Below are 57671 nucleotides of genomic sequence, written 5' to 3' on the forward strand. Positions count from 1 at the left end.
ACCTTCCGGTGCATCTGCACACCCACGACACGGCGGGTGGCCAGCTCGCGACGCTGATCGCCGCGATCGACGCGGGCGTCGACGCCGTCGACGCCGCCGTCGCCTCGATGGCGGGCACCACCAGTCAGCCGTCCCTGTCGGCGCTCGTCGCGGCCACCGACCACACCGAGCGCACCACCGGGCTCTCGCTGGAGGCGGTCGGAGCGCTCGAACCGTACTGGGAGGCCATGCGGAAGGTCTACGCGCCCTTCGAGTCGGGGCTCACCTCGCCCACGGGGCGCGTCTACCACCACGAGATCCCCGGCGGACAGCTGTCGAACCTGCGTCAGCAGGCCATCGCGCTCGGCCTCGGCGACCGCTTCGAGCTGATCGAGGACTGCTACGCGGCCGCCGACCGGATGCTGGGACGGCTGGTCAAGGTGACGCCCTCCTCGAAGGTGGTGGGAGACCTCGCCCTGCACCTGGTCGGAGCTGGCGTCGAGGCGGCCGACTTTGAATCCGACCCCGGCAAGTTCGACGTACCGGACTCGGTGATCGGCTTCCTCCGGGGCGAGCTGGGCGACCCGCCCGGCGGCTGGCCCGAGCCGTTCCGCACCCGCGCGCTCCAGGGCCGCCCCGCGCAGGCCGAGGACCCGACCCTGTCGGACGAGGAGCGCCAGGGGCTGGCCCAGGACCGGCGGGCGACGCTCAACCGGTTGCTGTTCCCCGGCCCGGCCAAGGAGTTCGACGCCCATCGCGAGGCGTACGGCGACACGTCCGTACTGCCCACGCAGGACTTCTTCTACGGCCTGGAACCGGACACCGAGCACACGGTCACCCTGGAGGCCGGTGTCACGCTGCTGATCGAGCTGGAGGCGATCTCCGAGGCCGACGAGCGGGGCTTCCGTACGGTCCTGGCCACGCTGAACGGCCAGCTGCGTCCGGTGGCGGTGCGGGACAAGTCCGTGGCCACGGAGGTCAAGGCCGCCGAGAAGGCCGAGCGCGGCAACGACCGGCATGTCCCCGCCCCGTTCGCGGGCGTCGTGACGCTCCAGGTGGAGGAGGGCACTTCGGTGTCGGCGGGACAGACGGTGGCCACGATCGAGGCGATGAAGATGGAGGCTTCCATCACCGCCCAGTCCGCGGGCACGGTCGCGCGGCTGGCGATCGGAAAGATCCAGCAGGTCGAGGCGGGCGATCTGCTCATCGAGATCGGCTGACGCCCGCTGCGGGCATGCGTGCAGCGTGCGTTCACGCGTACGTGCGCGTGCGCGCGGCCGGCCCGGGAACCTCTCCCGGGCCGGCCGCCCGCGTCCGGGAGCCGGTCGGCGACGGGTCTCGGGTGCGGGGCTACGCCTGTGCCGCGTGCGCGGTCAGCAGCGCCAGCGGGGTCGCGGCCGCCCATGCCTGCGGCGAGTTCGCGTGCGGATACGGGACCACGGTCGCGTGCTCGTCGCGCCCGTATCCGGCGATCACCTCGGGGAGACGGTAGCCGTGCAGGACCGCGGCCGCCGTCAACCCGGAGGTGAGCGTGCGCAGTTCGGCTCCGCAGCCGTAGCGGGCGAGGCCGAGGGCGATGACGGCGTTGTCGTGGGGCCAGGCGCTGCCCCGGTGGTAGGACAGCGGATGGTACGGCGCCTGTCCCGATGCCAGGGTGCGGATCGCCCAGCCGGAGAAGAAGTCGGGCTCCAGCAGGCGGCCGGCGACGCGTTCCCCGTGCGGCTGGTCGAGGATGCCGGACCACAGCAGGTGGCCGGCGTCGGAGGCGAGCACGTCCACCTGCCGTCCCTCGCCGTCGAGCGCGAGGGCGGGGAAGTCCTGGCCGGACATCCAGAAGTCGCGGTGGAACCGCTCACGCAGAGCGGCGGCCGTCGCCTCCAACTGCCCGGCCCAGTCGGCGTCGTGCCACACGTTCCGCGCCAGCCGCGCGGTGCGCACGAGCGCGTCGTAGGCGTACCCTTGGGCCTCGCAGACCGCGATCGGGCCCTCGGCCTGGGTGCCGTCCGTGAAGCAGACGGCGCCGGCGGAGTCCTTCCAGTTCTGGTTGACCAGCCCCTTCGGGTCGGGGCGGTAGACGAGGTAGCCGTGCCGGGTCAGGCCGCCGTCGGTGAGCATCCAGTCGACGGCCGCCCGGGCGTGGTGCTCGAGCCGGAGCGCGAGCGAGGTGTCGCCGGTGGTGTCCGCGTACGCGCCGAGGAGCACCAGGAAGAGCGGTGTGGCGTCGACCGAGCCGTAGTAGCGCCCGTAGGGCACCTGCCGGAAGTGGGCGAGTTCGCCGTGGCGCACCTCGTGCACGATGCGGCCCGGCTGCTCCCCGCGGAAGTCGTCGTAGGAGCGGCCCTGGGTGGCGGCGAGCGCGAGAAGGGTGTTCTCCGCGGTACCCGGCCGGTAGGGCAGCAGGAAGTACGAGGTGAGGAGCGAATCGCGGCCGAACAGGGTGAGGAACCAGGGGATCCCGGCGGCCGGGACGGTCAGTTGCTCGCCGTCGATCCCGTCGGCGGGAACCTGGAGGAGATCGAGGTCCGTGAGCCCTTGCCGGCAGGCGCGCAGCAGGTCCGGGTCGGCGGACCCGGGCAGAGCCACCTCGTCGGACGGCGCGGGGAGCGGGACGGCCGGTGCACCGTGCGGGTGGGCCTCGGCGGTCAGGCGCAGTTCGGCCTCGCCGTGCGCGGGCAGCGTCAGCTCCCAGGCCAGACGCTGTGCGGTGACGGTGTCCGGAGCGGGCCGCGCGGAGACGGTCGTACGGGAGTGCCAGTGTCCGCGCCGGTAGCCGAACTCGACACCGTCCGCGCGGACATGGGTCTCGTGCTCGGCGTCCGGCTTCGGATAGGCGCGGTCGTCGGCGCGCAGCTCGAACTGGTCCGCGAAGTCGGCGTCGAGCGCGAGCCCGATGTGCGTGGTCAGCGCCGTCGGGCCGTTGTTGACCAGACGCACCCGGTCCGCGAACGTCCCTGCCCCGACCGACTGTTCACGGAAGACGGTGTAGGCGGGCGGCGCGTCGCGCGTGCCGGCGGGGGTGAGGACGCTGGTCGACGGGGCGGAGTCCGACGCCGGAACGAGCACGGTGGGGGCCGTGCCGTCGACCGTCAGCTCCCAGCGGCTCAGGTGGCGGGCGTCGCGCAGGAACAGCCCGTCCGGCGCCGTCCCCCGGGTCCCGGTGATCGAGCCGTCCGGGCCGAGAATCGCGAACGTACCGTCGCTGACGAGCAGAACGCGGCCGGAGGATGTCATCGAGCGGTCTCCTGAGGGTCCGGACCCGGGTTCGCGAGCAGATCGAGGGTGAGGGCGGCCGTCCAGGCGAAGTCGAGGGTGCCCCGGCCCTCGCCGGTGAACGGGTCGACGTACTCGGCGAACCCCGAGGTCCCGGCCGCCGTGAGGAAGGCGGCCCGCAGCCTGTCGGCGCGGTCGTCGGCGCCGTATAGACGCAGGCCGCGGCCGATGAGCCAGGCGGTGTTGAACCAGGCAGGTCCGCGCCAGTAGCGGGTCCGGTCGAAGGCGTGGCCGCTCAGCGCGTAGCTGGCGACGAGACCGGTGTCCGCCGCGCGGAAGTGGGGGCCGTCGAGCGTGTCGAGCAGGGCCCGCACGATGTCGTCGGGCAGGCCCGGGACGATCAGCGGCACGAGCCCGGCGATGCTGCGTTCCCGTACGAGCTCGCCGCCCACCAGGTCGCGGCAGAGGAACATCCCGGCCTCCGCGTCCCACAGGCGGCTGACGAGGGCGTCCGTCAGGCGTCGCGCGCGCTGCTCGTGGCGCAGCGGGTCGGCGCCGGTCGCCTGTGCGATACGGGCGAGCGCGTACTCGGAGACGATCAGCAGGGCGTTGAAGCACGGGTCCTCGACGGCGAAGGCGTGCTCTCCGTCCGCGTAGCCGCCGTCGCGGTAGTCGGCGGCGAGCCGCACGTACCGTCCGTAGTCGACGTCCGTGGGCCGGTCGTCGGCATGGCCGTGGTCCAGGTCGGCCCGGCGGAAGGAAGCGGGATCGGCCGGCGCGACACGGGAGAGCGGGACGTCCCAGCAGGGACTGTTGTCCATGCCCGGCTCCCACGGGTGCATCACCGCGGCGAGCCCGCCCCCGCCGAGGTCCCGGGCGGACAGCAGGTAGTCGTGCCAGGCCGCGAGACCGGCGTACACACGGGAGAGGAAGCCGCGCCGGACCGACTCGGCCGGGTCCGCCTCGTGCACGAGCCACGCGGCGAGCGCGTGCACGGGCGGCTGGACGATTCCGGAGGTCTCGGGAGCGGCGGGGGCTCCGGCGGCGGCGCCGGCATGCGAGGAGCGCCAGAAGTCCGGGCTCGGGAAGTAGGCGTCCAGGGGAACGGCCGGATTGAAGGCGATGTGCGGGATGCGCCCGTCGGCCCACTGGGCGCCGAGCAGCGTCTCCAGTTCGCGCTGGGCGCGGCGGGGCGACAGATGCCGCAGCCCGATCGCGACGAAGGCCGAGTCCCAGCTCCACTGGTGCGGATACAGGGTGCGGGAGGGGACCGTCGAGGAACCCGTCCAGTTCTCCAGGAGTACCCGTGCCGCACCGCGCCGCAGTGTCAGGTCCGCGGCAGCGGTGGGCACGGGCGGATCGAGGGCGGGCGTCCCGCCGGACGGCGTCCCGCCCGAGGAGGTCTCGTCGGCGACCATCGCGTCGAGGAGGGTCGTCATGCGCCGGACCGCCGAAGGAAGCCGGGGACGGAGCGCACGGCCTCGACCGGGTCGCCGGTCAGCCGGCACTCGGCGGCGAGGTAGCCGTCGTAGCCGATGGTCTTCAGCGCCCCGAGCCAGGCGGGCCAGTCGAGGTGGCCCGCGCCCGGCTGGAAGCGGTTGGAGTCCGAGACCTGGGCGTGGCCGATGACGTCCGCGTGGGCGAGGATCGACGCGGCCGGATCGGACTCCTCGATGTTCATGTGATAGCTGTCGATGCCGATCCGCACGCTGTCGGAGCCGACGGTACGGATCAGTTCCGCCGCCTGCTCCAGCCGGTTGACCATGTGGTCCTCGTACCGGTTGAGCGGCTCCAGGTAGAGGGTGACGCCCTCGGCGCGGGCGTGCTCGCCCAGCTCGGCGAGGCCGGCCTGCAGGACGTCGCGGTCCTCCGCCTCGCTGCGCGGCGGCTCGAAGGGAGGCAGCCGGCGCGAGAACATGCCGTACGACGCCGGGGTCTGCGCTCCGAGGCCGCCGAGCTCCCCGATGACGGAGAGCTGGGACTTCATCTGTGCGATCGCGTCCCGGCGCAGCTCCACGTCGAAGGCGCCGAAGAAGTGGAGCATGTCGACGCAGACGGTCGGCATGACGACGCCGTCCTTGAGCGCCTGCCGCAGCTCGGGCAGGCGTCCCCGGAAGTGGAAGTCGCCCTTGGCGCGCAGCTCGATCGCGTCATAGCCGGCTGCCTGCGCGAACTCCCATTTCTCCTGGAGTGTGTCGCCCGGCAGCAGCTGTTCCTGGGCGGCGGTCTTGAGCACGGTCTTGCTCCCTCGGTAACGCGGAAACGTCGGAAACTCGGATACGTGGAGCCCCGGACACTCGCCGGGGCCGAAGAATCAGAACTCCAGGACGACCTGGAGCGCGTCGGCGGGGCGCTCGTCCAGCAGGACGTACGCGTCGGCCGCGTCCGCGACCGGGACGACATGGCTGACCAGGGCCTCCACGTCGACCTGGCCTTCGGCGACCAGTCGCAGGAACGTCCGCTGGAGGCGCTCGACCGTCCAGCGCCCGGCGAGCTGAGGCGGCACCCCGCCGATCTGCGAGCAGATCAGCTGCACCCGGTTGTGGTGGAACTCGTCGCCCAGACGCAGCCCGGCGCCGTCCCCCTGGTAGAAGCCGGAGGCGACGACGCGGCCGCCGACGGCGACCGAGCGCAGGGCCTCGTGCAGGGCGGGGTAGGCGCCGCTGATCTCGATGGCGACGTCCGCGCCCAGTCCGCCGGTGGCCTCGCGGACGCGTTCGGCGACCGCGTCGGTGCGGGCGTTGAGCGTGTGCTGCGCGCCGTACGCCTTGGCGCTCTCCAGCCGGACGTCGAGGGCGTCCACGGCGGTGACGCGGGCGCCGTTCAGCTGGGCGAGGCGGGTCGTGAGGAGTCCGATGACGCCCTGGCCGAACACGGCGACGTCCTCTCCGACGTGGATGTCGGCGGCGAGGACGGCGTTGTAGGCGATGGCACCGACGCGGGCGAAGGCACCGGCGAGGGGCGCGAGCCCGGCGGGCAGGGTGTGTCCGGCCATGCGCTCGGCGGGGACGATGCCCTCGCTGCGGTGGCCCCAGATGCCCCACACGAGGTCGCCCGGCTCCGGCATGCCGGGAGTGCCGACGAGCTCGGGGGAGACCTCGGTGACCTCGCCGACCTCGGAGTAGCCCCAGCCCGCGACCGGGTACTCGATGCCGGCGGCGCCGTCGCGGAACAGCCGGGCCTCGGGGTCCCAGGTGCGGGTCAGATACGGGTTGGTGCCGCGGTAGGCCGTCAGCTCGGTGCCGGCGGAGATGCCCGAGTAGCGGGTGCGCACCCGCAGGTGTCCGGGCGGCAGCGGGGCGGAGACGTGCTCCGCGACCTCGACCTGGCGGGGGCCGGTGAATTGGACGACACGTTCCACGAGAGGGCTCCGAGGGGGGTTGGGTTCACCACTTAGGTTGAGAATATCTTCGACTTACGTCTTGTCAACCAGCAAAAGTGATGCTGAGATGCTTCATCGGTAGACGTAAGTCGGTGGTGGCTCAGACGCCGGCACCGAGGCACTGAGGACGGGACATGCGCAAGAGGACCCGGTGGTCGAAGGCGACCCCCCGACGGTCGAAGGCGATCGCAGCCGGTCTCGCGGCGGCACTGGGCATGGGAGTGCTCGCCGGCTGCTCCGGCGGCGGGAACGGCCCTGGCAAACCCGACAAGCGGATCACCGTGTGGTCCCAGGAGAACCTGACCCCGCGCGTGGCGGCCACCGAGAAGATCATCGGACGCTTCGAGAAGGAGACCGGCATCCAGGTCGATCTCGTGGGCGTCGACGAGGGCCAGATGCCCCAGCTGATCATGTCGGCCGCCGCCGCCGGGAAGCTCCCCGACGTCATCGGCGCCGTACCGATGGGCCAGACCTGGCAGATGTACGGCAACGGGCTGCTCAACACCGACGTCCCCAAGGCGATCGTCGACGAACTCGGCCCCGGGACCTTCAACGCCAACGCGCTCGGCCTGACCGCCGACGGCTCCACCCAGCTCGCCGTCCCCTCCGACGCCTGGCTGCAGCTCCTCGTCTACCGCAAGGACCTGGTCCAGCAGGCCGGGCTGAAGACGCCCGACACCTACGACGCCCTCCTCGCCGCGGCGAAGGGCCTCGACACCAAGGGACGGGACGGCATCGCGGCCGCCACCGACCCCAGTGACGTCTTCACCCACCAGAGCTTCGAGAACATCGCGCTCGCCAACGACTGCCAGCTCACCGACGACAAGGGGACGGTGAAACTCGACTCGCCCCAGTGCGCCACCGCGTTCGAGGCGTACGACACCCTCGCCCGCGACCACGGCGCACCCGGCACCCAGACCGTCGACTCCACCCGCGCCACCTACTTCGCCGGCAAGTCCTCGATGATCGTCTGGTCGTCCTTCCTCCTCGACGAACTCGCCGGGCTGCGCAAGGACGCCCTGCCCAGCTGCGCCGAGTGCAAGAAGGACCCCGGCTTCCTCGCCGCCAACAGCGGCATCGTCACCGCCCTCAAGGGACCCCACTCCGCGAAGCCGGCCCAGTTCGGCGAAGTGACCTCCTGGGTGACGACCAGGACCGCCGAGACGGACGCCTCGCGGCAGTTCATCGAGTACATGATGGGCGCCGGGTACGAGGACTGGTTCGGCATGGCACCCGAAGGCAAGATCCCCGTGCGCAAGGGCACCGCCGAACAGCCGGAGAGGTACCTGGACGCCTGGCGGCACAGCGAGATGGGCGTCGACACCCTCCGCCCCATGAACGAGGTCTTCTCCGACCGGCTCCTCGACCAGCTCGCCGACGGCGTCAGCAACATGCAGCGCTGGGGGATCACCCAGGGCGAGGGCGCCCTCGTCGGCGCGATGAACGGCGAACTGCCCGTCCCCAAGGCCATCGGTGCCATGACCAGCGGCCAGACCTCCCCGGACGAGGCCGCCCACGAGGCGAACGAGGAAGTCGCCGCCCTGCAGAAGTCCCTCCAGTAGGCCGAGGAACCGACCCATGACCACAGCTCAGCGCGGCGCGACGGAGCGCCCCCCCACGGACGGCGGCCCCACGGACGGCGGCCGCAAGACCCCCAGCAAGACCCGGCGCCCGCTCACCGCCACGCGCCCGCTCACCGCCGCCCGGCGCGAGAACCGCGCGGGACTCGCCTTCGTCTCGCCCACCTTCCTGGTGGTGCTCGTCGTGGTCGTCCTGCCCATCCTGTGGACCGTGCTCCTCGCGTTCCAGGACGCCAAGCTCGTCGACATCCAGGGCATGGGCCTGTTCGGCAACTGGACGCTCGACAACTTCCAGCAGGTCTTCGGCTCCGCCGGATTCTGGAGCAGCCTCTCCACGACCGTCATCTACACCGTCGGTGCCACCGTCGGATCGCTCCTGCTCGGCCTCGTCGCCGCACTCGCGCTCCGCACCCCCTTCCGCGGCCGCGGACTGCTGCGCGGCGCGATGCTCCTGCCGTACGTCGCCCCGGTCGTCGCCGTCGCGTTCGTCTGGGAGGTCGCGCTCAGCCCCCAGTACGGCATCGTCAACGAATGGGGCCGCACGCTCTTCGGCTGGGACGACCCGATCGCGTTCCTGTCCACGCGCGAGTACGAGATCGGCCTGTTCGGGCTGCACTTCGACATCCCGCTCGCCCTGCTGACCGTCATCGCCTTCGAGATATGGCGCTACTTCCCCTTCGCGTTCCTCTTCCTCCTCGCCCGGCTCCAGGCCGTACCGGACGTACTCGAGGAAGCCGCCAAGGTCGACGGCGCCACACCCCTGCAGCGCTTCCGCCACATCCTCATGCCGCAGCTCATGCCGGTCATGGCGCTGCTGTGCGTCCTGCGCTTCATCATGACGTTCAACAAGTTCGACGACGTCTACCTGCTCACCGGCGGCGGCTCCGGAACCGACGTCGCGGCCGTACGGGTCTACGACTTCCTCACCGCCCGCTACGACGTCGGCGCCGCCTCGGCCCAGGCCCTCGTGCTCGCCGCCGTCCTCGTGGTCCTGCTGGGCCTCTACTTCAAGTTCTTCGGCAAGAAGATGCAGGAGGAGCAGTCGTGACGCGCATCTCCACGACCCCCCGTACGCCCATGTCCCGGGCGCAGTTCGAGGAACGGCTCATCCGTGTCCTGCGCTGGATGGTGATCGCGTTCCTCGCCGCGATCACGATCGTGCCCTTCTACTACATGCTGCTGCTGTCGGTGAAGTCCATCGACGCGCTGCTGCTCGACCCGGGGTCCCTGTGGGTCTCGGCGAAGGACTTCACGCTCGACACCTACCGCAACGTCATGACGCCCGCCGAGGACGGCGGACAGGGCTTCACACGGCTGCTGCTCAACTCCGCGCTCGTCTCCCTCGGCACGGTGGTGCTCACCCTCGCCGCCGCCGTCCCCGGCGCGTACGCCATCAGCCGCCTCAGGTTCTTCGGCGGCCGGCAGGTGAGCGCCCTCTTCCTGGCCGTCTACCTCTTCCCCGCCACGCTGCTCGCCGTCCCGCTCTTCGTGATGTTCGCGAAACTCGGTCTGTCCTCCAGCCTCGTCGGCCTCGCGATCGTCTACGTGGCGCAGACCGTGCCCGTGTCGATCTACATGCTGAAGAACTACCTCGTCACGATCCCCTCCTCGATCGAGGAGGCCGCCGCCCTCGACGGCTGCTCCCGCCTGCAGACCGTGCGCAAGGTGATCCTGCCGCTCGCGACACCGTCGCTGATGGCCACCGGGCTGTACGTCTTCATGATCGCCTGGAACGAGTTCCTCTTCGCGCTGCTCTTCCTCGCCGCCGACCCCGGCAAGTGGACCGTCTCCCTGGGCCTCGCACAGCTCGCCAACGGCATCGAGGTTTCCAAGACCGTTCTGATGGCCGGGTCCGTGGTACTGACGATCCCCGTGGTACTTCTGTTCTTCGCCGCCGAGCGCCTCCTCACCGAGGGACTGACCAGCGGCGCGGACAAGAGCTAGGGGACGGGGACCACCACCATGCCGGGGAACCAGGCGAGCGCCGGACACCTGTTGCGGCTGATCCGCAGTGGCGAGGCGACCACACGTGGCGATCTCCAGCGCGCCACCGGTCTGTCACGGTCCACCGTCGGGCACCGGCTGGACCAGCTGTTCGGGGCCGGCTGGCTGCGTGACGCCGCGGGCACCTCGACCGGCGGACGCCCGTCCGCCCGCATCGAGTTCGACCCGAGGCACGCCGTCGTGCTCGCCGTCGACCTGGAGACCCGGCACGCCCGCGCGGCGGTCCTGGACCTCACCGGCACGGTGCTCGCCGTCCGCTCCGGAGGACTGCTGATCGGCGACGGGCCCGTGGCCGTCCTCGGCGAACTGGCCCGCTGGTTCGCGCCGCTGCTCGCCGAGGCGGGAGCCGGACCCACGGACGTGTGCGGCATCGGCCTGTCCGTCCCCGGCCCCGTCGACTTCGGCACGGGACGTGTCGTCCAGCCGCCGATCATGCCCGGCTGGGACGGCTTCCCCATCCGCGAGACGATGCAGGAGACGTACGAGGAGCACGTCGGCCCCTCGCGGGAACCGGGCCCCGTGCCGGTGCTCGTCGACAACGACGCCAACCTGATGGCTTACGCGGAACACCGCGCCGCCCACGCGGGCTGCTCGGCCTTCCTCCTCGTCAAGGCGTCCACCGGCATCGGCGCCGGCGTCGTCGTCGACGGCGGCATCTACCGCGGCATCGACGGCAGCGCCGGCGACATCGGGCACATCAGGCTGCACGACCGCCCCGACGCGCTGTGCATGTGCGGCTCCTACGGCTGCCTCGCCGCCGTCGCGAGCGGCCGCGCCATTGCGGCGCAACTGTCCGACCTCGGCGTCCCGACCACCTCCGGCTCCGACGTCCGCCGGCTCCTCGCCGAGGGACAGCCGGACGCGGTCCGCCTCGCACGCGAGGCCGGGCAGCTCATCGGCGAAGTGCTCGCCACCGTCGTCACGTTGCTCAACCCCGGCGTGCTGGTCCTCACCGGAGACCTCGCCGGGACCCCTTTCCTGACAGGCGTGCGCGAGCTCCTCTACCAGCGCGCCATGCCTCGTACCACCGCCCACCTCGACGTGGTGACGGGCAGACTCGACGACCGTGCGGGCCTGATGGGTGCCGCCGCCCTCGTCGTCGAGCACCTCTACGCGCCCGACGAGGCCGACCGGCGCCTCGCCGCGCTCGACGCCACCGCCGACCGCAGACACGGAGCCCCCGCATGAACACCCCCTGGACCCTGCCCCCCGTGAAGGTCGGCCTGATAGGCGCCGGCCCCTGGGCCCGTGCCATGCACGCCCGGATGCTCGCCGCGGGGCCGGAGACCGAACTCGCCGCGGTGTGGGCGCGCCGCCCGGAGGCGGCACACGAGACCGCCGCGCCCTACGGAGCGGCGGTCGCCGCCTCGTTCGACGAACTCCTCGACCGCTGCGAGGCCGTCGCGTTCGCCGTCCCGCCCGCCGTACAGGCGGAGCTGGCCGTCCAGGCCGCGAAGGCGGGCCGCCACCTGCTGCTGGAGAAGCCGCTCGGCCCGGACGTGCCCTCGGCACGGAGGGTGGCGGACGCGGTCGCCGAAGCCGGGGTCGTGTCCCAGCTCGTCCTCACCAAGCGCTACCACCCGGTGACCCGCGAGTTCCTGCGCAGGGCGGCCGAGCTGGAGGTCACCGGAGCGCGGTCCTGCTACCTCCACGGTGCCTTCCTCGGCGGAGACTTCGCCACCGCATGGCGCCTCGAACACGGTGCCCTGCTCGACCTCGGACCCCACCTCCTCGACCTCCTCGACACCGCGGTCGGCCCCATCGCCGCCGTCCACGCGACGGGGGACCCGCGCCGCTGGATCGAGCTCACCTGCGAGCACGAGAACGGCTCGGTCAGCCAGGCCTCCCTGTCCGGCACCGTGAACCTGCCGGGTGCCAGAACCCGCATCGAGCTCTTCGGTCCCGAGCGGGAACTCGTCTACGACACCGCCGAACTCGACCACGAGGAGTGCTGGCCCATACTGCGCAACGAGTTCGCCCACGCCGTACGCGCCGGCAGGTCGACCCCGATCGACGCGGCACGCGGCCTGCGGATCCAGGAGCTGCTGGCCCTCGCGACGCCCGCATTCCGAGGGTGAACGGGCCGGGGCCGGCTCCGAGTGGGAGACCGGCCCCGGCGGCGCGTTCGTGTCGCGGCGGGCGAGCGACGTGGCGATGGCATCGGCCGGCGTCACCGGCCGATGCCATCGGCGGGCATCACCGCCCCGCATCGACCACCGGATCGACGGTCGCGGGCGTGTCCCGGAGCTCGCGCTTGAGGATCTTGCCCGTGGCGTTCGTGGGCAGGATGTCGAAGAACTCGACCAGGCGGGGGTACTTGTAGCCCGCCATCTCCTCCCTGCACCAGGTGATGAGTTCCTGTGCGGAGAGCTCCGCACCCGGGGCGAGCACCACGCACGCCTTGATCTCCTCGCCGTGGCTCTCGTCCGGCACGCCGATGACCGCGGCCATGCCCACGGCGGGATGGGTCAGCAGCACCTCCTCGATCTCCCGGGGGTAGACGTTGAAGCCGCCACGGATGATCAGGTCCTTGGCGCGGTCGACGATGTGGAACCATCCGTCCGCGTCCCTGCGGGCCAGATCACCGGTGCGGAACCAGCCGTTGCGCATCACCTCGGCGGTCGCCACGGGCCGGTTGTAGTAGCCCTTCATCACGTTGTGGCCGCGGACGACGATCTCGCCGACCGCGTCGGGGCCGTCGACAGGGGTCCAGTCCTCGGCGATCAGGTCCACCTCCACGCCCCAGACCGGACGCCCGATGGACCCCGGCCGCGCCTTCTCGCCGCGCTGCGAGAACGTGGCCACCGGGCTGGTCTCGGACAGGCCGTACCCCTCCAGAATGGTGACGCCGAACCGCTCGGCGAACCGGCGGTGGATCTCGACCGGGAGTGCCGCGCCCCCCGAGCCGGCCATCCTCAGATTCCCGGCGATCCGCGGCAAGTCGACGTCGGTCGCGTCCGCTTCGAGCAGGGCCCAGTACATCGTGGGGACGCCCGCGAAGAAGGTGACGGCATGGCGCTGCATCAGGGCCAGGGCCGACCGGGCGTCGAAGCGCGGCAGCAGCACCAGCGTCGCCCCTGAGGCCAGGCCGGCGTTCATCTGAACGACCTGGCCGAAGGAGTGGAACAGCGGCAGGGTGATCAGGTGCACGTCGTGCTCGACCTCGCCGAACAGCTTGTGGCAGGTCAGCACGTTGAGCATCACGTTGGAGTGGGTGAGCTCGGCGCCCTTGGGCCGGCCGGTGGTACCCGAGGTGTAGAGGATGACCGCGGTGTCCCCGGCCTCGGTGGCGGTGGTCTCGAACTCGGCGCCCTGGCCGGCCAGCGCCGCCGTCAGCGTCTCGGCGCCGTCGATCGGGGAATCCTCGGTGGGAGCCGCGGTCATGAGGAAGAAGTGCTCGCAGCCCGCCGTCTCGCCGAAACCGGACCACCCCTCCCGCCCCACCGGGAGTTCGGCGCCGCCCTCGAAGCAGAAGTAGGCCTTGGCGTCCGAGTCGGCCAGGTGGTACGCGATCTCCCGGCCCTTGAGCAGCACGTTGAGCGGGACGACCACCGCGCCGGCCTTGAGGATGCCGTAGTACACGACCGGGAACCAGGGCAGGTTCGGGCAGGACAGCGCCACCTTGTCGCCGGGCGCGACACCGCGCGAGCGCAGCAGGTTGGCCACGCGGCCGGCGGCCGCGTCCAGTTCCGCGTAGGTCAGCTGCTGATCGCCGAGGACGACGGCGGCGCGGCCGGGCACCGCGCGGGCGCTGGTCTCGAGCATGACGGCGAGGTTGAGCATGGGATCTCCGTAGGGTCGTGTGGCGGTGTCAGCCGCGCAGCGCAGAGGCGAGGATGGCGGGAAGTTTCCGCAGGCCGGGCGCCGCGGTGAAGCGGGTGACGCGTTCCACCGTGGTCAGTGCGGTGCGGTTGGTGACGAAGTACGGCGGGCGCGGGGACAGCGACGGCTCGCCGGTGAGCAGCCCGCGCGGGGCGGGCGCGAAGGGGGCGCGCAGCACGGTCTTCTCGATGTCCTCGAGCATGAACGCGTTGTGCACGAATCCGATGCCGCTGCCGATGTTCTCGCGTGTGTGGCCGGGGAAGGCGCCCCAGGGCGTGAAGCCCAGCAGGAAGCCCACGCCGGACCAGCAGTTGACGCCCAGGGTGCCGTAGCGCAGGCCGTCGATCGCCGCCTCCACCACCGCCCGGTCGGTCTTCTCCGCCCTGGGGTGGACGATCAGCGTGGCGCCGAGGGTGCCGGGGAGGGTGTCGTTGGCGAAGTCGACCGCGTGGAGGAGGAATTCGGCCGTGGTCGCGCCGGGGAGCCGTACGACGCCCAGGGCGCTGCCGAAGACCTCGCCGGAGATCAGGACGTCGTCGTGGTCCGTGATGTCGGGGACGAGGACCCGGCAGCCGTCCCCGTGGATCTCCGCCTCCGGGTGGGCCGCGAGCACGGCCGCGAGGCGCCGCTCGGCGCCCGGGTAGTAGTCGGTGCGCTCCGGCAGCTCGCGCAGCACCCGCCGGATCTCGTCCAGGAGCCGCTCGGTGCCGTCCCAGTCACGGGGCACGACCAGGACCTGGCTGGCGATGCAGTTGTGGCCGGAGTTGTTCATCTTGCTGGTGACGATGTGCTCGGCCTGGAACCGGAAGTCCGCGTCGCTCCACGGCCCCGGGGCGACGATGCACGGGCTGACACCGCCCAGTTCACTGCTGAAGGGTTTGCCGACCAGCGGCCGGTCGTCGCGCCGGCGCTGCTCGGCGTCCTCGTCCGTACCCCAGACGATGGCGTCGTGGGTGCGGTCACTGCCGGTGACATGGATGGCGTCGATGCCTTCGTGGCGGGCGAGATGACCGCCCTCGGCCGCGCCGCCGTCGACGAGACGGACCCAGCCGCGCTCGACGAACTCGGCGAAGACCTCCTCGAAGTGCGGGCGCAGATAGGCGTTGACGGGGTTCATCTTGGCGATGACGACCTGCCCCTCGGCATAGAGCTTGTGCAGGATGTCGAGCGCGGTGATGGCGGCGACGTTCCCGGCACCGAGCACCAGGGCCACGGCGGGGCCTCCCGGCCGGCCCCGGTACTCGCCCGCGGCGCGCTCGCGGACGTGCTCCGCGGTGCTGCCGGGGCGCATCCACACCTGGGCCGCATAGCCGTTGAGCAGCACGGTGTCCCAGCCCGTGGCAGGGAAGACGTCGACGCGTGTACGGCCGCCCCGCTCGTGCACGGCCCGGGGGCCGAGCGGCTCCTCGCCCTTCGCGATGCGCCGCAGTACGTGCAGGAAGGCCGCGGCGTTCTGCGCCAGGGCCCAGGGTCCGCCGGTCCAGTCCTCGGCGGCCCAGGGGGAGTCGGCGGCGTACCCCTTGGCACGGGCTCCTGCCGCGGCCAGGCCGGCGGCGCCCGACACCACACGCGGCAGCAGCCGCTCCAGCAGGGCGATGCGTTCGGTGAGGGGGGTGGCGCACCAGGACACGGCGCCTTCGCGCAGCTCGGCGACGGCGTGGTCGAGCGGTGCGGTGTCGACAGCGGGGGCGGCGGTCACGGGGTCGCTCCTCGGGCAGCAGGTGGGTGGGGCGGCAGGGGGCGTCGGGGTACCGGTGGTTGAGGCGTGGAGACGCTGGAGGGTCGAGGCGTTGAGGCGTGGAGACGCCGGGGGGGTTGAGACGCTGGGGGGTTGAGACGCTCAGGCGTGGAGACGGGGTGCGTCGCGGGCGGGGTCGATGAAGGTGAAGGCGGCGAGCCCGCCGACCAGCAGCAGCGCACCGGACAGCAGGACCGCGCTCTCGTAGCCCGTCGTGCCCCGGCTGTCGACCAGGTGGCCGACGACGGCGGGGGCGATGAGGCCCGCGGTGGTGACCGCGGCGTTCATGGTGCCGAGCGCACCGCCCCGCCGTGCGGGCGGCGCGAGTTCGGCGACGGTGACGGCCGCGACGGTCGCGAAGGATCCGCCCAGGCCGAACCCGATGACCAGCAGAGCGGTCTTCGCTCCGGTGCCGTCCACCAGGGGCAGTGCGAGGCAGGCGGCGGCGCCGAGGAGCAGCAGGCTGCCGCCGACCCGGCCGCGCGCCCAGCGGCTGCTGACTCCGCGGCGCATGAGCCACCCGGTCACCCCTGCCTGACCGAGCAGCACGACGGCGCCGAACGCCCAGGGGAGGGCGACGAGGGTTCCGGACGCGGCGGAGGAGTGGCCGAGCCCGTTGTGCAGGTAGGAGGGCAGCCAGACGACCATCAGCGCCACGCACCAGTAGCTCGTGAAGTACGCGGCAGTGGTGCCGATCCAGGTACGGGTGCCGAAGATCCGGCGGTACGAGGGCTTGGCCACGGCGATAACGGAGCGTGCATCCGCGGCGTCGGAGCCGGTCTCCGCCGCGTCGGAGCGGTAGGGCCCGTCGGCGCCGAGCAGGGCCCAGAGCACGGCCCACACCACACCGACGCCCGCGACCACCCAGAGCGCGGCACGCCAGCCGTGGTGCTGGATGACCCAGGTCAGGCCGGGGGCGGCGGTGATCACGCCGAGGGTGACGCCGAGGGTGACCAGCGCCCCGGGGAGGTTGCGCCGGTGGTTGGGGAACCAGGACAGCGCGGCCTGCTGGGCGACCGGGAACGCCGGGCCCTCTGCGGCGCCCAGCAGGATCCGCGAGCCGATCAGTACGGCCAGGCCACCGCCGAGGGCCGCCGGCGCCTGCGCGACCGACCAGAGCACGGCCATGATCAGCAGCAGCCATTTCGGCCGTACCCGGTCGGAGAGCATGCCCACGCCGACGGCGGCCACCGAGAACAGCAGGAAGAAAGCGCTGCTGGCGAGTCCGAAGTCGGTAGCGGACAGGCCCATGTCCGCACGGATCTCGTCGGCGGCCAGGCCGAGCACGGACTTGTCCGCGAAGTTGACCATCATGAAGACCACGAGCAGGCCGGTGACGATCCAGGCGCGTGCGCCCGGCTTCCGGTCTGCCGGCGGGGCCTCGTCGAACGGTCTCGGTGCGATGTCGGCTGCGGTCACGGGGTCCTCCGAAAGGGTGCTGACAAGGGGCGGCCGCACGGTGAGCGGATGCGCGCCGCGGCCGTGCACGGGTCCGGTCGGGTTGTCGCGGGCGCCCATGGGCTCAGGAGAGCGGCACACCCGCGATCGCGATGCGCTCCATGACCCGGGGCATCGGGTAGTAGTCGTTGATCGCGTAGTGCTGGGTGGCGATGTTGTCCCAGATGGCGACGGAGCCCGGCTGCCAGCGGAAACGCACCTGGTACTCGGGGATGCGGGCCTGGAGGACGAGCTCGTGGAGCAGGTCGCGGCTCTCGGAGTCCGACAGGCCGACGATGCGTACGGTGAAGGGCTCGTTGACGTAGAGCACCTTGCGGCCGGTGCGCGGGTGGCGGACGACCACCGGGTGCTCGACGGGCGGCAGGTTCCGCCGGTGCGCGGCGATCTGGTCGGCCGTCATCATCGCGCCCCAGCTGTGCACCCAGTCGTGCTCGGCGGTGAGCCCGTCGATGCGCTCCCGTGTCTCGGGGGGCAGGTTGTCGTACGCGGCCGCCATGTCCGCCCACATGGTGTCGCCGCCGGAGGGCGGGATCTCGACGGCACGCAGGATCGAGCCGAGGGCGGGCGCGGCCATGAAGGAGTGGTCGCTGTGCCAGATGTTCTTGTTGCCGATGGCTTTGGCGTCCTTGGCGAGCCGGGAGACGCCGACGGTTTCGGTCTTCGGGAAGAAGGGGTTCGGCTCCGGCTCGCCCCATATGCCGCTCAGCGCGAGCTGGGACTGCGGGCCGAACGCGTGCTGATCGCGGAAGAAGATGACCTTCCACTCCAGCAGCGCCTGCCTGAGTTCCTCGGCGAGGTCCTCGCCGATCGGCAGCGAGAGGTCGACGCCGTCGATCTCGGCACCGATGTGCGGGGTGAGCGGGTGGATGCCCAGCAGTCGGTACTCGGTCCGGGACGCACCCGGTGCGGTGCGCTCGAGCAGGCGCTTCCCGAAGTGCATCAGGGGCTTGTCGAGGGCGTTGGCGGGGGTGGTGGCAGCGTGGTTCATGGGGCCTCCAAAGCGACGGCCTGGAATTCGTTACCGGAAGTATCGTTATTAGGCCATGGCATGGCAAGGGTCTGATGACGTCGATGTGAAGCCGGGCCCCGAGGGCGCAGGGGCGTCGCTCAGGAAGACGTGCCCGCGGAATGCGGTGAGTGGCTCAGGAAGACGTGCCCGCGCAACGCGGAGAGCGGCTCAGGAAGCCGCGCCCACGGCGCGCGCGACAAGATCCACCAGGGCCTCGACGAACCCGGCGTCGGGCAGCACCTGCTCGCCGATCAGCCGGAACAGCAGCGGTGCGGCCACGAGCGTGGCGGCGGCCCGGACGTCGACGTCGGGGCGTACGTCACCTCGGGCGATGCCTCGTTCGAGGATGCGCCTGGTCTCGCTGGTGATCCGCTCGGTGTACTGCGCGTACTGGCCCCGGACGGCGCCGGCCTCCGCCGCCGCGCCGATCATGCCCGCGATGAGGCGGTCCGACCCCGGCAGGCGGTACGCCTCAAGGCGTGCCGTGAGCACGACCCGCAGTTCGGCCCGGAGGTCGCCCAGATCGGGCACCGACAGGGTGCCGATACGGGACTCGGCTGCGGCGATGACCAGATCCTGCTTGGTGGGCCAGCGCCGGTAGATGGCGGGCTTGCTCACCCCCGCCCGGGCGGCGACGGCGTCCATCGTGACCGCCTGCATGCCCTGCTCGGTGACCAGCTCGACGACGGCGTTCAGGACCGCCCCGGTGACCCGCTCCTCGCGCGGCCGCCCCGGTCCCCGCTCCGTCCCACGCGCCTCGGTACCCGCCATGCCCCGAGCCTACGAGCTGAGCCGGACCGTGGCGGCCAGGGGGTGCGGTCGCCGAACGGGTGGCAGGCGGGGTGGCCGGCGCGGGCGGCCGGTGGGCGACAGTCGAGAAGTCCGGCCCGGCCACCGGGCGGCCGGGGAGCAGGGCCACCGCGACGGCCTGATTCCCGGCCTGAGAGCATGGCGAGGACCGTAGCGGTACGGACCGTAGTTGATGGGGGAAGACCATGGCTGTGCTCGTCCTGTCCGGCATTCTCGTACTCGCCGTCGGCGGATGCGCCTGCGTCGTGTGGGCGGCGCGCGGCGGCCCACGCTGGGTGCGCGCGATCGCCGGCGCGACCCTGGCGGCGGGCGAACTCGTCCGCCACACGGGACGCGCGAGCCGGAGCAGGAGCCAGGGCTCCGATTCGGACGGCTGACTCGCCGCGCGGCGTCCGGGCCGCGGATCTCGGCCGGGTCGGCTCCCCCGGCATGCGAGGACCCGGCTGAGGCGGACGCGCGAACCGTCTACGGCACGAGTTCCGACATCACGACGAGCGGCAGCGACGCGTTGGCCGCGGCCGCTTCCACCACCATCCGGTCCTCGTCCGCGAGCAGTTCGACGACGAGGTTGCTCAGCGCTCCGAGCTGCATCTCGTGCACGGTGGACTCGTGGGAGCCGTCGCAGGAGGCGCCCGGCCCCAGATCGCAGTCGCCCCGGACGCATCGCGGATCGTGTGCGAACGGCGTCTGTTCACGGTCGCAGACCAGGCAGCTCCGCGCCGGAGGCAGCCCCTCGCCGGTGACCAGCATCGCCAGGACCGCCGGCGGCGTCCTGTCGTTGCCCGCCACGAAGCGGCGGACTTCGGCATGCGGATGCGCCGCCAGCCGGGTGGCCCATTGCGGTGTCGTCCACGACGCGAGCTCCCCGACGACCCGTATCTCGGGGTCGGCTGCGAGCATCTCCGTCACATCGGGCGGCAGACCGGGACAGGCCGCCAGCTTCTCTCGGTACTCGACGGTGGGATCCGACGCGAAGTGACGCGCCCACTCCTGGCTGCCCGCACCCTCGTCGAGCAAGGCCAAGGCGGCGTACGGCTGGGTCACGGGATCGACGTCGGCGGTGCTCAGCAGGCCTCGGTAGGCGAGCGGTACCGCGGTCTCCTCGACGCACGCGGCGAGCGCGACCGCCTGCGCGGGACTGAGGTCCGCGCGATCAGCGAGTTCATCGGCGACATCGGCGTCCGCGATCGCCGTCAGCCGGTCGACCAGCTCGGGCGGCAAGGACGGATTGGCAGCGAGTCCGGACAGGACATGATTCACAGAGGCATCCTGCCCGGACCACGATCGAACGGCCCGTGAATTTCGGCGCCCCCGAGTTCCCGGCCGTGCTCCGCGCATCACAGCCCTTCCTCACGGACTGCGAGCGGCGCCGTTGCCGGGGCTCAGCCCGGCGTGGACCGTTCGGACGGGCGCAGGTTCTGCCGGAGGTCGGCCGCGCCGGTGATGATCGTGGTGCAGAGCCCGCAGCAGGTCGCGAACTTCTGGGTCGTGGCCGGGTCGAGTGGTCTCGGGCAGGGTGGCGCGCATCGAGCCGAAGTGCTCGTCGTAGTGCTGGTCGATGGCGGTGGCGCCGTCAAGCGTCGCTCGGCACCACGCCTTGTCCGGGAAGGCTTCCACCTGCTCACGCAGCTGCTCGGCGATCGCGTGAACGGCTGCCGCGTGGGGGCGCCTGCCGCCGTCGCCGCCGTGGGCGGGCGGTGGTGCCTTCCCGGACTCGACCGGCCGACGGCGACAGACGGTGCGGCAGGGGTGTGTGGCTCAGAGGCCGAACTCCTGCGGGGACAGGCCGAGCACCGAGCACGCCTCGCGCAGGACCTGCTCCTCGGCCGGTGCGACATACCCGTCCGCGCCGGCGACGACGAAGCCCGTCTGCACGACCGCCCTGGCCTCCGTCGGCTTCTTCGCCGCCTTGGCGATCTCCTGCATGACCTCGGCCTTGCCCTGCTGGAAGTTGAACGCCAGCTGGTCGACGTGCTTGTTGAACCGCTGCCGCAGCTGCTCGGGCGGGAAGTTCTGCAGGACGTCGTTGCTCAGGATCAGCGACTCCACGTGCTGCCGCTCGGCCGGGTCGACCTGTCCGTCGGCGGCCGCGACCAGGGCGCACATCGCCATGCTGGCGTCCCGGTAGGCACCGCTCTTCAGCTCGGTCTTGAGGGAGGTGAGCTGGGACTTGAGCGTCTTCACCAGCTGCGCCCGCGATCCGCCTGAGGACCCCGAACCCGGCCGTCCGTGTCCGCCGGAGCCCCGCGCCCCCTGCGTCTGCTGCAGCGTCTTCGCCTGGTCCTTGATCCGATCCCACATCGCCACTCGTGCCACCTCGGCTTCTGCCATGTCGTTCCGGTCACCCGCGCGCGATCCACGCGCTTTCCTGCCAACGCCTCCCGCGCCCTCGAAGTTCCGCGGCACGGCCGGCCGGCCTTGCCACGCCTCTCAGGTCGGCCCCGTGAGATGCCGGCACCCGTAGTCTGCTCGCACTGACCATTCGTCATGAAGGGAGCGACTTGTGGCTTCTCGTCTCAACCCGTACATCAGCTTCTCCGGCGATGCCCGGCAGGCCATGGAGTTCTACAGGAGTGTCCTCGGCGGCGAACTGCGCCTGAGCACGTTCGGCGAGTTCGGCGGCCCCGGTGGTGGCACCGGGCAGGACGACAAGATCATGCACGCCATGCTGGAGACCAGCAGTGGATTCACGCTGATGGGCGCCGACACCCCGCCCGGGATGGAGTACAAGCCGGGGACCAACTTCGCGGTGAGCCTGAGCGGCGACGACGCCGATGAGCTGACGGGCTACTGGGAGAAGCTGTCCGACGGCGGCAACGTGGCGGTTCCCCTCGAGAAGCAGATGTGGGGCGACGTGTTCGGCATGTGTACGGACAAGTTCGGCATCACGTGGATGGTCAACATCAGCGAACAGCAGTCCTGATCAGGCGACACCAGCGAGCGGCGCGTCGGCGACCCGTGCGGCCGCCGACGCGCCGCTCGCTGGTGCCCGGCGATCCGCGGGAGGCCGCCAAGGCCCCGGCGTGCGGCAGCGCCCAGCAGGGCTGCGGCGGGCCCCACCAGGCGGGCGGTACCGGGCCCAGTCCGGCATGGCGCCGGGACCGACGGTGCTATGTGCCGGATGCTGATGCCCTCCGACCTGCGGGAGAGGCACGTGAACGACCCCAGTACTCAAGGAACGCGGAATCCGGCATCCCACGGCGCGGGCCGTGACAGCGTCGGTCAGCCGGGGGTCATCGGCCTCGCACTCGCCGCCGTGCTGGCGGCCGCGCTCGCGCAGGGTTCCTGGCAGTGGTTCGCCACCTACATCGGGGTGACGCTTCTCGCCGTGCTCTTCGCCTTCCAGCGACTGCCCGCGTGGACGCCGGACTTCCGGTCCGCGTACACGCGCAGTCTGGTCGCGTACTCGATGGTCGTCGGCCTGTGCGTGGCGATCACGATCGCGCCCATGCTGCAGCGCTGGGCCTGGCTGTTCCCGATGCCGGGCACGCGCAGCAGATGCCCCGAGCTCGGCGCGTACGAGGCCATGCGGGCACGGGCCGCGCTGACGAACCTGGCCGGTCGCGACGGCGTGGCTCTGGCCTACGCGCAGAAGGCCCAGAGCCATGACGCCGTTGCCGCCTGCCTGTCGGCCGTCACGACCGAGTGGCTGCCCGCGTACGCGGCCGGTGCCGCCGTGCTGGTGGGTGCGTGGGTGTGGTTCCGCGGCCGGGCCCGGGCGGGGAAGAGGAACTAGCCGCCACGGCACCGGGCCGCCGCAGCGTGCGGGCGTCCGTCAGGGTGTCAGCCGGGCGGCGAGGATGGCGACGTCGTCGTGGAAGATGCCCTCGCGGTGCGTCAGGAGCTTGTCGCAGAGTTCCGTCAGGGGTTCCGTGGCGTGCGCGGCGGCGACGGTGGCGGCCTGTTGCATGCCCTCGTCGATGGGCCACGTCCGGTGTTCGACCAGCCCGTCGGTGTGCAGCAGCACGGTGGTTCCCGGTTGCATGACCTCCTCGTGGTCGTAGCGGGGCAGGTCCGGGTCGACACCCAGGGGGAGACCGGTTTCGGCGGTCGGATAGCGCGCCTGGCGGTCGGGGCCGATGAGCAGGGGAGGCAGGTGGCCGGCGCTCGCCCATTGCAGCCGGCGGCCGGTGCCCTCGGGTTCGAGGCGGGCGATGATCACGGTCGCCATGGGGCCGCCGTGGAGTTCGTGCAGGACGCTGTCCAGTCGGTGCAGGATGCGGCTGGGCGGCTCCTGTTCGTCGAAGGCGATGACCCGGAGCATGTTGCTGATCTGGCTCATGACGGTGGCGGCGGCGATGCCGTGACCCATGACGTCACCGAGCATCAGGCAGGGCACCCGGTCGGGCAGGTGGATCAGGTCGTACCAGTCGCCGCCGATTCGCGGGGCCTCGGTGGACGGCTGGTACCGGGCCTGGAGTTCCATGCCGTCCAGGTCGGGCATCCGGGGCAGCAGTCGCCGCTGGAACTCCTCCGTGGCCTGACGTACCTGCTGGTAGAGGCGGGCGTTCTCGATCGCCACCCCGGCGGCGCCGGCCAGCGCGACCAGCAGGTCCTCGTCCTCGCTCGTGAACGACTCGCCGTTGGTCTTCTCGGCCAGGTAGAGGTTGCCGTAGAGCGCGTCGCGCACCTTGATGGGTACGCCGAGCAGTGTGGGCGTGCGCAGACGTTCCCCGGCGCTTCCGCTGCTTCCGGTGGCGCCGCCCGCGCCGCCCGGGTCGCCGTGGCTCCGCGCGTGCAGGGGGCGCCGGTCGCCGAGGAGGGCGGCCAGCGGTCCGGCCGCGTGCGGGACGCCGTCCCCCGTGGCGGACGGTCCCCCGGTCGCGAACCCGGACGTGATCACCTCGCTGTACCGCTCCGCTTCGCCCAGCACCCCGAGCGCGCCGCACCGGGCCTGTACCAGCTCACAGGCGGTGTCGGTGATTCTGCGGAGGACCGCGTCCAGCTGGAGTTCCTTGCTCACCTCCAGGACCGCGTTCAGGAGTTCCTGCGCCCGGCCGGGCACCCGCGCGGCCTGTCGCAGCCCCTGCTCGAGGCGGTCCAGATGCTCATCGGTCAACTGCGGGACCGGCGGGACGTCCTCGTGGCCGTGCGGGTTTCCACTCTCAGAGGAGTACGTCATCGTGGTCGCCCTTCCGCGCTGCCCTTGGCGTGGTTCTTGCGGTCCGGACGGGACGAGCGGTGTCGGCCGCCTGTGTCACGTCGCTTTCGTGTGCCCTCCAGCTTCGCCGCAGTCGAATCACCACACAACAGATGAAAGTGCAGTATTCGGGTAGTCGGACGACACCGTTCGAATGATCAAAAGGGCGGCGGGTTAGCATGTGAGCGCCGCCTAGCTCGAAAGATAAACCTGTGACTGTCAATGACGACTCGTTCACCAATTGGAAGAACCGCGAGGAGATCGCGGAGTCGATGATCCCGATCATCGGGAAGCTGCACCGGGAGCGGGACGTCACCGTCCTCCTCCACAGCCGCTCCTTGGTGAACAAGTCGGTGGTCAGCATCCTCAAGACCCACCGATTCGCCCGGCAGATCGCCGGCGAGGAGCTCTCGGTCACCGAGACGTTCCCGTTCCTGCAGGCTCTCACCACGCTCGATCTCGGCCCCTCCCAGATCGACCTCGGCATGCTCGCCGCGACGTACCGGGCCGACGACCGCGGTCTCTCGGTGGAGGAGTTCACCGCCGGGGCCGTCGCCGGCGCCACGGGTGCCAACAAGATCGAGCGCTGCGAGCCGCGCGACGTCGTCCTCTACGGATTCGGCCGCATCGGCCGCCTCGTCGCCCGCCTCCTCATCGAGAAGGCCGGCTCGGGCAACGGTCTGCGCCTGCGCGCCATCGTCGTCCGCCGCGGTGGCGAGCAGGACATCGTCAAGCGCGCCTCGCTGCTGCGCCGCGACTCCATCCACGGCCAGTTCCAGGGCACGATCACCGTCGACGAGGCCAACGGCACGATCATCGCCAACGGCAACGAGATCAAGGTGATCTACGCGGGCGACCCGTCGGAGGTCGACTACACGGCGTACGGCATCAAGGACGCCATCCTCATCGACAACACCGGCAAGTGGCGCGACCGCGAGGGCCTGTCGAAGCACCTCCGCCCCGGCATCGACAAGGTCGTGCTGACCGCGCCCGGCAAGGGCGACGTCCCCAACATCGTGCACGGCGTCAACCACGACATGATCAAGCCGGACGAGCAGATCCTGTCCTGCGCCTCCTGCACCACGAACGCGATCGTGCCGCCGCTGAAGGCGATGGCGGACGAGTACGGCGTTCTGCGCGGCCACGTGGAGACCGTCCACTCGTTCACCAACGACCAGAACCTGCTGGACAACTACCACAAGGCCGACCGGCGCGGCCGCTCCGCGCCGCTCAACATGGTCATCACCGAGACCGGCGCCGCCTCCGCCGTCGCCAAGGCGCTGCCCGAGCTCAAGGCCCCGATCACCGGCAGCTCGATCCGCGTCCCGGTGCCGGATGTCTCGATCGCGATCCTCAGCCTGCGTCTCGGTCGCGAGACCACCCGCGAGGAGGTCCTCGACTACCTCCGCGACGTGTCGCTGACCTCGCCGCTCAAGCGCCAGATCGACTTCACCACCGCCCCCGACGCGGTGTCGAGCGACTTCATGGGCTCGCGCCACGCCTCGATCGTCGACGCCGGCGCCACCAAGGTCGACGGGGACAACGCGATCCTCTACCTGTGGTACGACAACGAGTTCGGCTACTCCTGCCAGGTCATCCGCGTCGTCCAGCACGTCTCGGGCGTGGAGTACCCCACCTTCCCCGCTCCGGTGCTCTGATCCAGGTGCTCTGATCCAGGTGCTCTGATCCCGGTGGTCCGGACCCGACGGTCCGGCCCCGGCGGGCTCTTTGGCCCGGCGTCGCGACGCCGGCCGGGCGGCGGTGGAGGCGGCAACCGAATCCGACAGGCATTCGGTTGCCGCCCACCGCCTCCGTCGAGCCCCGGCCGCCTCCGCCGGGCCTCCATCGCCAGCGTCCGGCCGCGCACCGCGCGACCGGCACCTTGGCGGACTGTGCCGACGGCCCTGCCGAATCGATTCGACGATCGACGCACGGGGGCTTGTCGTGACATTCGCACGACACCTAGGCTGCCTCGCAGCAAGCGCTTTCCCGCCACGCGAGGAGCCGCTTCGCGTACCGCTACCGCGTCACCTCGCAGCTGGAGGGACTGACATGGCGAGCCTGCCGCACCTTGCGCATCCGCTGCCGGGAGCCGTGGGCCTGTCGCACCTCAGCGCCTATGAATGGGAGGCCGCCGACGGGGCGTGCGGCGGCAGCCCGCATCTGCATCTCGTGTGCACGGAGGCGTACGTCGTCACGGGCGGCCGGGGCGCCGTCCAGACCCTCAGCCCCGACGGCTACCGCGACACCCCTCTGGCGCCGGGTTCGGTGGCGTGGTTCACGCCCGGCACCGTGCACCGCATGGTGCAGGGCGGCGGACTGCGCATCACCGTGCTGATGCAGAACAGCGGACTGCCGGAGGCCGGGGACGCCGTCTTCACCTTCCCGCCCGACGTGCTCGCCGACCCCGAGCGGTACGCGGCCGCGGCATCCCTCCCCGCGCGGACCGGCCCGGAGGCGGCGACCGCCGCCCGTAAGCGCCGCGACCTGGCCGTCGAGGGGTATCTGCCGCTGCGCGAGGCGCTCATGGCCGGCGACAACGGCCCCTATGTCGAGTTCCAGCAGGCCGCCGCGCGCCTCGTCAGGGACCGGGTCCCCGCCTGGCGTGAGCTGTGGCGGGCGGGCGCGCTGGCCACGGCGGAGCGCACCGGGGCCCAGCTCACGGCCCTGGAAGCGGGTGACCCCGGCTATCTCGCCGACGCCCGTTCGTACGACACCGAGCCGACCCGGCACGGCGGTTACGGAATGTGCGGCCGCCGTGAGGAGTACGAACTGCCGGGCACCACGCTCCCGTATCACGGCGAGTAGCGCCTTCAGGACGTCACCGTCCGAGCTCCACGGCGGCGCGGAGCCGTAGCGGCACGCCGGGGACCGGCCCGGTCGCCCCCCTGTATCCGCACTCCGGAGCCAACTCGATATTTCTACGAGGCTCCCCGCCCCCGTGGCGCACTAGCGTCGCGCCATCGGCTCCGGCGTGAGAAAGAGGTACGAGGTGTCCCATGCGGCGCGGTGGTCCGAAGCTTCGCTGGCGGCGGAGACCTTCACCGACACGGCCGAGGCGGCCAGGCTCCTCGAACTCCTCGTCTGGTGCGGTGCGGCGGCGGGGGTGGCCGGGGTCGTCGTCGTGGGAACACACCTTGCTCTCGCGCTGCGCAGGGGACAGGCGGTCGCGCAACTGGGTTCGCTCGGATGGGTGCTCGCGGCCTGTGTAGTCGTCGCCACCGCGGCGCCGCTCGTGAACGCGCTTCTCTGAAGTCCCGCAAGTCCCGCAAGTCCCAGGAACCCCGGAGCCCGGAAGTCCCAGGAATCCCAGGAACTCCGGGAGCCCCAGGACTTCCAAGGATCCGGGAACTCCGGATGCGCGACCTGCGCCCCCTCCGCCCCCACCCATCCCAGGAGAATCGGTGAGATCAGCATTACTGGCGCTTGCGGCGAGATCCCAGGATCCGTCCCGGGACATTCCCCAGCCCACCCCCAGTGCCCCGGTGGCCCTGGAAGAGAAGATCGAGCTCCTTCTCGGCGTACTCGCCTGGGTCGGGACGACGGCCGGTGTCGTCGGCGTACTGGTGACCGGCATCATGATGGCGGTCTCCCACCGCAGGGGCGAGCTGTCGGAGCACATGAGCCGGCTCGCGACCGTGCTCGTCGGCTGCGGACTGGTCTCCGTCGCCGGCCCGCTCGTCACCTTCGTCTTCGGGTGAGCCGGTGAAGTGGCAGCGCCCGCCCCGTTCGTACGGCTCCGGGCACCGAGCGGAGAGCGGCGCCGGGGAACGGCCGTACTGGAAGACGCGTGACTGGATGCTGTCGGCGGGGTTCCTCTCCGCCGTCGTACTGATCGCGGTGGCGACGCGGGCGGGAGACCCGGACCGCGGTGCGTCCGGCGGCCCCTTGGCCGGGCAGCCGCCCCGCGTCGCCGCCCCGCTCAGCTCGGACGTTCCCGACCCCACGGCCGACGGCGAAGGGGGCGAAGTCGGCGAAGAGAACGAGGAACCGGACGGGGATGCCGACGCTCCGCGCCCGCCCGACGACCTGCGGTGGGAGGCCGTCGGCAGGACGCTGGTGCCCGTGTCGGACTCGGTCGGCCCGACCCGCGGGGACGGGGGAGTCCGCGCCGGTTTCGCGCACAGCCCCATGGGCGCGGTCCTGGCCGCGCACGTCGTCTCCGCGGCGCTCGGGCAGGACACCTGGCGGGAGACGGCCCGGCTCCAGATGCTTCCCGGGCCCAACCGGGACGTCTTCGTACGGGAGCGTGTCGCCGCCGGGGACCCGCCGGGGCAGGGGCCTCCGGCGTCCTACGCCGGGTTCTCCGTGCTCCACTACACGGCCGAGGAGGCCACCGTCCACCTCCTCATCAGGCTGCCCGAGGGCGGATACACCGCCACCTCCCTGTCCATGGCCTGGCAGGACGGCGACTGGAAGCTCGCGCCCCGCTCCGACGGATCACTCACCTCGCCGTTCATCGCCGTCCTGTCCTCCGACGGCTTCGCCCTCTGGAGGGGCTGAACATGCCATCCGTCACCTGCTTCTTCTCCCCGGTGGACTGCGCCCGCGAGATCACCACCTCCCTCGCGGAGACCATCCTGGAACAGATCGCCCTGGCCATCGGCGACGCGGCGCAGGAGGCCATCAAGGCGCTCTACGGGCTGTGGCTCGAAGTCCCCTCGGACGGGGGCGGGATCGCGGTCGGAGCCGTCGGCGAGCAGACGGCGTGGATCGTCGGATACGCGGCGGTGGCCTCGCTCGTCGTCGCGGCGATCCGGGTGGCTCTGGACCGGCGCGGCGAACCGGCGAAGCAGACGCTGAAAGGCATGCTGCGGCTCGTTCTCGTGACGGGCGCGGGCACCTATACGGCCACGCTCCTCGCGCAACTGTCCGACAACTACGCCCGCTACCTCTTCGCCAGGTCCGACCTGGGCACGAACATGAAGGAGCTCCTCGGCGCGACGACGCTCCTGGCACCCGTACTGGTGCTCCTCCTCGCCCTGCTGGTCCTGCTCGCCACCGTCGTGCAGGTGGTGCTCACGTACATCCGCCTGGGCGTGATGGTCACCCTGATCGCCACGCTGCCGCTGGCCGCGGCGGCCTCCATGACCGCCTGGGGCGACGGCTGGTGGAAGCGCCATGTCGGCTGGCTGATCGGGTGGATGCTCTACAAACCGGCGGCGGCGCTGATCCTCTTCTCGGCCACCAGCCTCACGGCGGACGGGGCGCCGGTCCACCAGAAGATCGCCGGGGTGAGCATGCTGGTCCTCTCGGTGTTCGCGCTCCCCGCCCTGCTCAAGCTCGTCGTCCCGGCCACCTCGGCGCTCGGCGACGCCTCCGGCGGACAGGTCGTGATGGGTGCGGCCAGCTCGGTCGCGTACGGATCCTCCGCCCTGGCGGGCGGGTTCGGCGCGGGAGCGGGCCCCGGCGGGGGAGGCGGTGCCGGGCCCGACGCCGGCCCGACCGGTGCCAGGCCCGCCGCCGCGGCGGCCGCCGCGGCGTCCCCTGCCGCGGCTCTGCCGATCGCGCTGCAGACCGGCACCCGCGTGGTGACGGACGTGATGTCCTCCCTCGGCGACCACGACGGCACCCGCGGCCACAACTGACTCCCCGGCCCCCGGAGAGGTGAGAAACCCATGTCACAAACCGTCGCAGCCCGTCCCACGTACGGCAATTGGCGACTGCCCAGACGCCCGGGCGTCGGCCCGCTCGGTCCCGTCGGCACCGTCGGCGCGTTCGTCGGGCTCGTCCTCGTCCTGCTCGCCTCGCTCAGTTCCCTATACGCGGCGCTCGTGACGCTCGTCGCGGTTCTGGTGCCGATCCTGCCGCTCGCCGTGCGGACCCGCGACGGGCGCAGCCTCTACCAGCTCGCCGCCGTCCGGATCGGGTGGGCCCTGCGCACCTCGTCCGGCTCGCACACGTATGTGTCGGGGCCGCTGTCGAACCGTCCCGACGGCCGGTTCAGCCCGCCCGGCCTGCTGGCCGGGGTCAGGGCCCTCGACGGCAGGGACACCCGCAACCGGCCCTTCGGAGTGCTGTGCCACGGCCGGGACCGCTACACGGTCGTGCTGGCCTGCGAACCGAACGGCGGCACGCTCGTCGACCCCGACCAGGTCGACCTGTGGGTCGCCGCCTGGGGGCAGTGGCTGGCCCGGCTGGGTCTCGAACCCGGCCTGCACGGCGCGTCCGTGGTGGTCGACACCGCCCCCGACACCGGCGTCCGCCTCGCGCACGAGGTGCTGCCACGCATCACGCCGCACGCGCCCCCGGCCGCCCGGGCCGTGATGGAGGAACTGGTACGACAGCACTGCTCGGCGTCGTACTCGACCAGCACCTACATCGCCCTCACCTTCGGCCCGGTGGGCCGCCGACGCGGGACGCGGCACATGGTCGACGATCTCGCCGTCAGGATGAAGGGACTCGTCGCCGGCCTCGCGGAGTCGGGTGGCGGCGCGGCCCACCCGCTGTCGGCCGAGCGGATCGCCGAAGTGGTCCGCGTCGCCTACGACCCGGCGGCCGCCGCCCAGTTGCCCGAGGCGGCCACCCGTCCCGGCGGCAGCGGACTGCGGTGGGACGACGCCGGTCCCTCGGCCGCCGTGGAGTCGGTGTCCTCGTACGCGCACGACTCGGGGGTGTCGCGCACCTGGATGCTCACGGAGGCGCCGCGCGGGACCGTGCACTCCGGGGTGTTACGGAGCCTGCTGGAGCCGGTGCCCGGGGTGCGCCGCAAGCGGGTCGCCCTGCTGTACCGGCCGATCGACCAGGCACTCTCGGCCAGGATCGTGGAGGCCGACCGCCGTGCCGCGCATTTCACGGCGAGCGCCGGGTGGGGCATGGTGCGCGCCCGGGCGTCCGCCGAGGTCCGGGCGGCCGAGCAGGTGGCCGCGGAGGAGGCGGCGGGCGCCGGGCTCGTGGAGTTCTCCATGCTGCTGACCGTGACCGTCGACACGGTGCCGGACCTGCCCGAAGCCGCCCTGGCGGTGGCCGGGATGCAGACGGGCTCCCGGCTGTCGATGCGTCCCGCCGACCGGATGCAGGCCGCGGCCTTCGCCTGCTCGCTGCCGGTCGGCATCCTTCCGTGGGAGCACACCCTCGTACCGTTCCGGCTGCGGGAGGCGCTGTGACCGGACCCAGGCACGCGGGCCGGCACCGGCGCGGACCGGTCGGGGACCCGGCGGACCGCTTCCCCCCGCACCGGGCGGCCACGCCGGGACCGGCCGACGCGGGCACCAACATGGCGGGACCGGCCGACGCGGGCGCCGCCACGCCGGCGGCCGGGCCGGGGCGCCGCGGCTGGCCCGGGCCGGCCGGCGGGCGGGTCGGGCACGTCGACCCGCCGGCGATGTGGCGTGCCACCACCGTGCAGGCGTGCGGGCTCTGGCCCTTCGTCACCGGGTCCGGCGCCCCGCTGACGGGCGTCCCGCTGGGGCACCATCTCCAGACCGGGGCCACCGTCTGCGGAGACCCCATCTCCTGGTTCACCCGCGCCCGTTACCTCTCCAACCCGTCCGTCTTCGTCCTCGGCATGCCGGGCCTGGGCAAGTCGACCCTGGTCAATCGCATGCTCATCGGTCTCACCGCCGCCGGGGTCGTACCCCTGGTGCTGGGCGACCTCAAGCCCGACTACGCCGACACCGTACGGGCGCTGGGCGGCCAGGTCGTCCGGGTGGGCCGTGGCGTCGGCGCGATCAACGTGCTCGACCCGGGGGCGATGGGCCGGGCCGCGGCCGCGATCGGCGGCCAGGCGGGACACGCCCTGGCGGCCGAGGCCCACGGCCGGGTGCTCAACATGCTGGCCGCCCTGCTCGCCCTGGTCCGCGGATACCCGGTGCACGACCACGAGTTCTCGGTGCTCTCCGCGGCACTCCGGCTGCTCGCCCCCGCGGCGGGCACCGGACGGCCACCGCACCTGGGCGATCTGCTCACCCTGCTCGGCGAGGCCCCGGAGCCGCTGCGGGCCGCGGCGTTCGACCGCGGCGACGACCGCAGGTACCACGACGCCGTGGAACCGCTGCAGCGCTCACTGCTCGGCATCCTCGACGGGCCCCTCGGCGACACGTTCGCCGCGCGTACCTCGCACCCCGTCGATCTGCGGGCACCGGCCGTGTGCGTGGACGTCTCCGGGATCGGAGAGGCCGACGACCGGCTCACCGCCGCGGTGATGCTCGCCGTGTGGTCGGACGGTCTGGGGGCGGTCGCCGCCGCACACGCCCTGGCGGATGCCGGACGCGCCCCCAAACGCTGGTACTTCGCCGTCCTGGACGAGCTGTGGCGTCCCCTGCGCGCCGCCCCCGGGATCGTCGACCGCATCGACGCCCTCACCCGGCTCAACCGGGCCCTCGGCCTGGGCCACGCCATGATCACCCACACCCTGAAGGACGTCGAGGCGCTGCATCGTGACGCCGACCGCGCCAAGGCGAGGGGGTTCGTGGAGCGCGCGGGCATGGTCGCGTGCGCCGGTCTCCCGGCGAACGAACTGTACGACCTCGAAGGCATCGTGGGCCTGTCCCGGCAGGAGATCGACCTCGTCTCCTCCTGGTCCTCCCCGCCCGGCTGGGAGTCCGCCGGGCAACAGGGCGAGCCGCCGGGGCGCGGCAGGTTCCTCATCAAGGTGGGCGGCCGGCCCGGCATCCCGCTCCAGGTCACCCTCACCGAGACCGAGCGCCGGCTGCACCGCACCGCCGGACGCCGGCCCCCCGAACCCTCCACCGCTCCGGCGGCCCGTAACGGAACGGGGGACCTGGCGGGGTGGCAGCCGTGAGCCGGCGCGCTCGCACGAGGAGGACGCGATGACGTTGCCGCGCCGCACCGAGCCGCGGGACGGCCGGGAGGCGACGGCCTGGGTCGTGTGCGGGCTGTTCGCGACGGCCTGGGCCGCCTTCAGCTGCGTATGGCTCGCAGGGTCCGTCACCGCCGCGCTGCTCGGCCCCGGGTGGGACCCGCCACCGTACGGCCCGGGCAGCGCCGTCGCACTGATCGACCGCGGGCCCACCGCCCTGTGGCCGCATGTACCGCCGGGTGTCACCGCGACGGGTGCCCTGGCCGCGCTCGCCCTGGCCGCGGTCCCGGCCGTCCTCCTCGTACGACGCCTGCTGAGGGTGCTCGCGCGAACACCCGGCCTGGCCGGCCCGCGGGAGCTGGCCCCCCTCCTGCCGAAGGGCGCCGCCGCGCGCGCCCGGGCCCTGCGCCCCTCGCTCCGCGGGATACGCGACCTGGATCCCGACGACCGGGGAAACCTGCTCGGCGATCTGGCACCCGGCGGCCCCGAACTGCGCTCCTCCTACGAGGACGTGGAACTCCACCTCATGGCCCCGCGCTCGGGCAAGACGACCGGCATCGCCGTGCCGCGCGTCCTGCGCGCACCCGGCCCGGTGGTGCTGACCTCCAACAAGGCGGACGTGTACACCGTCACCCGGCGAGCCCGCCGCGAACTCGGCACCGTCTGGACGTTCGACCCCCAGGGCATCGCGCACACCGAACGCGGAATGTGGTGGGACATGCTGGCCCAGGCCGCCACCATCGAGGGCGCCCGCCGGCTCGCCGGGCACTTCGTCGCGGCCGTCAACGACGACGCCGGACAGCGGGACTTCTGGATCAGCGCCGCGCACAACACCCTCACCGCCCTCTTCCACGCCGCGGCCCGGGCCGGCCGGCAGGTGCCCGACGTCCTGGCCTGGCTGTCCGACCCCGGCGACCGCACCCCCGTCGACCTGCTGCGCGACGCCGGGATGGACGCCCTCGCCGACCAGCTGGACGGCACGGTCCGCGGAGCCGTGGAGACCCGTGACGGCATCTACGAGACGGCCCGCCAGTGCCTGGCCTGCCTGCTGGACCCGCAGGTCGCGGCCTGGGTGACCCCCGACCCGGGCGTGCCGCGATTCCGGCCGGAGGCACACGCGCTGCGCCTGGACACGCTCTACCTGCTGTCCAAGGACGGAGGCGGATCGGCGGCCGGGATCATCGCGGCCGCGGCCGACGCGGCGCTGCGTGCCGCGGTCGAGGAGGCCGAGCGCATGGGCGGCCGGCTCGACCCGCCCATGACCGCCGTCCTCGACGAGGCCGCGAACGTGTGCCGCATCGCCGATCTGCCCGACCTGTACAGCCATCTCGGCTCGCGCGGCGTCAACGTCGTGACCCTGCTGCAGAGTTACCGGCAGGGCAGCCGGGTGTGGGGCGAGGCCGGCATGGACGCCCTGTGGGGCGCCTCCACGGTCAAGCTGCTCGGTCCCGGGATGGACGACGCGGACTTCGCCGAGCGGATCTCCAGACTCGTGGGCGACTACGACGCCGGGACCGTCGCGTACACCGACGGCGGCGCGGGCGGACACTCGCGCTCCCTCTCGTACCGGCCGCAGCGCATCCTGCCCGTCGAACGGATCCGGGCACTGCCGAAGGGCTCCGCACTCCTGTTCGTCACCGGGGTCCGGCCCGCCCTGATCAGGCTCAGGCCCTGGTACCGGGAGCCGGGCGCCGAGGCCGTCGGGGCGGCCGCCAAGGCGGAGGAGGCCGCCATCGCCGAGCGGGCGGCTCTGAATCGGACACCGGGAGGAGTCGAACGCGTATGACCGGCGACGCGGCACCGGGCGCCGGGTCCGGGCCCTTCATCCTCTGCCTGGACGGGCCCGCGTACGAGGCGGCCATGGACGGCCTCGTGGTCTGGGTGCACGACCTGCTGCTTCCGGTCTACGCCCGCGAGATCACCACCAACGCCCCCTGGTGCCCGCGCTGGTGGGAGCACCACGAAGCCGTGGCCCTGCTCTACGGGCTGTGGATGTCCTGGCAGGAACACACCGCGGCGGCCGCCGGGATGAGCGGCCCCGCCCTGTGGCACCGCGACTTCCTCCACCCCTGCATGGCCGCGCTGCGCGACCCGTCCGGCACCTTCGCCGGCTGCCGGCGCGGCAGCCACCGGGCCACGTCACCACCGCCGGCGGACCCCTACCCCGGCTGACACCCACACAGAAAGGACCACCCGCCATGCACCGGCAGAGCAGAACGGACGCATTCGTCCAGGAGGTCATGGGACGTTACGCGGACCGGAGCGTGCGCGACCTCGCCGACAAGGACAGCCGCCCCGCGGTCTCCCTGGGGACCGAGAAGGGCGTACCCGTCATCCAGGTCTACGAGGCCCAGGGCAGCAGTCGCGTCCAGGGCGTCCACAACGTGAAGCCCGGAGGCATCCGGAAGGCGGGAGGGAGCTTCGCCAGGACAGCCGACAACCCCTACCCGGGCCAGGTCCCCCTCCACAACGGCGAGATACGGACCAACGGCGGCGATCAGCCGCTCACGTACCTCAACGCGACGGGACGCATGTCGGCGTACGGCACCCAGGACCAGCTCAAGCGGACCTTCGAGGAGCTGAGGGGCACCGGCATCCTGATCCGGGAAGACGCACAGGACCTCACCGAACAGGAGCAGACCAGCCAGTTCACGGTGGCCGTACGCCCCGTCCGGTGGACGGAGGCCGGAAAGGTCCCGGCGCGCTTCATCCCCGGCATGGGGGACGTCTACACCCAGGTGGCCACCACGGTCGTGCGGGGCGTGGCCGGTGACATCGGAGGCGGTTTCGGCGGACCGGCCCAGGACGCCGTCGACGTCGCGGGAGACATCGTCACCGGCGCGATGGAGCACGCCGAAGGACGCAAGGGGCCGAAGACCGGCCACGGCAAGGCGGTCTACGGATCCGAACTGAGGGCGCTCGCCGAGAACTACGCCGAGTGGGAGGTGGCGATGGTCCCGGGCGCGATGAACCCCTTCGCCGGGGAGCCGCTCGCCGCCTCCCACACCTGGTCCGACATGCCGACGAGCCCGGTGCGCACCTCCGCCGGCGACCGTATGACGTGGGCCGAGCAGCGGGTCGTGTCGGTCGACGCCGTCGCGCAGGTCGCGACGAACAGGCTGATCCCGCAGGTCCTCGACCAGGCGGCGCGCATCTCGCCGTCGGCCGGCCACGGACCGGCGAACGGTCTCGTGGCGAACGCCGCCCGCTCGGCGTCCCCCGGGGCACCGCCCCCGCAGCCCGGACCGCCGCAGCCCGGACCGCCGCAGCCCGGAGCCCGGCAGCCGGGGCCGGGCGGTCCCGGCTCCGGCGCCGTCCACACCGGCCTGCCGCGACTGGCGACAGGTGGTCCCGGTCTGTGACCCACGGCGGACCCGGCACGTTCCGGCCGAGGGCTTAAGCTGTCTGCCTCCTGACCGCTCGTTCAGCGTCAGCAGGCAAGGGGGGAACAGTGCGCCGGGACGGAATCGATGGCGCGGGCGGACTTCCCTTCGTCGGGCGCCGCCCCCAACTCGCGCTCATGGGCGCGGAAGCCGCCCTGTCCGCCGCCGGCCGGCCGCGGGTCGTTCTCCTCGAAGGACCGCCGGGGGCCGGCAAGCGCCGGCTCGTCGAGCACTTCACCGGCGCCCTGCGTGACCACCGCGTGCTCGTCGTCCGTGGTTCGGAGACGGCGCGGGACCGGCCGTACGCCACGCTGGCCCAGCTCCTCGGGCAGCTTCCGCCGGCCGTCGCCGGGCGGCTTCCGCTGCTGAGCACCGGGGTCTTCTCGCCGGTGTCCCCGATCGCCGTGAACACCGAGTTGATGTCGGCGCTCGGCGAACTGGCCGCCACCGCACCCCTGGTACTCGTCCTGGAGGAGGCCCACACCGCGGACGAACGGTCCCTGGACGTCGTGGCCTCCATGACGCGCCGTCTCACGGACCAGCGCATCCTGACGATCGTCGTGGCCGCCACCTCTGCCGCCGGCCCGGCCGCCGCCGACGACCTCGGCTTCGCCGCCGACCTGAGGATCACCCTCGGCGGCCTCGACGCCGGCGAACTCGGTGAACTGGCGGTGGCGGCCGGGTCGGACGCGCCCGCCGACCGTGCCGGGCGCTGGCTGCACGCCCGCACCGGCGGCAACGCCCTGCACGCGACGCTGCTCCTGCGGCCGCGGCCGCCACGGATCGACGACACGGCCGACGAGCCGCAGGCGACCGGTGCCACCCCGGCACCGGCCCCGTCGCCCGCCCTCGCCGCCACGGTGGCGGCACGACTGGCCGGACTCCCCGGTGAATCACGCCTGTTGCTGGAAGGACTGGCCGTGCTCGGCGGCCGGGTGTCGCTGCTGCGGCTCGGCCGGCTCGTGGCCGTGAGCGACCCGGCCGGCGCCCTGGACCCGCTGCTGCGTGCGGGGCTCGTCAGATGGTGGCCGGGCGAGCCCGTCACGGACGTCGCCCCCGGTCACGAACTGCTGCGCGACCTCGTGTACGAAGGGCTCGCCCCGGACCGCAGGCGCCGGCTGCACTCCCGCGCGGTCGCCCTCGTGGACGCCGGCGACGCCTGGGCCCACCGCGTCGCCGCGGCCGACGGACCCGACACGTCCCTGGCCGCCGAACTGGCCGCGGCGGCCCGCGAGGAGAGCGCACTCGGACGGCTGGCCACGGCCGCCGCGTACCTGTCCTGGGCCGCCGACCTCGCGGACGGCAGGGAGGAGCGCGAGCGGCACCTCATCGGCGTGGTCCGCCTCAAGTTCTGGGCCGGCGAAGGCCACCTGGTGGGCCGCTACCGCGACCTCGTCGCCGCCGCCGGGCCCACCGCCCGCCGGCACGAGGTACTGGGGCTGCTGGCCTTCGCCCAGGGGCGCGTGGTGCAGGCCCGCCGGCACCTCACCCTGGCCCAGGACACGGCGGCCACCGACGGCACCGGACCACTGGCGGCCGGACGCATGATCGTCGAACTCGGCTGGGTCACGGCCGTGCTCGGCCTCGGCGAGGAGACCGTGCGCGCCGCACGGGACGCCCTCGCCGCCCTGCGCTCGGCCGACGACTCGCACCTGACCGTGCTGGTGCGCGACACGGCCGCCGCGGCACGCTCGCTCGACGCGTACGGGCACGCCCTCGCCTCCGGCGCCGAGGCCGGCCTGGAGCGACTGGCCTATCTCCCGGCCGACGCCGACCAGGCGGACGAGGCCGACGTCTTCGGCCTCACCTTCCGCGGCATGCTGAACTGCCTGGCCGGGCGGGTGTCCGTGGCAGCCTCCGAACTGTCCACCGTCGTACGCCGCTCCCGCCCCGGCACGTTCCAGGTCCTCGGCCTCGCGGGGTATGTGCACCTCATCGTCTGCCACATGCTGCGCGGTTCCTGGGACCGGGCCGAGACCGAGACCGAGACCGCGCTCAGTGCCGTCGAGGCCCACGGCCACGCGATCGACCACGCCGTACTGCACTCGCTCGCCGCGGCACTGGCCGCCGGCCGCGGCTGCGACGACAGTGCTCAGCGGCACCTCGCCCTCGCCGACGCCCGGTCGGTGTCCCTGGACTACCGGGGGCCCGAGTTCTACCTGGCGCTCGCCCGGGCCCTGGCGGCACGCGCCCGCGACGACGCCGAAGGGGTGCTCGCCGCGCTGGCCGGCGTCGTGGACGCGGCACGCCGGGGCAACGACTGCTGCCGGCTGTACTCCCTGTGGTGGTTGCCCTTCTTCGTCGACTCCGCCGTGTCCGCGGGCCGGGTGGACCAGGCACGGGCCCTGCTCGACGAGTTCCACCCCGTCCCGGCGTCCGCTCAAGGGCCGGGAGCCGGCACCGGGACCGGCGGGCTGGAGCTCGTACGACTCTGGCTGACGGCACGGGTCCATGAGGGCGAAGGAGCGCACACGGCCGCGGCTGCCGCGTACGCCCGCGCGGCCGAGACCGCGGCGGCCGGCGCCGACATCCCCTTCTACCGTGGCCTGATGGAACAGTGCCACGGCCGTTTCCTGCTCGGCCGGGGCCGGCACCGCTCAGGCGTACGGGAACTGTCGAAATCGGCGGCGACCTTCGCCGCCATGGGCGCACCCGCCTTCGAGCGGGCGAGCACCGCCGACCTGGCGAAGGCCAGGACCCGCACGACGACCACGTCCCCGGACGCCGCGGCCCTCACGACCCTGACCACGCGCGAGTCCGACGTCGCCCGGGGCGTCGCCCTGGGCCGCACCAACCGGGAGATCGCCGAAGCGCTCACCATCAGCGTGAAGACGGTCGAGTACCACCTGGCCCGCATCTTCGCGAAGCTCGCCGTGCGCGACCGGCGGGAGTTGCGTGACCTGGTCCAGCGCACGGCCCGGTCCGGCACGGGGGCACCTCGCCACACCTGAGGAGGGTCCCCGCCCTCGGCCGCCCGTGCCCCGGGGCCGGTCCGTGGAGCCGTGGCCCCTCAGATCCTTCCAGTCGTCGCCCCGCCGACCGTGCCGGTTCGTACCCGTTCCTCCCCGAGGGTCGTGTGCCGGGCGACCTGCGGTAACTGGAAACTCCTCCCAGTCGCCGCGCGCCGCCCCGCGGACATGATGGCTCGCGGCGGGGCCGGGGACATCACGAACGCGCAGTCCGGATGCTCCCCGGCCCCACGGACGGACTTCGGAGGTCGTGACGTTGAGACGCTGGTGTGCATCCCCGGCCGCGTCGGGTTCACCGGTCGAGGCCACGGTGTGCTCCGGCCACGCTGTGCTCCCCGGCCGGGGCAGGCGCGGAGAAGGCCGTCAGGGGCAAGGACATCGCGTTCCTCGGCAACGGCGGATCCCGGCAGGCGGCGGGCGACCCGCGGGAGAAGCGCTGGTACGGCCTCACCTGCGCGGCGCCGGAGCGACACGGTGTCAACGCCCGCGATCAGGGCCTGGCGAACGCGCTCGGCGGGAGGGACGACGAGAGCGACGGCACGGACCACTGCCGGGCCGGGGCGGCGCCACCGCGGCGACGCCCAAGGGTGTGGACGGCGAGTACGACGACTGAGGCACGGGCGGCGATCCGCACCAGGCGGCAGAGGACGGGCCGAATACCGGCTCGGGTCCGGCGCGAGGACACCGTGCGCGAGAACACCGACGAGGACGCGCGGCGGCGCCTGCCGCCGCCCGGATTCCGCCCGGATTCGCCCGGCGACCGGGCCGGGGGCAGGACCGGCGGCGGCACCACCCGGCCGGCGGGCAAGGAGCCGGCAGGAGCACGCCGCCGCGCGTCGGCGCGGCGCGCGCGAACCGCGGCGCGGTCACACCGTGGCCGAAGGCCCGGCGGCCCGTACGCGACGGCTGTGCCCGCTCGCCTCCGGGGTCCCGCAACGGCCGCGCCCCGCAGCGGCGACGAGGAGCGGGCCGAAGAGCGGCACGTCAGCCCGCCGGGGGCGGACGCCGCTGCGGGACCACGGTGGCTCGGCCTGTCCGTTGGCCCTCGTCGCGGCCCCGAGTCCGCCGGGCGACGCGTTCCTCATCGTCGGCGACGTCGTGAACCTGCCCGACCGAGCGGTCGTCGTCGGCCTGTCGGCCTGCGACGGCCCGGGTGCGGGCGTCCGCGCCTTCGGCCTGCCGATGAGCGCGGTACCCACGCCGTCCCGGCGTCGTCGGGGGCACCGGCGTGCGGTGCGGCGCAGGGAGCGGTGCGGCGAGCAGTCGTCGGCGTCGAGATCCGCACCCTCACCGGCGACGGGCCCAACCACCGTGGCCGGGACGGCGCTCGGCGGCAGATCGTCGAAGGGGTGCAGATCCGATCGTCGAAGGGGCGCAGATCCTGGCCGCGGTGAGGGCCGATCAGCCGGCCGGGCGACCGGACACCCCCCTATGGCTGTGCCGTCGGCAACACCGGGCACGGGAAGCGGAGAGACATGCGTATCGGGGTCAGGCTGACCGGCACATCGGCGCGCGGCGCCCTCGTGGACGGCGGAACCGTCCTCAACTCGGGATCGTCACTGCCCGTCGGGCTCGCCACCGGTGCGCTGAGCGGCCTGCTGCGGACACTCGCGGCCGCGGCCCCGACCGGGGTCTCCTCGGTCACCTGGGACGTCACGACCGTACTCAAGGAGGCGCTGGCGCAGCCGGTGGGCCGGGCGATACCCCCGGCGCTGCGGGCCGGTCCGGTGGCCGCACTGCGGGTGCTGCCGCGGCCGCCGGACTCCCCTGCGCCCGGCGGTCACCCTTCCCCGCTGGTGCGGTCGCTCGTCACCTGGCGCTCCACGGTGCGGGGCGGGCACGACCTGTTCGGCAACGAGCTGGCCGCACTCGACCTCAAGGCGGCGGAGCGGGCCGCCAGAGCGGTCAGGGACCTTGGTCTGAGGACCGTCGCCCTGACCGCGACGGGCACGCGTGCCATTCACGAGGAGGTCGTGGCCTCCCGGCTGCTGGAGACGTGTCCCGAGCTTCGGCTGTGCCTCTCGCACGAGGCCGGAGGGCTCGGACTCCTCGAACGGGAGGCGACCACCGTCGTCAACGCCGCCCTGCTCGACGTGGCCGAGGGCCTGATCACGATCTGCGGACAGGCCACCGACGCGCTCGGCCCCCGGGTCTCCTGCTGGTTCGCCACCGGCGACGGCGGCCGGGTGTCCGCGAAGCGACTGCGCTGGATGCCGGTGGTCGGCCTGGCCGCGACGCCCGCGACGGCACTCATCGGCGCGGCCGTCCTGGCCGGTACCCCGAACGCCGCCGTGGCGCTCGTCGAGGCGTCGCACATCGGCGTCGGAGAGGTCCGCGACGGCCTGCCCCAGGTGGCCTCGGACCTGCCGAAGAGCGTCGGCGTACGGACCGTCGACCCGCAGCCGGTACTCACGCTCGGCGCGGTCGACACCGCACCCGCCGTCGGCGCCCTCCTCGCCGGGAACACGGGGCGGGGCAAGGGCGTGGTCGCCGCGTACAACGCCGGAGGCAACGCCGTGGCCGAGGCGATGGCCCGCAGCGGCGGCAGTGGGCTCACCCTCGTACGGCCGGAGGCGGACATCGCGGCGGTGGGCGCCGCCTGCACCGAGCCCAGCGCCTGGCTCGATCTGCTCGTCCGTGCCGACACCCCGCAGCAGCTGGAGACGGAGCAGCTGTACGCGGAGAGGCGCGCGCTCGGCATGGTGGCGGCCAACGGGGCGCAGCCGGGCAGCGAGCGGATCGCCGGATCGGTGGCCACCCGGGTGGGGTTCCCGCGCCGCAGGCTCTACCGGCTGCAGGTACGGGCGAGCAGCCGCACCACGAAGGAGGGGACGTCGTGACACCGGGGGAGACCCGCCGTGCCCGGGAGCCGAGGCGTCCTCCGAGCCGGTGCGCGCGCACGGCCCGGTACGGACGACGGGCCCGGTACGGACGACGGGCCCGGACGCGCCCCCTTCCGACGCCATGGGCGCGGCGGACGACGCCGTCGGGTCTCCTTCGCCCCGCACGCCGAACTGCTCCTGTCGGGGCCCGAGTTCGCCCTTCACCGCCGGCCGTGGATTCGCGAGACGCATCGTCGGATGCGTCCTGACTGGAGGCGACAAGCCGTGCACGTTCCCGAAGGGGACCGCCCGTCCCCAGCAGCAGAACACACCCTCACCGACAGCGGACGGGACGTCGTGTTCAGGCTCCCGGCGAAGCGCGCGGCGGCCTCCCTGGCCCGGGAGAGGATAGGACATGTCATGCAACGCTGGGCACTCGACGGCGAGTTGCGCGACAACGTGCTGCTCGTGGCCTCTGAACTCACCGCCAACGCCGTCGAGCACGGTACGTCCGACGGTGGGAACGTCCTCGTCGCCATGACGCTCGGCGCCACGCTGCGCGTCGAGGTGACCGACGGCGACTTCCTCCGCAAGCCGGCGCTGAGCGTGCCGGGGATGCACGCCGACCGCGGGCGGGGACTGTTACTCACCGACGCTCTCACCACGGCGTGGGGCGTCACGCTGTATCCGCCGCTGGGCAAGGTCGTCTGGGCGGACTTCGCACTGCCGGAGAGTACCGGCCGGATACCGTGAGCCTCCACCCGCGAGAGCACTTCGGGCGGCGTTCCGGGACGCGTGAGTCCCGTCGTGAGTCCCCACCTCGTGGCCTCGTACCCGAGTTCATCTCCCGTGGGCGGGAAGCGGCCGCCGTGGCCATCGGCATCGGGATGTCGGTCGTCCTGTTCCGCCCCCTCACGGCCACGCTCCGCGCCGAGACCGTGTGCCCCGACTGCCTCACCTCCGCGTTCCGTTCCTGACCAGCTGCTGCCCAGCAGGGGCGCTGCCTTTACTACGTGTCCCGGGGGTTGTCGTGCAACCGGCGAGGGCGGTCTGCTGTCGCTCAGGCCTGGCAGGTGCCCTGGATCCGGCCGAAGACGGCCGAGGCATGCTCCGGGTGCCCATCCAGCCACGTCCCGAGGTGTTCCTGGACGGCCTGTCCCACGCAGGTCCGCACTGGTGGGTTACCCAACACACCGCGGGTGGGGCCCTTGAACTCGGGATGGTCCAGCTTCACCGACACCACGGCTGTCAAGCCCTCGCCGAACTGATCGGCGCGAAGCCCGGGGTCCGTTGGTTTCAGCAGCAGCCGCTCACGCGCGTACGCAGTGACCGCGGCCGCCACCCCGTCGCGGAAACCCAGCTCGTGCGTGCCTCCGATGGTGGGCCGGCTGTTGGCGAAGCCACGAACCCGCTCCTCATGGGAGCCGCACCAACGCAAGGCCACCTCCACCACCCCCGCCATCCGCGGGTCCTCAAGCTCGAAGGCGACGGTCTCCGTGGGGGCGTGCGCCGCCATCTCGGTGTCGAGGAAGGCGACGAAGTCCCGGGCCCCGCCCGGGAATCGGAACCGGGCCGACCGGGACTCGCCCGGCCGGCGCCGGTCGATGAGCGAGATATCCAAGGCCCGGTTCAGAAAGGCCAGCTCCCTGAAGCGCTCCGCCAGGGCGTCGAACGAGAACTCTGCGGCTTCGAAGATGTCGGCGTCGGGCCAGAAGACGATGACGGTCCCGCAGCCGGTCGCCGTTTCCGCCTCACTGAGCGGGCTGACGGCCACACTACGCGCGTACTCCTGGGCCCACCGGATTCCCGCGCGGCGCACCTCGGCCGTCATCCGGCGCGACAAGGCGTTGACGACGAAGGGCCCCACGCCGCAGAAGCCGAGCGGCACGGCGTGGCGGCCGCCGGGTCCCGCCGCAGTCTGCATGGTGGTCAGCAGGGCTTCGAGCTCCGGACCACCGGTGCCCTGCGCCTCGCCGACGGGGACTCCCGGCCCGTCGTCGGCGACACGCACGCCGCCGTCGGGCGTGAGAGTGACCTCGACGGAGCCGGCACGGCCTGCCAGCACCTCGTTCACCGCCCGGTCGGCGACCTCGAACACCATATTGTGCAGACCGCGTTCACTCGTCGAGCCGACGTACATCCCGGGCCGCTTACGGACGGCTTCCCACCCCTCCAACACCCGGATGTGGCTGGCGTCGTATCTGGTGGTTTCCTCACTCACGATGTCCCCTCCCACCGGTGTCCCGCAGAACTTCTCAGCCTAGGCGAATCCCAAGAAAGCACCAGTTCAGAGCCATTTCATCGAGAGGTTGGCCGGGCGAGTGAGCGCCTGCCTGGAGCTGGGCGGCCCGGGGGTTGGGAACTGCGGTTAAAGCGCCGCCGATGGGTCTCCGAGGCCGCGTACGCCCCCATCCTCGTCGGCGGCCAAGTCCCCGGTTCCACTACATGGCATGCCCGAGCGGAACGCCCGTCCGCCTGTTTCACCACCGCTGCCCGGGGCCGATGACCATGAGTTTCACCTCAAGGCGAAGGCGAGACCGTCCCCGCCTTCAGCCGAGACGTGATCGCGAATTCTCTCTCCAGGTCACCCGGACCTCGCTGAGCGTTCCTTCGTCCAACTCCGTGACCCGGGCACGCGCCATGGCTGCGGACGGTGTCCGGTTCGCTGTCCACCTAGGGGAACCTTCGAGTTACCCCTGCGTACGGGACTGCTCCCAGCGACCGCATTCGGCCCGAGCCGGTCCACCGCAGGGCGTGGGGAACTAGCGAGTCTCACCAGTGCCCCGGGCTTCAACGGCGGCGAGCATAGGGCGCGTCGAAAGCGGCCGTGCACTCCGCTGCGACTCCCCGCGCAGTGGGGCGGGGACGGCCGGGCGCCGACGCCACCTCCGCAGGGACCCCCCGTTCCCGACGAAGGACGTCGGCGCTCGCGACCGAACGACCGCAGGTCCGACGGCGGCTCCCGCCGAGCACGCCCGCCGGACCACCGCGGAGGCGACGAGGCACCTTCCGCGTCACCGCTCCTCGCCGCCCCCAGCCACCCCGCCCGAACGGAGCGCAGATGCCCATCCACCCGGACGCCTATCCGTGCGGTGGTCCCGGAGGGCCCTGCTTATGGGTGTGCCCGTCGTTCTCGGGAATGGACGCGCTGCTGTTCCGGGCCGGACCGGGAACGGCCGGCAACTCCCGAAGCCCCGTACCGCACTTCGTGCTCGCCGTGACCACCACCGCCGAGGTCCGGAACTGGCGGTCCGGCGAGCCCGAGGGCGAGCTGGCGGGCCTCCTGGCCACGGTCCGCCGACTGCTGCGGGGCACCGACCCCCACGGCCCCGCGGAGACCGAGGAGTCCTATCCCTGTGGACGCCTCGGCGCCCAGCTCACCCTCGTCGTGCAGCGGCTCCCCGGCGACGTGCTGCTGGGCACCGCCCTGCGCGGTCGGCAACCCGCGGCCGCGGGGCACGACGAGGACCTCCTCGACGAACTGCCCCCGGACAGCCGCCGTCTCGTCCAGGCCCTCGCCGTTCTCGGGGGCCCCGTCTCCTACGCCCGCCTCGGCACCCTGCTGAAGAACCCCGACGACCTGGCCCGGATCCTGCAGCCCGCGCTCGACGCACGCTTGGTGCGCTGGCACGCCCGCAGCGGCGCCGCGACCGCCGAGGAGCGGCTGAGGCCGCAGATCACGGCCGGGATGTCGCCCGCCGAACGGCTCGCCGCCCACGCCTGGGCCCAGCACTGGTCGCACGGCGCGGACAACCTCCTGCACCGGGCCGCCGCCGCGCGGCACCCCCTGCCCGGCCTCGCCGACGAGCTGGAGCAGGAGGCGTACTCGCTCGGCCGCGTGGGCCACTTCGCGAACGCGGCGCGCCTGCTGAGGCACGCCGCCGACCTGTCGTCCGACGCCACGACGGCCGCCAGGCGGCAGCTGGACTCGGTGGAGTTCCGGCTGCGCGCCCACCACACCCGTGCGGCACGCCGGGAGCTGGACTCCATCCGCCGTCAACCGCCGTCCGCCCGCCATCTGTTGCTCGCCGGCAGGCTCAGTGTGCTCGAAGGCGACCTGCGCCAGGGCCTGGCCCGGCTCGCCGAGGCCCATGAGCACGCCGCGGCCGACGATCTGCGGGCCGAGTCCGAAGGGCGGACGAACACCGGCTCGGCCGGGCGGGCGGCTCTCTGGCTCGCCCAGGCCAGATGGCTGGCGGGGCTGCCGTCCGATCTGATCCGGCCCCTGCTGAAGGAGTACGCCTCCTCCGCCACGGAGTTCTCGTCCTCCGCCTCCGCGGACGACGCCATCGCCAAGATGTCTGCGGCCGAGGGCCCCTTGACCAAGACCCTTTCGGCCGACGAGCAGTGCGCCGACGCCCCTTCTGCCGACGAGCTCGATCCCAACGATCCCTCCCCGCAGGACCTTTCCACGCAGGACCTCTCCCCGCAGGACCTCTCCCCGCAGGACCTGTCTACGCAGCATCCCTCGACGCCGGACCTCTCCGAGAAGGACCTGTCCGCCCAGGACCCCTCCGAGAAGGACTCCTACTGGGCCGGACTGCACACGTGGCTGGAGACCGTGCTGACCGCCCGCGACGAAGGACCCGCCGTGGCGCTGGGCATCGCGGGCACCGGCTCCCGCTCCGGGGGCCCGGCCGCCCCGGTGCGCCGGCGCACGCTGCTGACCGAGGCGTGGCTGTCGCTGGAGGCCGGTGAACTCGACCGCTGCGAGCGGGCCCTGCACAACGCGCTGGACCTGGAGGCGGGCTCCCCGGACTCGGCTCCCACCGGACTCCCGCACATGCTGCTCGGCCATCTGCACTGGCTGCGCGGGGACTGGTCGCTCGCCCAGCTCTACGCACGCATGGCCACCCGCTCCGCCACGGGCCTGTGGCGGCCCACAGCCGCCCCCCTCGGCGAACTCATCGCGGCCTCACGGGGGCAGATGCCGGCACTGGAGAAGCGTCTGCCGGGATCCCACCAGCGCACGGCCCTGTCCGGCTGGCTCGCCGGATTCGCCCGGGTCGTGGGCGCGGTGGAGGCGGGTGACACAGGCCGTGCCGCACGCGTGATCGGCGCCTCCCTCCACACCGCCGAACCGCCGGAGCAGACCGTCCCCCTGATGACCTGGCGCGACATCGAGCTCCTGCGGGCGGCGGCACTCGTGGCGAACGACGCCGCCATGGAACGCGCCCGTGCCGGCCTGCGGCGGCTGCACGCCACGACCGGGACACCCTGGTCGGGCCTGTTCGGGTCCTGGGGCGAGGCCCTGGTGGCGGCCCACGCGGGCAACCGAGAGGAAGCACTGGACCGCTACCGGGACGCGGAGGACCACGCGGACCGGCTGCCGTCGGAGGTCCCCTGGTACCACGCGCGACTGCTCGCCGACCACGCGGCACTGCTGGCGAGCACCGGCAAACGCAGAGCGGCGCTGGATCGCTACCGCAGCGCCCACGAGACCGCCTCCCGGCTGGAGGCCCATCCCCTGCTCGCCCGCTGCGCCGAGGGGCTGGCCGGTTTACGGCTGCCCCGCTCGGCCCGCGGCTACCGGCTGACACAGCGGGAGAGCGACGTGGCCCGGCTCGTCGCCTCGGGGCTGACCAACAAGGAGACGGCCACCCGGCTGTTCGTCACCCCGGCGTCCATCGCCTTCCACCTCAGCAACATCTACGCCAAGACGGGTGTGCACAACAGGTACGAGCTGCGCACCTGGTGGCAGTCCCTCGACGAAACCATCTGAGCGCGCACGGTGACAACGGACGGAGACGGCGATCCCCGACAGGTCGAGGTTCTCAGCAGACATGACACCGGCAGACCCCTCGCAGAGCCCCCTCGTACGCCCCTACGTCGGTGGGCTCTGGGAGGAGACGAGCCCCGGCGATCCGTCCGACGACCGGCCGGAGGCGGCCCTGATGTCCGTGACCGACGCCGGTCCGCCCCGCCGCCCCGCACGTTCGCCGGCCGTTCCGGCCGTCCCGGCCGTCCCGGGGTGGAAGCCGGCCGCGTACCGCGATGAGCCGTTGCCGAACCGGGCGCGTCTCGCGGTCACGGTCACGGCGATGGCCGCCGCCGGCCTCGGCCTTGTGAGCATCCTGTCGTCCGGCGATCCCCATGCCCCCGGCGAGGAACCGGCGTTGCCGGGACTGACGGAGTACGAGCGCATCACGCCCCTGGTGATCCTGCCGTCGGAGCTCCCCGACGGGTCCGACGGGTCCGACGCATCCGGCGCCGACCCGGACGCCCCGGCGCCGTCCCGGCGACCGACGGCCGGTACGGGTGATTCTCCCGGCGCCGTCCCGTCCTCCGCACGCCCCACCCCGGGCGAGGCGGACCGGTCGCCACGTCCCTGGCCCGCCGCGTACGCACTGCCCGCACGGCAGGACCGTGGGTCCGGCGGGCTCGACGTCTCCTCGGGCCCGCGGCTCGGCTACACCGTCGACTTCGGTGACCAGCCGCGGCAACGCCTGGCGACCCGGCTGGCCTTCCGGACGCGGCCCGGGGCCAGCGTGCTGGTGACGGTACGCGCCGACACCCCTGACGGGCCGCCCATCGGATCGTTCTCGGTCGGCAACGGCCACCAGGGGGAGTGGACGACGGTGCCGTCCACGATCCGCCCCCTCATGGGCGTCCACCGCATCTACATCGGCTTCACCATGGACGTGCGCCCCGACGTCTTCCTCATCGCCGACTTCACGTTCTCCTAAGTGGCGGCTGCTCTCGCCCGACGACCGCTGCCGCGTGGTGCCGCCCTGCCGCGTGGTGTCGCCTGCCGCGTGGCGGCTCCTACGCCTCGCTCAACGAGTGCCACCAGGAACGGAGTTCGTAGCGGTTGGACACACCCGTCTTGGCGTAGATGTTGCTGAGGTGGAAGGCGATGGACGCCGGGGTCACGAAGAGCCGGCCCGCGGTCTCCTTGTTCGTCAGGCCCGAGGCGACGAGCGCGACGACGTCGGTCTCACGCCGCGTCAGGCCGTACCCGGTCGTGGAACGAGGCAGGCGCAGCCGGGACAGGCCGGCGACGCAGCGGTCCAGCAGGGGCTGTGCGCCGAGTTCGGCCGCCGTCTCCTGCGCGGCCCGGTACCGGTCGAGCGCGCCCCTGCGTTTGCCGATGGCCGCCAGGACGTCCGCGTGGTCGGCCTGGAGCCGCGCCCGGTACCAGGGCGTGCCGGCACCTGCCTCGGCCGCGTGGCGCTCGGCGTCCGCGTAGTGGCCGAGCGCCGTCTCACGGCGCCCGGCATGGGCGGCTGCCAGGGCCTCGCCCCAGGAGGCGAACATCCTGCTCCAGGCCGAGCCCGACCGGCGGTGCAGCCGCCGGATCGAGTGCAGCGAACGGCGGATCAGCCCGCTGTCCCCCACGAGCACCGCGGCCCGTAGCAGCTCCAGTTCACGCCAGGGCATCAGCGCGGAGGGCAGTACCCCGGGGCCGGAGCGGGCGGAGTTCGCCCCCAGTACGGCAGCGGCACGGGGCGCGTCGGCCGCCTCGACGGCGCCGACCAGCCGGGCGAACAGGCCGGCCCAGGCGCAGAGGGCGGGCTGTCCGTCGGCGTGCGCCTCCCACTCCGCGCACGGCTGTGCGCCGGCACCGGCCGCGTAGCCCTCTCCGTACCCGCCGGTGGACACGCCCGCCGGCACGGTCATGACCGCCTTCCCGTCCGCCACGCTCTCCGCCTGCCGTCCACGGGAGGCCGCGACCAGGAGCCCCAGGGAACCGCCGAGCGGCCGCCACAGGGGTGTGGCCGCGTTGAGCACCATCGTGGCGTGCAGCCTCGCCTGTGCCCAGTCACCCCGCATCCAGTGCAGATGCCCCAGCAGCACCAGTGGCAGTCCGTCCGCCGCCGCGGCTTCGCCGAGCGCCGACATGTCCAGCGCCCGGTGCACAGCGGACTCGCACCGGTCCAAGTCCCCTGCCTCCAGGTGCAGCCACGCCTCCACCAGCAGTGCCTTGCGACGGGCGGCAGCGGCGCGCGGATGGGTGGGCGTCGCGGAGCGGACCGTGTCGAGCGCCTCCGAAGGCCCCTTGTCCGCGGCGGCCACGATGGTGTCGAGCCACTCCCGCATGCCGCGCCAGTACGGGTCGTGGGACGTGGGTACCCGGGACGCGTCGATGAGCGGCCGGATCTCCGCGGCGGGAAAGCCGGCCAGCCACCGTGCCTCCGCGAGCCAGAGCGTCGAGGCCTGGACGACACCGGCGGGCGGCCCGGTGCCCGGCCTGTCCGCCCCGGATGCCGCGGATACCCCGGATGCCGCGGATACCCCGGACGGATCGGATGCACTGGACGGATCGGATGTACCGGACCGTTCCGCGGTACCGCCCACCTCACCGGCGTCGGAGGTCAAGTCGGAGGTCGAGTCGGAGGTCAATTGGTCGTACGCCTCGGTCAACAGGGCCAAGCCCGTGCGTACATCGCCCTCAAGAACACTCAACCGCCCCGCCAGTGCGCGTTCGTGGGCCGACGGCGGATGCCGTCTCAGGGTGCGCAGCGCCGCCCTGGCAGCACCGCAGCGATGCAGACGCAGCTCGTGGTCGACCGCGGCCAGCAGGCGCCGGGACGCGGTGGCGGGGTCGGCGGACAGCCCGGCCGCGTACCGCAACAGGTCCGCCGCCTGGGAGGAGTGGCCCTCGGCGGCGAGCCCGTCCGCCTCGCGCTCCAGCGCGTCGGCGAGGGCGGGGGAGGGGGACTGTGCCGCGGCGGCCCGGTGCAGGAGCGCGTCCGCGCCCTGCGACCACCGCTCCGCCCAGGCGTGTGCGTCGCGGCGTTCCGCCACGGTCATGTCGGCCCGTACGAGTCCCCGCAGCCGCTCCGGCACCTCCGCACTGCCGCTGCGGGCGTGCCAATGGAGCAGACCGGCGTCGAGCGCGGTCTGCAGTGCCTCGGGCAGCGCGTCCGGCCCGTTCCCGACGAGTGTCCCCAGCCGGGGAACGGCGACGTGACCGCCGAGGGCGGCCAGGCCCTGTACGAGCCGTCGGCTGTGCGTCGGCAGTCCCACGAGCAGACCCCGCAGCCGGTCGGCGTCGGCCAACAGGTCACCCACGGAGGGGAGGTCCGTGGAGACGCCCTCGCTGCCACCGGCATCGCCACCGGCACCGGCATAGGCATCGCCACCGCCGCTGTGGCCGCCGCCGCGCCGCACGGCCGATCCCAGCACCAGGTCCCCGGGCAGCCGTTCCAGAGACAGGGTGTATCCGCCGTCCGGCCGCTCGCACCGCAAAGGCGTCTCCGGCACCAGGAACGGCAGACCGTCCAGCCTGGCCAGGAGGGCACGGACGCTTCGTACGGCCTCCGTCGCCGCGCCCTCGGGCCCGTCCGGGCGCCAGGCCGCCACCGCGCCCTCCGCCGTGACGGTGAGCACCAGTTGAAGAGCGAGCACCCCGTTCCGGTCCGGCGCCGCGCAGAACAGCAGGGCGTCGCAGTCCGGGAAGCGTGGACAGACCCCGGCACACACCGCGGCCTTGCCGTCGGGTGTGCAGGTGTCCCTTCCGATGGGGGGCATCGTCGCTCCTTGCCGAAGAGGGGAAACGCGAGCGGGCCGTTCACATGATCGCGGCGCCGCCGCCGACCCGTACTGGTGAGAATCCCTAGGGGTGGAGCCGGGTCCGTCGATCTACCTCGAAGAACCTTCGAGTTCTTGATCCGGGGCGTGCCGTACGCGTGGACGCCCCGTACGGGCCTCAATAGATTCGCCTCACCGTCGCCTGCCCGGTCTCCTCCCGGGCCCGGCAGGCGCCGGTCCCGTCACTCGCGTGTCTTCGTCAACCGCCTTTGTCCCCGGAGGGATTCACTTGGGGCCGGAGCCCATACGGAACGACCATCCGGACCGTGCGACCGACGCCCGCGGGCCGGCCGAGGATCCGGCGCCGAAGCGGGGCGGTCCGGAGAACGGCCCATCGCACAGCGCGCTGGGGGATCCGGACCTGATACGGCTCGTCCGCGACGACCCCGGATCCGCGGCCCCGGCCGTGGAGGAACTACGGATCCGGCACTACCCCGCCGCGCTCGCCTACGCCTCCCTGTGCGGTACGACACCCCGGACGGCGAGAGCCCTGGCGGACGCCGCCTGCCGCGCGGCCGCCCGCAGCGGTGGAACCCGCGAACCCGAGGAGGCCTGGCGGCCGTATCTGCTGCGCCTGGTGCTGGGCACCGCCGTCACCTGGGCGGACACCGAGCGGCGCGGTGAGCTGAGCCCCGATCTGCGGGAGTGGATCGCCGGCGGGGGTGTGCGTGCGCTGCGGGCCCCCGGTACGGCTGTCCGCTCCGGCCGGGACGTCCTCGTGCAGGCGTACCGTCAACTCCCCGTCCGTACGCAGACGGTGCTCTGGCACGACATGATCGAGCGCGAGCACGCGGCAGGCATCGCCCGGCTGCTGGGTACCTCGGCCGATGCCGTCCGCGCCTGGAGCGACAACGGGCGGGAGCGGCTGCGCGGCCACTACGTCCAGCTCTACGAGGAGCGGGCCGAAGGCACCTGCCGCACCTTCACCCGGCTCGTCGTGGCCGCCACCCGGCTCATGGACTCCCAGGTCGCGTCCGGCCTGGACGACCACATCGCCGGCTGCGGCGTCTGCAACCGCGCTTTCGACGACCTGCTGCGGATGTACGACCACTGCGACGTGCTGCTGGCCGAAGGGGTTCTGCCGTGGGGCGGCGCGCGCTATCTCGCCGACCGGGTGCCCGCCGGGCAACACCCCGCCCCGGCCGCCCCTGGTGTGGCGCCCGTGCGGACGTACGACCACGCCGCCATGTCGTCCGGGCCCCTGTCCACCGAGCCCCTGTCCTCCGCGCTCCCGTCGTTTGGACATCGGTCGTCCGGACATCGGTCGTCCGGGCCCCTTTCGTCCCGGCCGTGGGCCGCACGGGTCCGCGCCTACGCCGGGCGGACGCTGAATCGGTCACGACTCCGGAACGCCGTCCCCGCCCCTGCTCTCGCCCTCGCGGGAGTGGCGCCGGGGCTGCTCGCGGCGCCACGGCTGCTCGCGGCGTCGCTGCGAAGAACCCGCGTCCTGGCCTTCGTCGCCGTCTCCTCGGCCGTCGTCGTCCTCGCCGGAGTCCTCGTCGTGACGAACGGATCCGGGCGGCCGGCACGGCCCTCGGCCCATGCCCCGGTCACCCCGCGCCTTCCCGAGCGGTCCGTCGTACCGGCGTCCCCCACGCCCACCGCGACCGCCACCGCCACGCTCCTCCCGACGCCGACCAGGACGGCCGGCGCCCCCGCCCGAACCTCCCGTCCCGGCACGACCGCACCCGCGCACCCGGACCCGGACCCGGGCCCGAGCAGGAACCACCCTGTCCGTCCCGCCGTGCCCGGGGCGGCGGTCAGCTGGGACTTCGCCGAACACGCGGGTTCCACCACGGCCGACGGCTCGGGAAACGGCAACACCGGGAGCCTGATCGACTCCCCTCGCAGGAGTGCCTCTCGCGGCGGGTCGCTGGCCCTGGACGGCAGCACCCAGTGCGTCGAGGCCCGGTCCCGTGCCGTCGACACCGACCGGAGTTTCACGGTCGCCGCATGGGTGAACCTCGCCGCGAAGGGCGAGTTCGCCACGGCGGTGGGTCAGGACGGGGAGAACGTCAGCCGCTTCTTCCTGCAGTACGACGCGAGCATCGACCGGTGGCGGCTGGCCGTCGAGGACGACGACTCCTCCGACTCGGGTGAGGACGAGGCCGTCTCCCGCTCCAGTCCGGTCCTGGGCACCTGGGCCCATCTCGCCGGGGTGTACGACGACGCGGGCGACGAGATCCGCCTCTATGTCAACGGCCGCCTCGAAGGCCGGGCGAGGCACACCGAGAACTGGCCGGCCAGGGGCGCGTTCACCGTGGGGCGCGGCAAGTGGGAGGGCCGGCCGGCGGACCCGTTCCAGGGGTACGTGGACGATGTGCGGGCCTTTCCCCGCGCCGTCTCGCAGTCCGAGGCAGCGACGCTGGCGGCCGGATGACGCGCCGCCCGCGCCCCGCTACGCCTTGTTCCATTCGTCTGCCAGGAGGCCGTAGACCACTTCGTCGCGTCGTCCGTCGGGGAAGGCCGCCGCCTGGCGCAGCACTCCCTCCTGCGTGAAGCCCAGGCGCCGGGCGACCCGCTGACTGCGCTCGTTGTCGGGGTTGGTGCGCAGTTCGACCCGTCGCAGTCCGAGCGGGCCGAACGCCTGGTCGAGCACCGCGGCAACGGCTCGGGTCACCAACCCGCGTCCCTCGTGCGCGGCCTCGATCCAGTAGCCGACCTCGCCCGATCGTGCCGGGCGGTCGATCCTCAGGCCGACCGTACCGACCAGCCGCCACCGGTCCTCCTCCGGCACGGCGATGGCCAGGGGCAACAGCGTTCCGTCCAGCCAGGCCCGGCCCGTCGCGACGAGGGCCTCACGGGTCTGGGCCAACGTGGGCGGATGGTCGTCGGCCGCCGGATTCCAGCGGGCGATCCGCTCGCGGTGGTTGGCCTCCAGCAGCGCGTGGTACGCCTCGGCGATCTCGGGCGTGCGGGGTATCAGGACGGCGTCGTCCCCGAGACGGTGGGTGAACATCGACGCGGTGACGGTGGACACATGTGCTCCAGAGCTGGTGGCGATGAGGCACACCCTAGGTGTATTGACCTGGAGCGATCATCGCCACGGCGGTCAACTCGTCGAAGACCCTCGGGACCTGGGCTCCTCAGTCTCGCCGCGCCGCGGCCAGGGCCGCGCGCAGTGTCGCGGTGTCCGCGCTCGTGCCCGGGTCGTCCGCGGAGATGCCGAGACCCTGCGGGTTCTTCGCGTAGGGGACGACATAGGCGGGAGTGTCGCGCTGGAACCGCCAACTGTCGGCGAGGGGACCCGCGTCCACGGCGTCGTATCCCAGGAGGTCGAGCAGCCGGGTGGCGGCGGCCTTCGCGTCCTGGTCGTCACCGGCGATCGGCAGCGCCGAGCGGTCGGACGCGCCCGACGGCCGGGCCAGCGCGGCCAGATGCCCGTAGTAGATGTTGTTGAACGCCTTGACGACCCGGGCGTCCGGCAGATGCCGCTGGAGGAGTTCGCTGGTGGTGGTCTTCTCCGCGTCGAGTTCGGCGATCCGCCCATCGCGTTCGGGGTAGTAGTTGCCGGTGTCGAGGACGACCTTCCCCGCCAACGGCGCCACCGGCACCTGCCGGTAGTTCTTCAGCGGGACGGTGACCACGACCCAGTCTCCCGCGGCCGCCGCCTCGGCGGGGGTCGCGGCCCGCGCGCGCGGGCCCAGCTCGGCCACGAGGCCGGCCAGGGTCTCGGGCCCGCGTGAGTTGCTGAGGACCACGTCGAGCCCGGCGGCGACGCCGAGCCTCGCGAGAGTGCTTCCGATGTGTCCACTGCCGATCAGCCCAAGAGTGCTCATGATGATGACAGCCGGGGATCCGGCACCCGTATTCCCCTTCATCCCCTTCGGGAAGCCGGAAGCCGGGAAGCCGCGAACCCAGGACGTCAGGGAACCAGGACGGACAGGATGGACAGGACGGACAGGACGGACAGGACGGACAGGGCGTCAGGGCGACACGTCGGCCGGAGACCCCGCGTGTGAGGCGGGTACGACGGACTCTCGCCATGCGCCCCCGCCCGCCGGGACGCGCCGACCGGCCAGCCGGCACCCGAGGCAGTCCGGGTGCCCCTCACGCACCGCGCGGTCCCGGCTCCGGAGGCGCCACTGGTCGGCAGGCCGCGGGCCGGGCGGCTTGCCCCAGCCCGCGAGATGCAGGCCCCAGGTGACCAGTACCGCCGCCGCCATCACACCGAGCCCCCACCAGATTCCCGGCCGCCAGCCGCAGAGCCCCGCGCCGGCGAGCGCGGCCCCGGCCGTGGCGACGGCGCACCCGGTCCATCCGGCGATGGTGTGGCCTTCGTCGTACTGATGTCCGCTCATGCGCCCGCCCCTTCGCACCGCCGGCGTGCGTCACGTCATGCCGTGAACCCACCACCGGCTCCAGACCTATGATGTCTTAGCAAGTGAGAAATTTATCTTACGGACTAAGGAATATCAATGGAGGGCAAGCCCCGCCCCGTCGCCTCCGCCTCGGACGCGATCAGCGCGATGGACGACCTCATCGCGACGAGCATCGTCGGCCAGCAGGAGTTCGCCCGGAACCTCGGACTGAGCGTCACGGACCTCGTCTGCTTCGCGTACGTCCTGGAGGCGGGGGACTCCCCGGTCACCGCCGGCGACCTGGCCGTGCGTGCGCACGTCACGACGGGCGCGGTGACCGGCATCCTCAACCGCCTGGAGCGCGGCGGGTTCGTGACCCGCGAGCCCGACCCCGCCGACCGGCGCCGGGTGCGCGTCGCCGCCGTCCCGGCCGCCGAAGAGCGTGTGCGGGCGATCTACGGGCCGTACTACGCGCGGCTCGCGGAGCTCTTCGCGGAGTACACACCGGACGAGATCGCCGTCCTCGCCGACTGGTTCACGCGCGCCGGTGCGCTGGCGCGCGCCTATCTGGAGGAGTCCCGCGACGGCTGAACCGTCGGCCGTCGGGAGCGGTCGGCGGGCACGGGTGCGGCCGGACGGATGAAGTGGGCCCGTCGAGTGCGTTTGATGATTGACGCACCATCACACAGTGGCGACTCTGTTCCTCCATTCCCAGTACCCCTGTGCTCAGGCGAGGAACGATGCTGTCCATTCCGAAGTGGGGCGTGGTGGCCGCGACAGTGGTCCCGCTGGCGATTCTCGCGAGCTCGGCCTCCGCGTCCAACGACCCGTACCCCCTGGACCGGAGCGCGGACCGGGCGCGCACCAAGGTCATCAGCGTGACGACGACCGGCACCGGAACGACGATGGTCGACAACGGGGCGCCCGGGCCGGGTATCGGCGACCAGGTCGTCATCACCGCGAATCTCTTCCGCAAGGGCGTCAGTTACGGCGACGAGGGAGCGGTGTGCACCCGGGTGGCGGCGCAGACCACTCACTGCACGGGCACCTTCCGGCTTCCCGGGGGTCAGGTGACGTGGCAGCACCTGCAGACCACCGCGGTGGGCAGGCCGCCGAGCGACTTCGACATCGCCGTCACCGGCGGCACCGGCACCTATGCCACCGCCCGCGGCTACGGCCACGTCGCCCGCACGTCCGAGTCGGGCGGATCCTTCACCCTCCATCTCGTGCTCTGACCTCGACCTCCCGTCTCGTGCTCCGACCTCTGACCTCTGACCTCTGACCTCTGGGCTCTGAGCTCTGACCGTGCTCCGGCTCTCCCGTCCGGCCCGGCTGCTGCGCGACTGCCCAGCTGCCGGGCCTGCGTGCCGCCACTGACCTCCCGTATGTGACGAAGGCCACAGTGCGTCGTCGCGGCTCATCAGGTCATCATATGACCCGATCGCCGCACCGATGAGGAGCCGGGCCGCGCCCCGGACGGCACAGTGAGACGAGGATGGGCATGAGTGAGCAGGACAGGCCGGCACGGCCGCGCGTGGGCGTGGTGGGACTCGGGGCCATGGGCCTCGGCATGGCCCGCAGCCTGCGGAACGCGGGTTACGACGTGGGGGTCCACGATCTGCGACCGGAGGTGGCCTCGGCCTTCGCCCGTGACGGCGGCACGGCGTTCGGTTCGCCGGGCGACCTGGCTGCGGCGGTGGACGTCCTGGTCGGCGTGGTGGTGAGCGCGGCACAGGTGGAGTCGGTGCTGTTCGGCTCCGACGGGGCGG

Annotated in this window: 45 protein-coding genes and 1 pseudogene (2 of these 46 only partly in view); 29 read left to right on the forward strand and 17 right to left on the reverse strand. The window is 72.7% G+C overall.

Features of this window, described 5'->3' with window-relative positions; translation table 11 throughout:
- Window positions 1–1199: the end of a pyruvate carboxylase gene (locus ACIQMR_RS11880; RefSeq protein ID WP_401385253.1), read on the forward strand. It extends 2179 nt beyond the left edge of the window; only the last 1199 of its 3378 coding nucleotides appear in the window; its start codon lies beyond the left edge, outside the window; its stop codon occupies window positions 1197–1199.
- Window positions 1200–1329: 130 nt separating this feature from the next.
- Here ACIQMR_RS11880 and ACIQMR_RS11885 read toward each other — a convergent pair whose 3' ends face one another.
- The 4 genes from ACIQMR_RS11885 to ACIQMR_RS11900 all read right to left on the reverse strand — a co-directional run bounded on the left by ACIQMR_RS11885 (window position 1330) and on the right by ACIQMR_RS11900 (window position 6550).
- Window positions 1330–3210: a glycogen debranching N-terminal domain-containing protein gene (locus ACIQMR_RS11885; RefSeq protein ID WP_401385254.1), complete on the reverse strand. Its 1881-nt coding sequence runs from the start codon at window positions 3208–3210 to the stop codon at window positions 1330–1332.
- Window positions 3207–4607 carry an MGH1-like glycoside hydrolase domain-containing protein gene (locus ACIQMR_RS11890; RefSeq protein WP_401385338.1) on the reverse strand — a complete coding sequence of 467 codons (1401 nt, stop codon included), beginning with the start codon at window positions 4605–4607 and terminating at the stop codon, window positions 3207–3209. The genes ACIQMR_RS11885 and ACIQMR_RS11890 overlap by 4 nt, the downstream gene beginning before the upstream one ends.
- A gap of 17 nt (window positions 4608–4624) precedes the next feature.
- Window positions 4625–5425: a sugar phosphate isomerase/epimerase family protein gene (locus ACIQMR_RS11895; protein WP_401385255.1), complete on the reverse strand. Its 801-nt coding sequence runs from the start codon at window positions 5423–5425 to the stop codon at window positions 4625–4627.
- A 78-nt stretch (window positions 5426–5503) separates the two neighbouring features.
- Window positions 5504–6550, reverse strand: coding sequence for a zinc-binding alcohol dehydrogenase (locus tag ACIQMR_RS11900; RefSeq protein WP_401385256.1), 1047 nt, complete (start codon window positions 6548–6550; stop codon window positions 5504–5506).
- A 155-nt stretch (window positions 6551–6705) separates the two neighbouring features.
- Here ACIQMR_RS11900 and ACIQMR_RS11905 point away from each other — a divergent pair, with 155 nt between their 5' ends.
- The 5 genes from ACIQMR_RS11905 to ACIQMR_RS11925 are packed head-to-tail and all read left to right on the forward strand — an operon-like array spanning window position 6706 to window position 12233.
- Window positions 6706–8133, forward strand: coding sequence for an ABC transporter substrate-binding protein (locus tag ACIQMR_RS11905; protein WP_401385257.1), 1428 nt, complete (start codon window positions 6706–6708; stop codon window positions 8131–8133).
- Window positions 8134–8149: 16 nt separating this feature from the next.
- Window positions 8150–9199, forward strand: a complete 1050-nt coding sequence (locus ACIQMR_RS11910; protein WP_401385258.1) for a carbohydrate ABC transporter permease — start codon at window positions 8150–8152, stop codon at window positions 9197–9199.
- Between the two features lie 29 nt (window positions 9200–9228).
- Window positions 9229–10095: a carbohydrate ABC transporter permease gene (locus ACIQMR_RS11915; protein ID WP_401385339.1), complete on the forward strand. Its 867-nt coding sequence runs from the start codon at window positions 9229–9231 to the stop codon at window positions 10093–10095.
- Window positions 10096–10113: 18 nt separating this feature from the next.
- Window positions 10114–11343 carry an ROK family transcriptional regulator gene (locus ACIQMR_RS11920; RefSeq protein WP_401385259.1) on the forward strand — a complete coding sequence of 410 codons (1230 nt, stop codon included), beginning with the start codon at window positions 10114–10116 and terminating at the stop codon, window positions 11341–11343.
- Complete coding sequence (locus ACIQMR_RS11925) at window positions 11340–12233, forward strand: Gfo/Idh/MocA family protein (RefSeq protein ID WP_401385260.1); 894 nt, start codon at window positions 11340–11342, stop codon at window positions 12231–12233. Before ACIQMR_RS11920 ends, ACIQMR_RS11925 begins: the two co-directional genes overlap by 4 nt.
- Before the next feature lie 118 nt (window positions 12234–12351).
- Here the strand turns inward: ACIQMR_RS11925 and ACIQMR_RS11930 are convergent, their stop codons facing one another.
- The 5 genes from ACIQMR_RS11930 to ACIQMR_RS11950 all read right to left on the reverse strand — a co-directional run bounded on the left by ACIQMR_RS11930 (window position 12352) and on the right by ACIQMR_RS11950 (window position 18953).
- A complete protein-coding gene (locus ACIQMR_RS11930) occupies window positions 12352–13938 on the reverse strand; it encodes a long-chain fatty acid--CoA ligase (protein ID WP_401385261.1) in 1587 nt (528 codons plus the stop codon).
- Window positions 13939–13966: 28 nt separating this feature from the next.
- The gene (locus ACIQMR_RS11935; protein ID WP_401385262.1) at window positions 13967–15676 is read right to left on the reverse strand and encodes an aldehyde dehydrogenase family protein; all 1710 of its coding nucleotides are present in this window, start codon (window positions 15674–15676) and stop codon (window positions 13967–13969) included.
- Between the two features lie 141 nt (window positions 15677–15817).
- A complete protein-coding gene (locus ACIQMR_RS11940; RefSeq protein ID WP_401385263.1) occupies window positions 15818–17134 on the reverse strand; it encodes an MFS transporter in 1317 nt (438 codons plus the stop codon).
- A gap of 103 nt (window positions 17135–17237) precedes the next feature.
- Window positions 17238–18161: a TauD/TfdA dioxygenase family protein gene (locus ACIQMR_RS11945; RefSeq protein WP_401385264.1), complete on the reverse strand. Its 924-nt coding sequence runs from the start codon at window positions 18159–18161 to the stop codon at window positions 17238–17240.
- Between the two features lie 189 nt (window positions 18162–18350).
- A complete protein-coding gene (locus ACIQMR_RS11950) occupies window positions 18351–18953 on the reverse strand; it encodes a TetR/AcrR family transcriptional regulator (protein WP_401385265.1) in 603 nt (200 codons plus the stop codon).
- Between the two features lie 224 nt (window positions 18954–19177).
- Between ACIQMR_RS11950 and ACIQMR_RS11955 the strand changes: the two genes are divergently transcribed.
- Window positions 19178–19369, forward strand: coding sequence for a hypothetical protein (locus ACIQMR_RS11955; RefSeq protein ID WP_401385266.1), 192 nt, complete (start codon window positions 19178–19180; stop codon window positions 19367–19369).
- Between the two features lie 190 nt (window positions 19370–19559).
- On the opposite strand, the pseudogene ACIQMR_RS11960 reads toward ACIQMR_RS11955, so the two are convergent.
- Both ACIQMR_RS11960 and ACIQMR_RS11965 read right to left on the reverse strand, forming a co-directional pair.
- A pseudogene (locus ACIQMR_RS11960) lies at window positions 19560–20252 on the reverse strand (hypothetical protein); the annotation flags it as partial.
- Window positions 20253–20750: 498 nt separating this feature from the next.
- On the reverse strand, window positions 20751–21299 hold the full coding sequence (locus ACIQMR_RS11965) for a tellurite resistance TerB family protein (RefSeq protein ID WP_401385340.1): 549 nt from the start codon (window positions 21297–21299) through the stop codon (window positions 20751–20753).
- Between the two features lie 196 nt (window positions 21300–21495).
- Between ACIQMR_RS11965 and ACIQMR_RS11970 the strand changes: the two genes are divergently transcribed.
- Both ACIQMR_RS11970 and ACIQMR_RS11975 read left to right on the forward strand, forming a co-directional pair.
- On the forward strand, window positions 21496–21915 hold the full coding sequence (locus tag ACIQMR_RS11970) for a VOC family protein (RefSeq protein WP_401385267.1): 420 nt from the start codon (window positions 21496–21498) through the stop codon (window positions 21913–21915).
- A gap of 231 nt (window positions 21916–22146) precedes the next feature.
- A complete protein-coding gene (locus ACIQMR_RS11975) occupies window positions 22147–22728 on the forward strand; it encodes a hypothetical protein (RefSeq protein WP_401385268.1) in 582 nt (193 codons plus the stop codon).
- Window positions 22729–22767: 39 nt separating this feature from the next.
- Here ACIQMR_RS11975 and ACIQMR_RS11980 read toward each other — a convergent pair whose 3' ends face one another.
- A complete protein-coding gene (locus ACIQMR_RS11980; RefSeq protein WP_401385269.1) occupies window positions 22768–24114 on the reverse strand; it encodes a PP2C family protein-serine/threonine phosphatase in 1347 nt (448 codons plus the stop codon).
- Between the two features lie 230 nt (window positions 24115–24344).
- Here ACIQMR_RS11980 and ACIQMR_RS11985 point away from each other — a divergent pair, with 230 nt between their 5' ends.
- From ACIQMR_RS11985 to ACIQMR_RS12050, 14 genes are all read left to right on the forward strand, one after another.
- Window positions 24345–25790 carry a glyceraldehyde-3-phosphate dehydrogenase gene (locus ACIQMR_RS11985; RefSeq protein ID WP_401385270.1) on the forward strand — a complete coding sequence of 482 codons (1446 nt, stop codon included), beginning with the start codon at window positions 24345–24347 and terminating at the stop codon, window positions 25788–25790.
- A gap of 394 nt (window positions 25791–26184) precedes the next feature.
- Window positions 26185–26940, forward strand: a complete 756-nt coding sequence (locus ACIQMR_RS11990; protein WP_401385271.1) for a cupin — start codon at window positions 26185–26187, stop codon at window positions 26938–26940.
- Between the two features lie 166 nt (window positions 26941–27106).
- Entirely contained in the window at window positions 27107–27385 is a 279-nt protein-coding gene (locus ACIQMR_RS11995; protein ID WP_401385272.1) for a hypothetical protein, read from the forward strand.
- Between the two features lie 151 nt (window positions 27386–27536).
- Complete coding sequence (locus tag ACIQMR_RS12000) at window positions 27537–27833, forward strand: hypothetical protein (RefSeq protein WP_401385273.1); 297 nt, start codon at window positions 27537–27539, stop codon at window positions 27831–27833.
- Window positions 27834–27837: 4 nt separating this feature from the next.
- Complete coding sequence (locus ACIQMR_RS12005) at window positions 27838–28635, forward strand: hypothetical protein (protein WP_401385274.1); 798 nt, start codon at window positions 27838–27840, stop codon at window positions 28633–28635.
- A gap of 2 nt (window positions 28636–28637) precedes the next feature.
- Complete coding sequence (locus ACIQMR_RS12010; protein WP_401385275.1) at window positions 28638–29720, forward strand: hypothetical protein; 1083 nt, start codon at window positions 28638–28640, stop codon at window positions 29718–29720.
- A 30-nt stretch (window positions 29721–29750) separates the two neighbouring features.
- The gene (locus ACIQMR_RS12015; protein WP_401385276.1) at window positions 29751–31238 is read left to right on the forward strand and encodes an SCO6880 family protein; all 1488 of its coding nucleotides are present in this window, start codon (window positions 29751–29753) and stop codon (window positions 31236–31238) included.
- 110 nt (window positions 31239–31348) lie between these two features.
- Complete coding sequence (locus tag ACIQMR_RS12020; protein WP_401385341.1) at window positions 31349–32875, forward strand: ATP/GTP-binding protein; 1527 nt, start codon at window positions 31349–31351, stop codon at window positions 32873–32875.
- A 28-nt stretch (window positions 32876–32903) separates the two neighbouring features.
- A complete protein-coding gene (locus ACIQMR_RS12025) occupies window positions 32904–34679 on the forward strand; it encodes a type IV secretory system conjugative DNA transfer family protein (RefSeq protein WP_401385277.1) in 1776 nt (591 codons plus the stop codon).
- On the forward strand, window positions 34676–35065 hold the full coding sequence (locus ACIQMR_RS12030) for a DUF4913 domain-containing protein (protein ID WP_401385278.1): 390 nt from the start codon (window positions 34676–34678) through the stop codon (window positions 35063–35065). The genes ACIQMR_RS12025 and ACIQMR_RS12030 overlap by 4 nt, the downstream gene beginning before the upstream one ends.
- Before the next feature lie 26 nt (window positions 35066–35091).
- Window positions 35092–36255, forward strand: coding sequence for a hypothetical protein (locus tag ACIQMR_RS12035; RefSeq protein WP_401385279.1), 1164 nt, complete (start codon window positions 35092–35094; stop codon window positions 36253–36255).
- A gap of 89 nt (window positions 36256–36344) precedes the next feature.
- Window positions 36345–39227 carry an AAA family ATPase gene (locus tag ACIQMR_RS12040; RefSeq protein ID WP_401385280.1) on the forward strand — a complete coding sequence of 961 codons (2883 nt, stop codon included), beginning with the start codon at window positions 36345–36347 and terminating at the stop codon, window positions 39225–39227.
- A 1493-nt stretch (window positions 39228–40720) separates the two neighbouring features.
- Complete coding sequence (locus ACIQMR_RS12045) at window positions 40721–42085, forward strand: hypothetical protein (protein WP_401385281.1); 1365 nt, start codon at window positions 40721–40723, stop codon at window positions 42083–42085.
- Window positions 42086–42325: 240 nt separating this feature from the next.
- Window positions 42326–42820 carry an ATP-binding protein gene (locus tag ACIQMR_RS12050; protein ID WP_401385282.1) on the forward strand — a complete coding sequence of 165 codons (495 nt, stop codon included), beginning with the start codon at window positions 42326–42328 and terminating at the stop codon, window positions 42818–42820.
- 307 nt (window positions 42821–43127) lie between these two features.
- Here the strand turns inward: ACIQMR_RS12050 and ACIQMR_RS12055 are convergent, their stop codons facing one another.
- Window positions 43128–44288 carry an ATP-binding protein gene (locus ACIQMR_RS12055; RefSeq protein ID WP_401385283.1) on the reverse strand — a complete coding sequence of 387 codons (1161 nt, stop codon included), beginning with the start codon at window positions 44286–44288 and terminating at the stop codon, window positions 43128–43130.
- A gap of 918 nt (window positions 44289–45206) precedes the next feature.
- Between ACIQMR_RS12055 and ACIQMR_RS12060 the strand changes: the two genes are divergently transcribed.
- Together ACIQMR_RS12060 and ACIQMR_RS12065 are read left to right on the forward strand one after the other, a co-directional pair.
- Complete coding sequence (locus ACIQMR_RS12060; RefSeq protein WP_401385284.1) at window positions 45207–47789, forward strand: LuxR C-terminal-related transcriptional regulator; 2583 nt, start codon at window positions 45207–45209, stop codon at window positions 47787–47789.
- Window positions 47790–47850: 61 nt separating this feature from the next.
- Window positions 47851–48753, forward strand: a complete 903-nt coding sequence (locus ACIQMR_RS12065; RefSeq protein WP_401385285.1) for a carbohydrate-binding protein — start codon at window positions 47851–47853, stop codon at window positions 48751–48753.
- 79 nt (window positions 48754–48832) lie between these two features.
- Here the strand turns inward: ACIQMR_RS12065 and ACIQMR_RS12070 are convergent, their stop codons facing one another.
- Window positions 48833–51541 (reverse strand): LuxR C-terminal-related transcriptional regulator, encoded by a 2709-nt coding sequence (locus ACIQMR_RS12070; RefSeq protein WP_401385286.1) that lies wholly within the window; start codon window positions 51539–51541, stop codon window positions 48833–48835.
- A gap of 289 nt (window positions 51542–51830) precedes the next feature.
- Between ACIQMR_RS12070 and ACIQMR_RS12075 the strand changes: the two genes are divergently transcribed.
- Window positions 51831–53981 carry a LamG domain-containing protein gene (locus tag ACIQMR_RS12075; RefSeq protein ID WP_401385287.1) on the forward strand — a complete coding sequence of 717 codons (2151 nt, stop codon included), beginning with the start codon at window positions 51831–51833 and terminating at the stop codon, window positions 53979–53981.
- A gap of 18 nt (window positions 53982–53999) precedes the next feature.
- On the opposite strand, the gene ACIQMR_RS12080 is transcribed toward ACIQMR_RS12075, so the two are convergent.
- The 3 genes from ACIQMR_RS12080 to ACIQMR_RS12090 all read right to left on the reverse strand — a co-directional run bounded on the left by ACIQMR_RS12080 (window position 54000) and on the right by ACIQMR_RS12090 (window position 55902).
- Window positions 54000–54581, reverse strand: a complete 582-nt coding sequence (locus tag ACIQMR_RS12080) for a GNAT family N-acetyltransferase (protein WP_401385288.1) — start codon at window positions 54579–54581, stop codon at window positions 54000–54002.
- A gap of 106 nt (window positions 54582–54687) precedes the next feature.
- Complete coding sequence (locus tag ACIQMR_RS12085; protein WP_401385289.1) at window positions 54688–55380, reverse strand: NADPH-dependent F420 reductase; 693 nt, start codon at window positions 55378–55380, stop codon at window positions 54688–54690.
- 147 nt (window positions 55381–55527) lie between these two features.
- Window positions 55528–55902 (reverse strand): HGxxPAAW family protein, encoded by a 375-nt coding sequence (locus ACIQMR_RS12090; RefSeq protein ID WP_401385290.1) that lies wholly within the window; start codon window positions 55900–55902, stop codon window positions 55528–55530.
- Between the two features lie 117 nt (window positions 55903–56019).
- On the opposite strand from ACIQMR_RS12090, the gene ACIQMR_RS12095 reads away from it, so the two are divergent.
- From ACIQMR_RS12095 to ltnD, 3 genes are all read left to right on the forward strand, one after another.
- Complete coding sequence (locus ACIQMR_RS12095) at window positions 56020–56493, forward strand: MarR family winged helix-turn-helix transcriptional regulator (protein ID WP_401385291.1); 474 nt, start codon at window positions 56020–56022, stop codon at window positions 56491–56493.
- 149 nt (window positions 56494–56642) lie between these two features.
- A complete protein-coding gene (locus ACIQMR_RS12100) occupies window positions 56643–57137 on the forward strand; it encodes a hypothetical protein (RefSeq protein WP_401385292.1) in 495 nt (164 codons plus the stop codon).
- 266 nt (window positions 57138–57403) lie between these two features.
- On the forward strand, window positions 57404–57671 hold the beginning of the coding sequence (ltnD, locus tag ACIQMR_RS12105) for an L-threonate dehydrogenase (protein WP_401385293.1). The gene runs 650 nt beyond the window's last position; the window shows 268 of its 918 coding nt (coding positions 1–268); the start codon lies at window positions 57404–57406; its stop codon lies off the right edge, out of view.

It is taken from the genome of Streptomyces sp. NPDC091376 (genome assembly GCF_044757085.1).
GTDB lineage: Bacteria > Actinomycetota > Actinomycetes > Streptomycetales > Streptomycetaceae > Streptomyces > Streptomyces pratisoli.

What these genes read in the sequence shown, in the direction of transcription:
- ACIQMR_RS11885 (WP_401385254.1), bottom strand. Translation starts at nt 3,210, where the DNA reads ATGACATCCTCCGGCCGCGTTCTGCTCGTCAGCGACGGTACGTTCGCG.
- ACIQMR_RS11890 (WP_401385338.1), bottom strand. Translation starts at nt 4,607, where the DNA reads ATGGTCGCCGACGAGACCTCCTCGGGCGGGACGCCGTCCGGCGGGACG.
- ACIQMR_RS11905 (WP_401385257.1), top strand. Translation starts at nt 6,706, where the DNA reads ATGCGCAAGAGGACCCGGTGGTCGAAGGCGACCCCCCGACGGTCGAAG.
- ACIQMR_RS11910 (WP_401385258.1), top strand. Translation starts at nt 8,150, where the DNA reads ATGACCACAGCTCAGCGCGGCGCGACGGAGCGCCCCCCCACGGACGGC.
- ACIQMR_RS11915 (WP_401385339.1), top strand. Translation starts at nt 9,229, where the DNA reads ATGTCCCGGGCGCAGTTCGAGGAACGGCTCATCCGTGTCCTGCGCTGG.
- ACIQMR_RS11920 (WP_401385259.1), top strand. Translation starts at nt 10,114, where the DNA reads ATGCCGGGGAACCAGGCGAGCGCCGGACACCTGTTGCGGCTGATCCGC.
- ACIQMR_RS11925 (WP_401385260.1), top strand. Translation starts at nt 11,340, where the DNA reads ATGAACACCCCCTGGACCCTGCCCCCCGTGAAGGTCGGCCTGATAGGC.
- ACIQMR_RS11930 (WP_401385261.1), bottom strand. Translation starts at nt 13,938, where the DNA reads ATGCTCAACCTCGCCGTCATGCTCGAGACCAGCGCCCGCGCGGTGCCC.
- ACIQMR_RS11945 (WP_401385264.1), bottom strand. Translation starts at nt 18,161, where the DNA reads ATGAACCACGCTGCCACCACCCCCGCCAACGCCCTCGACAAGCCCCTG.
- ACIQMR_RS11950 (WP_401385265.1), bottom strand. Translation starts at nt 18,953, where the DNA reads ATGGCGGGTACCGAGGCGCGTGGGACGGAGCGGGGACCGGGGCGGCCG.
- ACIQMR_RS11955 (WP_401385266.1), top strand. Translation starts at nt 19,178, where the DNA reads ATGGCTGTGCTCGTCCTGTCCGGCATTCTCGTACTCGCCGTCGGCGGA.
- ACIQMR_RS11980 (WP_401385269.1), bottom strand. Translation starts at nt 24,114, where the DNA reads ATGACGTACTCCTCTGAGAGTGGAAACCCGCACGGCCACGAGGACGTC.
- ACIQMR_RS11990 (WP_401385271.1), top strand. Translation starts at nt 26,185, where the DNA reads ATGGCGAGCCTGCCGCACCTTGCGCATCCGCTGCCGGGAGCCGTGGGC.
- ACIQMR_RS12010 (WP_401385275.1), top strand. Translation starts at nt 28,638, where the DNA reads ATGCCATCCGTCACCTGCTTCTTCTCCCCGGTGGACTGCGCCCGCGAG.
- ACIQMR_RS12015 (WP_401385276.1), top strand. Translation starts at nt 29,751, where the DNA reads ATGTCACAAACCGTCGCAGCCCGTCCCACGTACGGCAATTGGCGACTG.
- ACIQMR_RS12020 (WP_401385341.1), top strand. Translation starts at nt 31,349, where the DNA reads ATGGCGGGACCGGCCGACGCGGGCGCCGCCACGCCGGCGGCCGGGCCG.
- ACIQMR_RS12025 (WP_401385277.1), top strand. Translation starts at nt 32,904, where the DNA reads ATGACGTTGCCGCGCCGCACCGAGCCGCGGGACGGCCGGGAGGCGACG.
- ACIQMR_RS12030 (WP_401385278.1), top strand. Translation starts at nt 34,676, where the DNA reads ATGACCGGCGACGCGGCACCGGGCGCCGGGTCCGGGCCCTTCATCCTC.
- ACIQMR_RS12035 (WP_401385279.1), top strand. Translation starts at nt 35,092, where the DNA reads ATGCACCGGCAGAGCAGAACGGACGCATTCGTCCAGGAGGTCATGGGA.
- ACIQMR_RS12045 (WP_401385281.1), top strand. Translation starts at nt 40,721, where the DNA reads ATGCGTATCGGGGTCAGGCTGACCGGCACATCGGCGCGCGGCGCCCTC.
- ACIQMR_RS12050 (WP_401385282.1), top strand. Translation starts at nt 42,326, where the DNA reads ATGCGTCCTGACTGGAGGCGACAAGCCGTGCACGTTCCCGAAGGGGAC.
- ACIQMR_RS12060 (WP_401385284.1), top strand. Translation starts at nt 45,207, where the DNA reads ATGGACGCGCTGCTGTTCCGGGCCGGACCGGGAACGGCCGGCAACTCC.
- ACIQMR_RS12065 (WP_401385285.1), top strand. Translation starts at nt 47,851, where the DNA reads ATGACACCGGCAGACCCCTCGCAGAGCCCCCTCGTACGCCCCTACGTC.
- ACIQMR_RS12070 (WP_401385286.1), bottom strand. Translation starts at nt 51,541, where the DNA reads ATGCCCCCCATCGGAAGGGACACCTGCACACCCGACGGCAAGGCCGCG.
- ACIQMR_RS12085 (WP_401385289.1), bottom strand. Translation starts at nt 55,380, where the DNA reads ATGAGCACTCTTGGGCTGATCGGCAGTGGACACATCGGAAGCACTCTC.
- ACIQMR_RS12090 (WP_401385290.1), bottom strand. Translation starts at nt 55,902, where the DNA reads ATGAGCGGACATCAGTACGACGAAGGCCACACCATCGCCGGATGGACC.
- ACIQMR_RS12095 (WP_401385291.1), top strand. Translation starts at nt 56,020, where the DNA reads ATGGAGGGCAAGCCCCGCCCCGTCGCCTCCGCCTCGGACGCGATCAGC.
- ACIQMR_RS12100 (WP_401385292.1), top strand. Translation starts at nt 56,643, where the DNA reads ATGCTGTCCATTCCGAAGTGGGGCGTGGTGGCCGCGACAGTGGTCCCG.